The sequence below is a fragment of the Shewanella sp. ALD9 genome, from assembly GCF_002836315.1.
Lineage (GTDB): Bacteria > Pseudomonadota > Gammaproteobacteria > Enterobacterales > Shewanellaceae > Shewanella.
In genome coordinates this window covers 1-57671 of record NZ_PJCD01000002.1, presented here as the reverse complement: position 1 = coordinate 57671, position 57671 = coordinate 1, and the positions used below count along the sequence as shown (strand labels likewise).

The following is a 57671-nucleotide window of genomic DNA, read 5'->3' as shown; positions in this document are numbered from 1 at the left end:
ATTATTTTGGTGGCGAAATGGAGTTAAGTTACCCAGACGTTACGGAAGACATGGAAAACCAAGCAGCATTAGGTTTAGTGTTTAAACTGACGTTTTAATGATAAGTGTTAACCTAATATAATAAAAATGCCGCTGATATCAGCGGCATTTTTATATCAACAAGTTAGCGTAAACGTTCAATTAAAAGTAAGTAACTTCTTTTACGCGTTTAGGACGATTTTGTTGTTCGTACAACTGCCATACTTGTTTAAAGTCCAGAGCTAGCTCCGTGACATAAAACTCACCAGAAGGGTAGGTCTTAACCACTTTAGCGCCGCGAATAATACCACTCACGCTAGATTTAACGTTGTCGTCAGTTAGTAACCATTCACTTACGTCGCTATTAGCCGAAATTTTTTGTCCATATACTTGCTCAGCCAACTCTCGGTAAGCGGCAATTTTTGAAGCTTGCATCGCCATTAAAATACGATGTGATGGCTCTTTACTGGGCTGAGTCGCCAACGGGGCATAACCAATTGCCGTTAGCGTTGGGAACGAGGCTGGCGCTTCGGTTTCCCACTGAACATATTTATCTTTGCTCACACAGCCAGTGAGCAGCAATAGCATAATTAACATCAACGACTTCATAGTTTATCTCCTAATACGGTGTAACGACTGTCGCCCTTATTCTCGTGGCGATACAGTAAACCATTGCGTGATTCAATGAGTTCAGAGGGTTGTAAATAACCCGACAAACTCGATGCTGCCACAAATGATTGCACCGCTGAAAGGACGCGATTATTGGTCACATTAACCACTCGGCCGTTAAACACAATACCTTCAGGGGTTAGGGTCATGGTTGACACTAATACGTGTGAAACCGGTAAATCTGCACGTAACAGTTCCCAGTTGCGGCTCAACATAAACTCGCCTTGTTCTGTGGCGCGCAAATTTGTCGCCACATTTAAATCGACTAAGTTAAATTCATGAGCGTGGAACGCCGCGAGTAATCCTTGTTGTAACTGTAATGCTAATTCATTGGTTGCATTTAAATTACTGGTCATCACTGGCGTAGAAATCAGCAGTGGTTGATCTGGGCGCAAGGCGTCGTTTTGTAACACTAACTCGTTGACTAACTTTTCTGCCCACACATTCACTTGGCCTTTGGGTGATATTCCCGCAGCCTGAATATCATAAGCCAGTTTATCGTGATAAACCTCATCTTCGTCGACGATTTTGACAAATTTACCGTTATTACTAAAGGCAAGGTTATTGGCAGCATTAGGCGTTTGGGTGCATGCCGCTAACGATAACGACGCAAGCATGACCGTGGAGATAAAAAGCCTGTTAATCATAATAATTCCTCTAACAAATAATGCCGCTAGTCTTGGTATAAATGAGTCATTTAATCGCCTTGTCCATCGATAACTAAGGCCAATTATGTACTCTTTATTATTGGTTTCTTTATATCGGCAAATGCGTTAAAAGCTTTACTGTAATAGTGCAACATCGAAAATAACCACTAATATAGTGAGTCGGCACAATTTTTGCTTTGATTAAAATAGAGTAAGCTGAATTTACACAATTGTGCAAAATAGACGATTTTTTGACATTAGGACATTGTATGTTGATCCGACACAGCCCTGTTATCCGAACAAAAACCTTTAATCACCTTGCCGTAATAGCAATGCTATGCGTGAGTGCATTGTGTGTAACGTCGTCGGTATTGGCTGAACAAATTGAAGTAACTGGTAAGGCTAAAATCGTGAATGGCGATATAGATAAAGCCCGTGAAGACGCCATAAGCCAAGCATTAAATTACGCCAGTTTAAAAGCCGGGGTTAACTTTTCCAGCGAACAACAAGTCAACCAAGGTCGGCTTACTCAAGATACCTTTCAAATTCAGCGGATGGGATCGGCCAATAACGTTGAATTAATGAGTGAAATGATCAGCCAACACACCATTACCGTGGTGTTACAGCTTGAACTCAGCGAACAAGAACCTAACGCTCAATGTAAAAGCCAGTCTCTCAAGGCCGCGATTATGTTGCCACAAGCCTATTTACAAGAACGCGAACAGTTGCGTTATGGCCAATTAGCTCACTTTGAAGAGCGAATCACCGAGCAATTAGGTAAAGCTATCAATGCGCAGTCGCGATACAGTTTTGCACGACTACATGCAGATGAAAAAATTGATAACACCAATCAACTGGTCAACTTTAAAGGATACCGTATTCCCAGTTGGTTAGGCGAAATTACCGACAGCCAATATCTGCTGCAACCTGAAATCATTGATATTTCGACCGAGCCAGCTCAAAGCAGTTATATGGGCTTTGTCGAGGATGATCCACTAAGGCAGTTTATTTTTAAATTAACCCTTTACCATGGGATCAGCGGTGAAGTAGTGTGGTCAGAATCATTCGCCACCTCAGCGCCTTGGGAATTTGAAAGACAAGAAATCGTCTCACCTGCTAACCAGCGCTTTTGGCGATCATCTTATGGTCAGGCGATCAGCGATATTTTACAGCAAAGCGTGATGTCGCTGGATAAGCAGTTAAACTGTCGTCCATTACTAGGCCAAATTGTCGCCAGGCAAGGGGATCGTATTATCATCAATTTAGGTCGTAAAAATGGTGTTAAAATGGGTGATAAGTTCCAAATCGTATTACAAAAAAATATCCCAGACAGATTTAATTCCATGCGTGCCATCGCCACAAAAAGCCGTGCCAATGTGGTTATCGAACAAGTTACCGAAGACAGCTCAACCGCGATATTTGACGGCATCGACAGTGCAGATAATATTCAAGTAAATGATATTGCGATTAAGAACTAATGATTGGTTACTAGAAGCTAATTGTTCAAAATTAAGTGCTAAGTGCTAAGTGCTAAGTGCTAAGTGCTAATAGATAAGAGTAAGTCGATAAGAGTAAGTCGATAAGAGTAAGTCGATAAGAGTAAGGCGATTATGAATTAGTTGGTTATTAATCAAGCAATTAAATATAAAAGGTTTAATTCGATTATAAACTCAGTATAATAACTGGGTCTCTCTATAGCTCAACAGGATAGAGCAGCCGCCTCCTAAGCGGCCGATCGGGGTTCGAGTCCCTGTGGGGAGACCATATAATTTATGTTAATTCTTACTACTATTCTTTTACCCTCATTTTCATTTAGTCGTTTTTTTCTTAGATTCAGACTTTTCTTCAATTAATCTTTTTATCTTCAGCATTAATATTTTTACAAATCATCACATCATTTATCCCTGTCGCTATCGCAGTCTGATCGGCTTTAGCGCTATAATTGCGTTTCATTTTTTGTTGCTAGGAGCAGTTGTTTGTCACATTCATATATTCCGTTTGATCTTTATAAGCGTAAGTGGATTTTTAACCATAAAGATTTGCCTGTATCAGATGATGATAAGGCCTTGATTAAGCCATTGACCGATAAAAGTGCCATGGAAGTGTGGGATAAGTGGATAAGCAATAAGAGCAGTCGTGCAGAGCTGTTTGAAAAAGGTGATTGGCCAATAAAGCAAGATGCTTGGGCGGCAACGGAGCATTGGCAGTCGGCATGGGATTCTAATGATAATGCGATGCCTGAAGCAATTATTGCGCATATTCAATGGCCTGATGATGCGGTGGTGTACTTTTGCTATGAAAAATACCAAATTGTTGAAACTCGCTGGGATGTGTTTGTGCGTAATTGGAAGTGCTTTTTATTTTTTGATGATGGTCCAATTTTAATCTCGCCAAAGCACAAGCAAGCATTGATGTTTCTACAGAATGGCCAATATAAATTAGGCGTTCGCGGTTAAATTACCCGACTTGAGTTGCGGTTGTTGGTTAAACGGCTGATGGTGTAGTCGTTGATATTGCAGTTTTTTAGAGAGTTTATATGAAATTATTAGCTTCAATTGGATTGAGCTTATCGTTAATGATGCCGTTGTTGGCGCAAGCTAGCATGATTGCAGATGTTGATGTAGCAGAGCAAATTACAGTAGCAGAGCAGCCATTGATATTGAATGGCGCTGGTGTACGCAGTAAGTTTTTTATGGATTTATATGTGGGTAGTTTATATCTGCCGACAAAAGTGCACACTCTAGAAGATGTGCTTACTCAGCCGATAGCGGTGATCCAGCTAACGATTACTTCTGGGATGATCACTTCAAACAAAATGCGTGATGCCATTACTGACGGTTTTGAAGCTGCTACCGACAATGACACGCACTCAATTGCCAAAGATATTGAACATTTTACCCAATTGTTTGCAGATGAAATTGTCGACGGTGATCAATTTACTTTTGTCACCCAAAAAGGCAAGGGCGTGAGCAGTATCAAAAATGGTAATGCTCAGGGAGATATTGCTGGAGAGGCATTTCGTCAGGCTTTACTTAAGATTTGGTTAGGTGAAACTCCGGTACAACAAAGTTTACGCCAAGCTATGCTAGCTCAATAAATCACCTGCTAGGTTCTAGGGCAGACTACGTCCTGCTAGGTTCTAGGGCAGACTACGTCCTGCTAGGGTCGCTGCGCTTCTAGGGACAGCTTCGCTGCTAAGATTTTATAGCCTCTAGCCGCGAAGCGTCCTAGCAGCGCAGCGCTCTAGGCTGTTGCTAAGTTTTATTAGGCTGAAAAGTCATTGCCCAGTGTTGAAATGGTAGAGGTTTTACCTTTGTCATTGTAGGTCAAGCTTGAGGCATTGCGGCTGGCTTGTAATGCCTGGGCAAATCGATTGAGGCTGGCGATATTGAGCTCAATCAAGCTGGCATTCTGACTGTTGATGTCTTTGCACTCGGCGAGAATAGTTTTAGCTCGTGAGACTTGTTGTACCAGTTCAGTATCGGTGGTGAGCAGATTGTGCTGTGAGTGGCTTGCCAGTTTTTCGTCAGTGGCTTTCATATTGAATAAGCACTGGGTTTTATCTTTGGAAAGCGCCAGCAGTTTGTCGGCATCTTGTTTGGATAATGCCGCTTTCTCTTCAACAATCAGCGATTTCAGCTGCGTTAATGTCTGATTTTGACTATCAAGCAGTTGGTGTAGCTCTTTGCGTTGATCTTCGCTTGCTTGCTTGTGTAATGGCTGGTTTAACTCTGTCATAAATTACTCTTAGGTTTTTTTAACTAACACTGCTCTATGATGCAAGTTTGCACCTATTATCTGTGTGTCGTTAAAACAAGTTAAAGAGTAACGTTTAACGGTTACTCTCTGTCAAACGATAAACCGCCTAGCTCTGCTTCAAAGCTGGCAATATTCGCTGCAAGCTTTTCTGGATCGACTTTATATCGTCCCTCAGAGATTGCTTGCTTAATTTCAGCGACCTTTTTTTGGTCTACTTCTGGTAACGATGCCATTTTTGTTTGTGCGCTCTGAAGCTGTTGAGCTTGAGAGGTAATGCTAACGGAATCTGTTTTAACCGGTGCAGCTGATTTTGGGGCTGCAGTAGTTGTAGATTGCGTAGCAGACTGCGTGTCACGTGCAGTGCGCATTTGTGTATTGGTAGCAGTGTTATGCTTAATATCAATTGCCATGGGAGGCTCCAGCGTAATGAATCAGGTTTTCCAATCAGGCTATCGGCACCCCAGGAAAAAACTTTAACGCTATTTTACATTCTTACTTCAACTTCGCCAACGCCAATTACAACCGCATCGAATTGTTTGCTAGTGTTACTGTTTTTTACTCTGATAACCTCATCGATATTGCCATCACGCAGTGCTTCTCCAAGGGTTTTTATTTCTACATTAGTGGTTTTAGCATAAATAGAAACAGTGTCACCTTTGCAAACAAAGCACAGGTTATTACTTAATACTGGAGAGTCTTTCGCTACCCGACGTTTCACCCGCGAGCCGATTAATGTCGTGGTGTCGGAAAAAAACTGACCTTTTAAGCTATATTGGTCAACATACATGACTTGTAAATGATGTTCGCCAATAATTTGGTCAGGGGACAATAGTTGGTTGGCCACCACAACAGGGTATTGGATTTCGACTCGAACAGAGAGATACATTTGCCATGGATAGTCATAGTCAGGGCTATTACAACTGAGTTTTACCATGTTATTTCGACTAATAGCCCGTTCACTGGCAAGTTCGACATTAATCGGTGGGTAACAGGCTGGTGGACTGATTCTGCCCTCAAGGTTTTGTGGGGTTATTTGCACTTTAGCTTTTGAGTCAGCATCAATTTTTTTGGCTACCGCCTCTTTAGCTAACGCATAAATGGTCGATAGTGAAGGTGTGATAATTTCTTCGCTAGCAATTGCAGGCAAAGAAAATGTTATTGAACACAAAAAACATAAAAAAAATACTTTCATAATGAAGATACTAGCTTGTTTTGCCAGAATGCACCTATACTTTGAAAAACGAAAAATATGCGAGTAATCTCTGCATACACAATAAGCTAAAATAAATGGGCTAGGGGACATAAGAATAACATTATCCCTTCGTCAAAAAAGTGTCAGTTCACAGTGCGAGCTAATTTATACAAAATTAAAGCAAGTTGCATGCCCACTTTTTGATTCATTAAATTGAGATGTATTTGTTACATTGGTGATGGTTTACACTCAAATTGAGTGACCATCAGTAAGATATGTACTAACCGTATTATGCTAAACCAAGGTTTACTATAATTTCAAAGAACAATTTTTATCCTTTTGGGTGACAGTTAACTACAAGGCCTTGTTATGTCGAGCATTTTAGATTCAGTAAATAAACGTACCCAACTTGTCGGGCAAAACAGACTCGAGCTACTATTGTTTAGGCTTAGCGGCCGTCAACGGTTTGGCATTAACGTGTTTAAAGTGAAAGAGGTTTTGCAATGCCCACCACTGACTACGTTGCCTAAATTAAACCGTTTTGTTAAAGGTGTTGCTCATATTCGTGGCGCAACCATTTCCGTTATCGATTTAAGTGCCGCAACGGGTGGACGCCCACTGACATCAACAGAAAATTGCTTTATTATCATTTCTGAATATAACCGTAGTATTCAAGGCTTTTTAGTCAGTTCAGTTGAACGTATTATCAACATGAATTGGGAAGCGATTATGCCTCCACCGCAAGGTTCTGGCCGCTCTTCTTATTTAACTGCGGTGACAGAGATTGAAGGTGAGTTGGTAGAGATTTTAGATGTTGAAAAAATTCTTGATGAAATTTCACCGGTTAAGACTTCTATCAGTAAAGAGCTCAATGAAGCATTAACTATTGATAGAGAACAGCATTATCATATTATGGTTATTGATGATTCTGCTGTAGCACGCAAACAAATTATTCGTTCGTTAGAGTCATTAAATCTGCAAATCGATACCGCTAAAGATGGTAGAGAGGCGCTGGAAAAACTGAAAAGTATTGCCGCAGAAATGGATGATGTTTCAGTTGAAATTCCGTTAATCATTTCTGATATTGAAATGCCTGAAATGGATGGTTATACCTTAACGGCTGAAATTCGTAATGATCCAAAATTAAAGAATATTAAAGTAGTATTGCACACATCATTAAGTGGTGTATTTAACCAAGCGATGGTACAAAAAGTAGGGGCTAACGACTTTATTGCTAAGTTTAACCCCGATGAGTTAGCCGCTGCGGTTAACAAACATTTAAGTTTATAAACCTTTTATTATTGCAAAAGATTGCAAAATATTGGAGGTTGAGTTCATAGGCTTACCTATTAGGAAGATAATGTGACAGATAAATCACTTGCTGAAGCAGAGTACAATCAATTTAGGCTGTTTTTAGAACAGCATAGCGGTATTGTGTTAGGTGAGAACAAACAATATTTAGTCCGCAGTCGTTTAGCGCCTTTGATGGGGAAGCATAATTTGCCTTCTTTGTCTGAGGTAGTTAAAAAGTCGATGAAACCGATAGAACGGCAACTGCGCGCTGAAGTGATAGATGCGATGACCACCAATGAAACGTTATGGTTTCGAGACCGTTATCCATTTGAATTACTGCACAATACTCTATTGCCTGAATACAGTAAGCTTGGCAGGCCATTAAAAATTTGGTCGGCTGCGTGCTCTTCAGGTCAAGAACCTTATTCGTTGGCCATGACGGTGTTGGAATATCAACAACGTAAACCTGGTGCTTTACCAGGAGGCGCGACAATTCAGGCAACAGATTTATCACCTTCTATGCTAGATCGTTGTAAAAATGCTGAATATGATGGTTTAGCACTTGCTCGTGGTTTGTCTGAAGAACGTAAACGTCAGTTTTTTGATGCTTTACCTTCGGGTAACATGAAAGTTAAAGATAATGTGAAGCGATTAGTTAACTTTAGAGCCCATAATCTACTTGAAAGTTATAGCCTATTAGGTAAATACGATATTATTTTTTGCCGCAATGTGTTGATTTACTTTGCTCCTGAGGCAAAGGCTAAAATTTTGCGGCAATTTGCTGCCGCACTTAATCCTAAAGGTATTTTATTTTTGGGTGCGTCAGAATCTCTTGCGGGATTAACCGAAGAATTTAATATGGTTCGCTGTAATCCTGGGATTTATTATCAAAAGAAAACCTAGATAATATAATAACTTAATCTATTTATCATGCCGACATTCGTCGGCATGTTTGTTTTTATCTTTTATTACCTCATAAATTAAATTGTTGGCATAACCTTTGCTTTATTTCTACCAGTTAGCTGATGGAGGCAATTTTATGGCGATTAATTTCGATAATGCATTAGGTGTTCACCAATACTCTTTGGGCATTCGAGCTCAAAGAGCAGAAGTGATTTCAAGTAATATCGCCAATGCCAATACTCCTCATTATAAAGCTCAAGATGTCAATTTTGCTTCTGCTATGCAAGCGGCAAGCTCGCATCAGACAGGCTTGAGTATGAGCCAAACCACAGAGAAACATTTTGATTTAACGGCGTTAAGTCAACAGCATGTTCAATATCGTATGCCAAATCAAGCTGATACTGGCGATGGTAATACTGTCGATACGCAGAAAGAGCAAGCAGCATTTATGCAAAATGCGCTCGAATATCAAATGTCATTAGGCTTTCTTGAGGGAAAATTTAGTGGCATGCGTAAAGCATTGCGAGGTGATTAATTATGAGTTTATTTAATATTTTTAATGTTTCTGGTTCAGGTATGTCTGCGCAGTCAGTGCGTTTGAATACCACCGCCAGTAATATTGCCAATGCTGATTCTGTGTCTAGCAGTGTCGATAAAACCTACCGCGCGCGTCATCCTGTTTTTGAAGCCGAAATGCTAAAAGCCAATAGCCAGCAAAACAGTTCGCCTGGCGTAACCGTTAAAGGCATTGTCGAAAGTAATAAGCCATTATTAAAAGAATACTCGCCAGACCATCCCATGGCGGATGGGGATGGTTTTATCTATAAACCTAATGTCAATGTGATGGAAGAAATGGCGGATATGATTTCTGCATCGCGTTCTTATCAAATGAACGTTCAGGTGGCTGATGCAACAAAGTCTATGTTGCAACAGACATTAAGGATGGGTAAATAGTATGATTATTCAAGGAGGTAACAATGAGCCTCGTTAATTCTTACAGTCAGTCTTTACCGCAACAATCCAGTAGTGCATCTAATACTAGCGCTACAACGAAAAGTTCTGTACAGACAAATACGACCAGCACAACTACGGGTAATCCTTTCCTTGACGGAATTCGTTTGCCTGAAGAAAGTGCTATCCCTGAATCAAAAGATCAGATGTTAAAGCAAGAAGATTTTTTTGCTTTACTCAGTCAGCAATTGTCGATGCAAGATCCGTTTAAACCGGTTGATAACGATCAAATGATTGCCCAAATGGCATCGTTTTCTACAGTCGATGGTATTTCAAATCTTAATGATGAAATCCTTAACCTTAATACTGTGATGAGTTCTAGCCAGGCGTTACAAGCTTCAGGCTTGGTTGGCCGTAAAGTGCTCATTCCTTCTGATACCGGCGCTATCTCTACTGAAAGTTCTGAGATAAAAGGGGTGATTAGTACACCTTCAGCAATTGAAACGATTACGGTAAGGGTTGAAGACGAGGCTGGTCAACTTATTAAGAGCTTTAATGTTGACGGCAGTAAAGGCGGCAATGTTGATGTGACTTGGGATGGTCTAGATAAAAATGGCAACCCAGCTAAAGCGGGTAATTATGCCATTAAGGCCAGTGGTAAAGTCGATGGAACGTCACAAGATTTAGCCGTATCGACTTACGCTCATGTTACCAGTGTGTCATTGGGCACAGTAGCGACAGGAGCAATTTTGAATTTGCGTGGAGTAGGTGGAATTAAGTTATCTGACGTACTCGCAGTATCTGAAACATAGTACGGCTAACAACAAACCGTTAGTTGTCATCATAAATGAATTAATTGTGAGAGGTGTAATATGTCATTTAACATCGCATTGAGTGGTATCGCTGCCGCGCAAAAAGACTTAAATACAACTGCGAATAACATCGCTAACGTCAATACTATTGGTTTTAAAGAGTCTCGTGCTGAATTTGCTGATGTTTATGCCAATTCAATTTTCTCGAACGGTAAAACTGCAGTGGGTGGCGGTGTCACTACCACACAGGTTGCGCAACAGTTTCACCAAGGTAGTTTACAATTTACCAGTAACTCGCTTGATTTGGCGATCAGTGGTGGCGGTTTTTTCGTCACATCATCTGAGCTAGGCACTCAAGATCAATCTTATACTCGTGCCGGTGCGTTTAAAGTCGACTCCGAAAATTATATGGTCGATTCAGCGGGTAACTTTTTACAAGGTTTTCCTGTTGATAAAGAAGGCAACTCTACATCGGTCAGTTTAACCACAACCCAACCGATTAAAATCCCTGATACAGCGGGTAGCCCAGTTAAGTCGGCAAGCATTGGCATACAGATGAACCTTAATGTGGGTGAGTCAGCATTGGATCCTGCTAATTTTGATCCTGCAGATTCCGACACCTTTAATAATTCCACCTCGGTCACTATTTATGATTCACTAGGTGAGTCACATATTATGACCTCTTATTTTATTAAACCTTTGAACGCGTCTTATACTAACGAAAGTAATTGGGTAGCGTTTTATGCAGTTGACGGTGAACCTGTAAATGTTGATACGGCAGGGGTTTATGATGTCGACGCCGATGGCGATGGCATTGGTGATACCTCGTTTGCAGGACGGGCAGAAGCCACTAACCCAAAAGATGGAACGGTATGGGCTGGTTCGGTGCTTAAATTTAACTCTGTTGGTGCTTATACAACTAGCAATCCAACCACGATTAATACAGAAGCATTAGGTAGTACTGGAGCTAATGTGCTTGGCCCTGGTGCTGATGGTACCCAATCGATTGAAGTTAACTTTAATAATCCAACTCAGTATGCATCACCGTTTGAAGTCACTGAATTGACTCAAGATGGTATTACTGTAGGCCGATTGACTAACGTTGGTATTGGCTCAGACGGATTAGTCACGGCCAGTTACAGTAATGGCTCAACGGTTCCGTTAGCGCGTGTGGCATTAGTTCGTTTTGCTAACGAGCAAGGGCTTACACAAGTAGGTAACACTTCTTGGAAAGCCAGTTTAGATTCAGGTCCAGCGTTAGCCGGTGAGGCCAATAGTGGTACATTTGGTAGCGTTCGTTCATCCGCGCTAGAGCAATCAAACGTTGATTTAACCACAGAGCTGGTTGATTTAATCTCAGCTCAGCGTAACTTCCAGGCTAACTCGCGTACGCTTGAAGTCAACAATACTTTAAATCAAACCATATTACAGATCCGCTAATTTTACGCTTACAGTATAAATTTATGCTTATGTAATAATAGGTGTTGCCGTTTACGGCAACACCTTGCCTTTATCCTTCTTTTTGTCACTCCTCATTACTCCTTGTGACTCCTCGTTAGTACCTCCCTAGTGTTGATTGATTGTTTTTTGACACCCACCGTGACTCATTATTTATTTTTCTTATTCAATTTCAGTTGATTACTGTATCTAAAAATACCGACTACCCCATTGGCATGATGCTTGCTTATTCTGTGTATATAGTGTTTTTGCAGAAAGTTTGACGGAGCAAAAAATGGACAAATTTCTTTATATTGCCATGAGTGGCGCAAAGCAGGGGATGAATGCCCTAGCAGTGAGTGCGAACAATCTTGCTAACGCCAATACTGATGGATTTAAAGCAGACATGGTCCAAGCCCGTTCAATGCAGGCATTTGGTGAAGGCTTGCCTACACGGGTATTTTCGATGATGGAAAGCCCAGGCAGTAATTTTAACGGTGGTCCGATTAAAACCACGGGTCGTGACCTTGATATTGCGGTTAAGGGTGATGGCTGGCTTGCAGTGCAAGCGGCAGATGGTTCTGAAGGATACACCCGTGCGGGCAGTTTAAAAATTGACAGTACAGGTTTGTTGTTAAATAGCAGTAACCGCCCTGTAATGGGAGCTTCGGGTCCGATTGTGTTACCCATCCCGGTTGAGAAAATAGAAATTTCCGCCAACGGTATTATTTCAGTACGTCCGCAAGGAGCAACCGCGGAAGTGATAGAAGAGGTCGCGAGGATTAAATTAGTTAATCCTGGCAACGAAAACCTAATGCGCGGTGAAGATGGGTTGTTTCGCTTAACTGCGGGTGGCAATGCACCAAACGACCCCGGCGTTCAAGTTGAAAGCGGCGCGGTTGAAGGCAGTAATGTGAACTCAGTGCATGAAATGGTTGCCATGATTGATATTCAACGTCAATACGAAATGCAAGTCAAAATGATGAAGAACGCTGAAGAAATTGATCGGGCGTCCACTTCCTTGATGAGAATTAGTTAGGAGTAATTATTATGCATCCAGCGTTATGGATAAGTAAAACCGGTGTCGATGCCCAGCAAACTAACATTGCCGTTATTTCAAATAACGTGGCCAACGCCAGTACTGTCGGATTTAAGAAAAGTCGTGCGGTATTTGAAGACTTACTTTATCAAACGGTTAATCAAGCCGGTGGCATTAGCTCAGACAACAGCAAGTTACCCAATGGTTTAAACATTGGTGCGGGTACTAAAGTTGTTGCTACCCAAAAAATGTTTACCCAAGGCAACATGCTGACTACCGATAACTCATTAGATTTAATGATTGAAGGTTCGGGCTTTTTTGAAGTGCAAATGCCAGATGGCACAGCAGCCTACACGCGTAATGGCCAGTTCAGCTTAGATGATACCGGTCAGATTGTAACCCCAGGTTCAGGTTATGTGGTGCAACCGCCAATTGCCATCCCGGATGATTCCACCAGTATTACGGTATCGGCATCGGGCGAAGTGTCAGTGCAAACCCCTGGTACCGCAGCCAGTCAAGTTATTGGTCAGTTAACCATGACCGATTTTATTAATCCGGCAGGTTTAGACCCGTTAGGACAAAACTTGTATACCGAAACGGGTGCAAGTGGCACACCGATTCAAGGTACAGCGTCGCAAGACGGCTTAGGTTCTATTCGCCAAGGAGCACTAGAAACGTCTAACGTGAATGTAACAGAAGAGTTGGTCAACCTTATTCAAGGTCAACGTATTTACGAGATGAACTCTAAAGTTATCTCGGCAGTTGATCAGATGTTGTCTTATATTAATCAGAATCTCTAAGGAGCTAACATGATTAAATACATTGCGTTAGCCTCAGTAGTGTTATTGGCTGGCTGTAGTTCTACTGCCAAGAAACCGATTGCTGATGACCCATTTTATGCGCCGGTATACCCAGATACCGTTCCTACGCAGGTGGCGCCAACGGGATCTATTTATCTTGATAGCCAAGCATCAAGCTTGTATTCCGATATTCGTGCGCATCGCGTCGGCGACATTATTACCGTGACCTTAAAAGAGTCCACTCAAGCGTCGAAAAGCGCCAATAACGAAATCAAAAAAGGCTCAGATTTAAGTGTAGAGCCCATTTATGCCGGCGGTAAAAATATTTCCATCAGTGGTGTCCCAATTGATTTGGGTTACTCCGACAGCATGAATACCAAGCGCGAGTCTGACGCCGATCAGTCTAACAGTTTAGATGGCAGTATTTCGGCCAATATCATCCAAGTGCTCAGTAACGGCAACTTGGTGATCCGCGGTGAAAAATGGATTTCTATTAACAACGGTGATGAGTTTATTCGTGTCACCGGAATGATCCGCAGCGAAGACATTAATCCAGACAATACAATCGATTCGACACGAGTGGCTAACGCTCGTATTCAGTATAGCGGTACCGGTACGTTTGCTGACTCCCAAAAAGTCGGTTGGCTGAGTTCATTCTTTATGAGTGACTGGTGGCCTTTTTAAGGAGTAATGCATGAAAATTAAACTGATTACGTCGGCTGTATCGATAGTCGCATCAATACTTATGCTAACCGCACCTGCACATGCAGAACGGATTAAAGACATCGCCAGTATTCAAGGGGTGCGAAGTAACCAATTAATCGGTTATGGCTTGGTGGTCGGTTTGCCAGGTACTGGGGAGAAAACCCGTTATACCGAACAAACCTTCAGAACCATGCTCAAAAATTTCGGCATTAATTTACCAGACTCTGTTCGTCCTAATTCAAAGAACGTCGCTGTCGTTGCGGTGCATGCCGAAATGCCTGCCTTTATTAAGCCGGGTCAAAATCTTGACATTACCGTGTCCAGTTTAGGCGAAGCAAAAAGTTTACGTGGCGGTACTTTATTACAAACCTTCCTAAAAGGGGTCGATGGCAATGTGTATGCCATTGCTCAAGGCAGTTTAATTGTCAGTGGTTTTAGTGCTGAAGGGCTTGATGGCTCATTGGTGATCCAAAATACCCCAACCGTTGGCCGCATTCCAGGTGGTGCCATTGTTGAGCGCAGCGTTATTAGTCCGTTTGCTAGCGGTGATTACCTTACGTTCAATTTACGTCGCTCAGATTTTTCGACCGCCAAACGCACCGCAGATGCGATTAACGATTTACTGGGTCCGGATATGGCAAAGGCCATTGACGCCACTTCTATTCAAGTGAGCGCGCCACGCGATGCATCACAGCGGGTGTCGTTTTTATCGGTATTAGAAAACATTGAAGTTATACCAGCAGAAGAATCAGCCAAAGTGATTGTTAACTCACGTACCGGCACCATAGTGGTTGGCCAAAACGTCAAGTTATTACCCGCTGCTGTCACTCACGGTGGATTAACTGTCACCATTGCTGAAGCCACCCAAGTATCACAACCCAACGCATTAGCCGGCGGTGATACGGTTGTTACCACAAATAGTACGATTGATGTGTCAGAAAAAGATCGTCGTATGTTTATGTTTAATCCTGGTACCACACTTGATGAGCTTGTAAGAGCCGTGAATTTAGTGGGTGCAGCACCATCAGACGTACTTGCCATACTCGAAGCGTTAAAAATGGCAGGCGCTTTGCATGGTGAACTTATCATTATCTAATAATTGTCGGAATGACTATGGAAAAGTTGTCAGCTTCATCGAACTTTCTGGATCTAGGAGGACTAGATTCACTTCGTGTCCAAGCCCAGAAAGACGAGAAGGGGGCACTTAAAGAAGCAGCAAAGCAATTTGAAGGTATTTTTATTCAAATGCTGATGAAAAGCATGCGAGATGCTAATGCCGCGTTTAAGTCAGACAATCCAATGAACAGTGAAACCACTGCGTTTTTTGAACAAATGCGCGATCAGCAAATGTCAGTCGATTTATCTAATAAAGGCATGTTGGGCTTGGCTGAGATGATGGTGCAGCAACTAGACCCAGATGATAGCCCCATTACGCCAGCATCGGTATTACGTGGCAATAGTGATTATAAAGTTAACCCAAGTATGTTTGTTGCTCCAGCAACAGAATTAGATAAAGACACTCTCGATATTATTGCGCCAAAAGATCAAATAGCCGCATCGCATTCAGTAATCGCTAATTCTGATACAGCCCATTCTGTTATAGATAGCGCCGAATCGATGCGACCAATGTCAGCCCAACTTACAAATGTGTTAAACGGTGAACAGTTAAATAGTGTATTGCGCGGTGAGCAATTAGCCAGTCAAGCGGTACAAGTAGGCAAGGTATTGCCGCAAACAGATTTTGCAGTTCCTAAAGCTAAAGGCATTGCAGTGAGTCAATTTACTAGCCCAGAACATTTTATTTCAGTCTTGTATCCCCATGCTGAAAAAGCGGCTAAATCGTTAGGCACCTCAGCTGAGGTATTAATTGCCCAGTCAGCGTTAGAAACCGGTTGGGGCCAAAAAGTGGTACGCCGTAACGACGGTACTATGAGTCATAACCTGTTTAATATCAAAGCAGACAAGCGTTGGCAAGGTGATAAAACCTCAGTCAATACATTGGAATTTGAAAAGGGCATTGCGGTGCAACAAAAAGCGGATTTCAGAATGTATGACAACCTTGAACAGAGCTTTAATGACTTTGTGTCATTTATTAGCCAAGGCGATCGTTATCAGGATGCACGTAAAGTTGCCAGCGAGCCAACTCAGTTTATTAAAGCATTGCAAAAAGCCGGCTACGCCACCGACCCTCAATATGCCAATAAAGTCATCAATGTGATGAAGTCGGTAAAAGAAGGCCTTAAATCTATATTACCTGTGGAGACTAAATAATGTCGATTGACTTACTCAATATCGCTCGCACAGGCGTCCAAGCATCTCAAGCTCAGTTAGGTGTGACCAGTAATAACATTGCCAATGCCAATACTGAAGGTTACAACAGACAAGTTGCTACCCAGTCATCATTAGAATCACAACGCTTGGGCAATAATTTTTATGGCACCGGCACGTATGTGTCCGATGTTAAACGTGTTTACAACGAGTTTGCTGCACGTGAATTACGCATCGGTCAAACAAGCATGAGTGCGGCTGAAACGTCTTACAGTAAGTTAAGTGAGCTAGACCAGATTTATTCTCAAATTGGCAAAATGGTCCCAGAAAATCTAAACAACTTTTTTGCAAGCATCAATAGTGTGGCCGATTTACCAACAGATCTTGGTATTCGCACTAACAGCTTAAGTTCTGCGCAACAGTTAGCCGCTGGTCTGAATCAAATGCAATCACAACTAGATGGCCAGGTGAAACAAACCAATAGCCAAATAGAATCCATTACCACCCGTATTAATGAAATCAGTAAAGAACTAGGCAACATTAATTTAGAGTTGATGAAATCTCAAGACCAAGACAGTCAAGTACTAGACAAACAAGACGCACTCATTTTAGAGCTCAGCCAGTATGCTCAGGTTAATGTCATCCCTTTAGATACCGGCGCAAAGTCAATTATGCTGGGCGGCTCAGTAATGTTGGTGTCAGGTGAAGTGTCGATGTCGATGGGCATCAGTACCGGCGATCCTTATCCAAATGAACCACGCATTAATGCCTCTATTGGCGATAAAACCCTTAACATTGACCCGTCTAAATTAGGCGGTCAACTTGGCGCACTATTTTCATTTAGGGACGACACCTTATTACCGGCCAGTACTGAACTCGGTCAATTAGCATTAGGCATAGCAGACACCTTTAACGAAATGCAATCCAAAGGTTTTGATTTAAATGGTGACGTTGGTAGTGATATTTTTCGTGATATTAACGACCCATTAATGGCATCTGGCCGTGTCGGAAGTCATTCTACTAATAGCGGTACGGCAGCCATGTCGGTCAATATTGACGATGTTGGCGCATTGTCAGGAAGCACCTACCAACTAAGTTTTACCACAGCGAATGGTTATCAATTAACAGATAATCAAACCGGAAAAGTATCAAACTTAACATTATCGGGTACTCAATTAACAAGTAGTGCAGGTTTTAGCATTAATGTTGCCGGCGGCCCAATAGCGGATGGTGATAAGTTTGAAATTCGTCCAACGGCTGGTGCTGCTGCAGGTTTAAAAGTAGTGATGACCGACCCTAAAGGCATTGCCGCTGCAGGGCCAACGTTAACGGCCGATACGAGTAATTCTGGAAATACGGCAATTAGCTTAAACAGCATGGACTCAACTAACGCTGTTTTTCAAAGTGTTAATGGCTCATCAATTACCTTTGAGTTAAATACTGCTGCTGTTCCTAATACTTATGAAGCCTTTGATAGTTCGGGTACTTCATTAGGCACAGGCACGATTAGCAATAACAACATCAATGCCTTTGGTATGGATTTTGACATTACCACTAGCGGTACTGGTGGTACCGCAGATAGCTTTACGTTTGATTTAGCATTTGCCGAAGGCAACAACAGCAACGCAGTTGAAATGGCCAAATTATCAGACGTTAAATTAATGAATAACGGCACTGGCACCTTAACCAGCGTGTTTGAAAATACTAAATTAGATATTGGTAGCCAAACTAAGTCTGCTGAAGTGCGCGTGAGCTCGGCGACGGCAATATATCAACAAGCTAGTACCCGAGTGCAAAGTGAATCGGGTGTAAACCTTGATGAAGAAGCAGCAAACTTATTGCGCTTTCAACAATCTTATCAAGCAGCCGCCAGAATTATGACTACAGCACAAACCATTTTCGATACTTTATTAAGCTCGGTTCGCTAGGAGATACATCATGAGAATTTCTACCGGACAGATGTTTCAGCAAAACACCAATAGCATATTAAACAAGCAATCTGCCACCAATAGCATCATAGCGCAGATTGATAGTGGTAAAAGAGTCAATACCGCTGGTGACGACCCAGTTGCAGCCATCGGCATTGATAACTTAAAGCAAAAAAATACCTTAATAGATCAATTTGTAAAAAACATTGATTACGCCACTAATCACATTCAACAAGCCGAAAGCCAGTTAGGTCAAGCCGATACCTTAGTTGGCAGCATGAAAGAGTCTGTGCTTCGCGGCATTAACGGCAGCATGACTTCCGCCGAGCGGCAAGTGATTGCCGATGACATGCGTCAAAGTCTTGAACAATTAATGTCCATTGCCAATACCAAAGACGAATCGGGTAATTATATTTTTGCGGGCAATAAAACCAACAGTGCACCTTTTGCTTTCGATAATAATGGTGATGTGGTTTACAGCGGTGATTCCGGTATTCGTAAAAGCAATGTTGCTGCAGGGGTACAAGTTAATACTAATGTGCCAGGCGACGCCGCCTTTATGAATGCACCCAATGCCATGGGCGACTATGGTGTCAATTATTTGCCGTCTCAGCAAGGCGACTTTGTTGTATCTAGCGCCAAAATCGTACCGCAAACACCAGCAGTCGCGCATGTAGCTGATACCTATAGCTTTAAATTTAGCGATGACGGTGCTGGTGGTTTAAGTGTAGAGGTGAGCGACAGTACGCCAGCTATCGTATCTGTAGCCGCTCCCTTCGACGCTTCTGCGCCGATTAAGTTTAGAGACATGGAAGTAACAATAGACGGCAAGCCTGCAGTTAATGACACCTTTACTATCGAACAACAGCCACAAGTCAGCATTTTCGATACTTTCAGCAAGGCTATCGCATTATTCGAAAGCGGCAACGATACACAAACACCTGCTGGTCAAGCAGAGTTGGCACAGCTCTTGAATAACATTGATAGTGGCGTCAATCAAATGAGTCAGCAACGTAGCTTAACCGGCAACAGCCTGAAAGTGCTGCAGCAGTATAGCGACAATCATATTGATGAAAAGTTGATTAACACCTCGGCTCTATCAAAGTTAGAAGATTTAGATTTTGCCTCGGCAATTACCGAATTTGAAAAGCAACAACTCGCACTCAGCGCAGCATCGAGTTTGTTCAGCAAAGTAAGTTCGACCAGTTTGTTTGACTATATATAAAGAGTTTGGACCAAGGTTTGGCTATTTACTTTAAGAGTTAACTGCTTGCTCCAAGATATATGCTTAAAGATTTAAATGTACTTTCAAGATTTAAATAAGAGTTACCACACATTAAACAGTTTAATGATTAACCGTTTAGCCAAGCTCCGAGTCTTGGCGTTCAACTAAGAAGAGGAATTTTACATATGGCTATTTCAGTTAATACCAACGTCACATCAATGAAAGCGCAAAACAACCTAAACGGCGCTAACAGCAAACTTTCCATGTCAATGGAGCGTTTATCATCAGGTTTACGGATCAACAGCGCAAAGGATGATGCCGCAGGTTTACAAATTGCTAACAGATTAACCAGCCAAATAAATGGGTTAGGTGTGGCAGCTCGTAATGCCAATGATGGGATATCAATGGCGCAAACAGCAGAAGGCGCGATGCAAGAATCGACCAATATCTTGCAACGTATGCGAGACCTTTCATTGCAATCTGCCAACGGTTCGAATTCGGCTAACGACCGTGCATCAATGCAAAAAGAATTAAGTGCTCTCCAAGATGAATTAACTCGAATTTCAGATACCACTTCGTTTGGTAGTCAGAAATTACTTGATGGTAATTATGGGACTAAAAACTTTCAAGTCGGCGCAAATGCCAATGAAGTTATTTCACTTACTTTAACAGATGTTTCTGCTGATATGATAGGTCAAGAAGGTTTTGCTGTTAGTGGTGTTGTAGCTTCAGCGAATGTAGCTGGACTCACTGCTGCTGCGGGAGGTGGTGACGAGGCTCTTGTATTTACTCACACTGATGCTGATGGTGTAGCTACAGATTTAACAGTTGATTTAACTAATGCAACAGATATTGGTAGTTTAGCATCAGCGATTAACACTTCTTTAGCGGATACCGGCGTAAGTGTTACCGTTGACAGCGCAGGCACAGGGCTCGTATATGCTGGCGGTTTGGCTTCTGGCTCACCAGAAAACCTTGCAATCAAAACCGCAACGATTGATGATGGTGGCGCTGGCACTGGTACAGATATTTCAACTGGAGTGGCCACAGCAGTAGCAACTGCTTCATCAGTGGTTTCCGCCATAGATGATGTTGATATTTCTAGTCAAGAAGGAGCTCAATCAGCACTAGCCGCCATAGATGGTGCAATAGGAATGATTGATAGTAGCCGTGCAGATTTGGGGGCATTTCAAAACCGAATGAGTTTCACCATTAATAACTTGAATAATATTCAGTCAAACGTGTCAGATGCTCGTAGCCGTATTCAAGACGTGGACTTTGCTTCAGAAACCGCTGAATTAACAAAGCAACAGATTTTATCACAAACCTCTTCAGCGATGTTAGCTCAGGCTAATCAGTTACCGCAGACCGCCTTGTCATTATTGGGCTAAAAATGGTGATGATTTTAGTTTGATATTAAAGCAGGACATATGTCCTGCTTTTTGACTTTTGATTTTTAAGGTTTTTTTTTAGTATATGTAAATAGCAAAAATTATTTTTAATATTTTTCTAAAGGTTTTTTAGATAGTGCCGTTACAGTATATGTAGAAAATAAACTTTGCCTGACACAACTGACAGGCACTATTCAAGTTAGGTAGAGGGCAATATCATGGCTATTTCAGTAAATACAAACGTCACATCAATGAAGGCACAAAGTAACTTAAATGGTGCCAATAATGGTCTTAAAACGTCTATGGAACGCCTATCATCAGGTTTACGCATTAATAGCGCCAAAGATGATGCTGCCGGTTTACAAATATCAAACCGTTTGACCAGTCAGATTAATGGATTAGGTGTGGCTGCTCGTAATGCCAATGACGGTATTTCGGTTGCTCAAACCGCCGAAGGTGCGATGCAAGAGTCGACCAATATTTTACAACGTATGCGTGATCTATCCCTGCAATCAGCTAACGGATCAAATTCATCTGCTGACCGTACATCAATGCAAAAAGAAATCACGTCACTTCAAGATGAGTTGACTCGAATTTCAGATACTACTTCGTTTGGTAGTCAGAAATTACTTGATGGTAGTTTTAATACCAAAAATTTCCAAGTTGGTTCGAATGCCAATGAAGTTATTTCACTTACTTTAACAGATGTTTCTGCTGATATGATAGGTCAAGAAGGTTTTGCTGTTAGTGGTGTTGTAGCTTCAGCGAATGTAGCTGGACTCACTGCTGCTGCGGGAGGTGGTGACGAGGCTCTTGTATTTACTCACACTGATGCTGATGGTGTAGCTACAGATTTAACAGTTGATTTAACTAATGCAACAGATATTGGTAGTTTAGCATCAGCGATTAACACTTCTTTAGCGGATACCGGCGTAAGTGTTACCGTTGACAGCGCAGGCACAGGGCTCGTATATGCTGGCGGTTTGGCTTCTGGCTCACCAGAAAACCTTGCAATCAAAACCGCAACGATTGATGATGGTGGCGCTGGCACTGGTACAGATATTTCAACTGGAGTGGCCACAGCAGTAGCAACTGCTTCATCAGTGGTTTCCGCCATAGATGATGTTGATATTTCTAGTCAAGAAGGAGCTCAATCAGCACTAGCCGCCATAGATGGTGCAATAGGAATGATTGATAACAACCGAGCTGATATCGGTGCGTTTCAAAATCGTATGAACTTTACTATTAATAACTTGAATAATATTCAGTCAAACGTGTCAGACGCTCGTAGCCGTATTCAAGATGTTGACTTTGCCGCTGAAACTGCGCAGTTAACCAAGCAGCAGATTCTGTCACAGACATCTTCTGCAATGTTAGCCCAGGCTAACCAGATCCCTCAGACTGCGTTGTCGCTTCTATAATAGTCACGGCTGTAATAGCGATTAACTAAGTTAAGGTAACTGAATAGGGAGGGTCGCTTGCGATTCTCCCTTTTATGCTTTAAAACCTATGATAAATCAAAATACTTATCTACCGTTTGGTGTGATGTTTAATGTAATCGTTATTGGTAATGAACATTAGCATGATGACGAAAGCGGTGTAATAATTGCATGGTTTATTAGCGCAATCGAGGTGTGTCATGGATGTTAATGTAGCAGGTTCAACTATCAATTTACGAAAAGATGGATTGTCTAATCTACTCGATAAGCAGTCTACTGTTGCTAATGCAGGTTTGCCTGCTGATGGTATACAAAAGCCGGGCGATAACAGTCGCACTACAGAGCAAGTTAATCAGGCTACTAAGGTCGATTCTGAAGAGTTAAACCAAGCGGTTAATGATATTTCTGCTAGCATGAATATGATGCAAAAAGGCTTAGCTTTTAAAGTGGATGAGGATTCAGGCATACAAGTAGTTAAAGTGATAGATGTCACTACCGGTGAATTAATTAGGCAAATCCCCAATGAAGAAGCCTTGGATATTGCTAAAAAATTAAATGAAGTCACTGGCTTGTTGATGAAAACAGAAGTCTAATGAGTAGTAAAGTTGATTCAGTATTATGCGATTAAGTTTTTAACGTTATAAGCGATAAATAGTAGAGGTTATTATGGGATTAACATCAGTAGGTATAGGTTCTGGCCTTGATATTGGCGGTATTGTTACTGCGTTGGTCAATGCCGAAAGTGCCGGTAAGATAGCCAAGTTTGATGTTAATGAAGGTAAGATTAATGCACAAATATCTGGTATTGGCTCATTAAAAAGTGCTATGTCAGAATTTAATGATAAATTAACAACGTTAACCGAATCGGCCACTTTCGGTAGTCAAAAAGTAGCTTTATCTTCTAAAAGTTATTTATCTGCTTCGGTAGACGCTACAGCCGTGACGGGCAGTTATCAGGTCAAAGTTGAACAATTAGCCCAAAGTCAAAAGGTGGCTTCTGCCGTTGTTGCAGACAAAGCATCTACCTTAGGTGAGGGTTCGCTTACCATTGCTGTTGGTGGTAATGACAGTTTTAATATTGATGTAGTAGCAACCGACACGCTAACTGAAATTATGAACAAGATTAACAGTTCAGATGACAACAGTGATGTAACAGCGACGATTATTAACGGTGAATTAGGGCCGCAATTAGTGCTAGGTTCAAAAAATACCGGATTAGACAATATCATTAGTGTGACTGCAACAGATACAGATGGTAATACCGGCTTAGTCGACACTTTTAGCATGACCGAAGTCACACCAGCTAAAAATGCCATAGCTTATATTGATGGCGTAAAAGTTGTGTCAAAGAAAAATACTATCGAAGAAGCTATAACCGGCGTTTCTCTCACATTAACGGCGGCAGATATCGATCAAACAACTACCTTAACAATAAGCAAAGATACCGCTAAAACCAAAACAGCAATTGAGGGTTTTGTAGAAGCGTATAACTCTGTGATGACAACAATTAATAGTCTGACAAGTTATAACGCAGAAACTGAGCAAGCGGGTATTTTACAAGGTGATGCGCTGCCGCGAAGTATTCAGAGCCAAATGCGCAATATGTTATCGAGTCAATACAGTACCTCTGATGGCAATAAAATGTTGGCTAATTTGGGTGTAACCACTACCCGTGAAGGCCTACTTGAAGTTGATTCTACTAAATTAACTGAAGCTATTGCCGCAGACAAAGGAGCTATTGCAGAAATGTTTAGCTCCGAAGATACTGGATTGGCCAGTAAAATGTCATCGTTGTTAGATGGTTATGTTCAAACGGGTGGCATCATGGATAGCCGAGATACCACCTTGGATGAGCAGCTTAGCCGGCTAACAGACAGTCGTGAGCAATTAAATACTCGAATGGCTGCTTTTAGTGCACGATTATATAAACAATTCAATGCGATGGATTTAGTTGTCTCAAGCTTGAATACTCAAGCAAGTGATTTACAGTCACGACTGGATTCATTACCAGGTGTAGTGAGAAATAATAGTTAAAGAATGATTTTTGTTAGCGTTAGCTTGAAGTGCGAAGTTATTATGTTGTTTATAATATTTATAGCAGCAATGGCACTTTTTTGACTAGTAACCTGTTCATATTGTTTTAAGAGTATTTAAAGAGGTCTTAGGTTGATGTATTCACTAAATAGAATAAATTATATTAATAATAAGCTAATGTTTTTTATTGATAAAATTGAAAAATCTAAACCTGAAGATGAATTTTTGTCAGATCTGGTATCAGAATTGCTTATACTTATTGAAACGCGTCAAGGTTTAATCAATGCCTTAGTGGCTGATACTAATTTTACTGATAGAGAGTTACTCGAACAGCAGTATGATTTGACTCAGACACTAATAAAACAAAGCCAAAAAATCATGGATTTTCGGCAAACGTTATTACAGGCAGGCAATACCACAAAACGCCAAATTAATGTGTATAAAGCAATCGATTCAAATAGGTAGGTATCAATATGCGCGGATCAATGCAATCATATCGTAAGGTGTCAATTGACAGCAATATGGCCGTGGCTACACCACACCGTATTATTCAAATGCTATTAGCGGGCGCACTAGAACGTTTAGCTCAGGCTAAACTTGCAATCGGCAACGGTGATATACCCAATCGAGGTGTGTTAATTGGTAAGGCTATGGGGATTGTAAACGGCTTAAATAGCAGTTTGAATATGGATGCAGGGGCAGAAGTCGCCGGTAATTTGACTCAGTTATACGACTATATGTTAGTCAGAATGTCTGAAGCCAATCTCAATAACGACTCACAAGCAATTGACGATGTGGTGTCGATTTTAAAAACCATTAAAGAAGGTTGGGATGCAATTCCTCAAGATATGCATGAGTTAACCTCTGAGCCTAGTTAATCGTTACCGCATACTGTATTTAAACTAAAAAAGACGCCTAGCGTCTTTTTTGCTATCTGGCTTAATATTTATTTTATGATATCCAACTCTTTATATAAATTGCTAACCTGCCATTCATGTATCCCTTTCAAATACCCAATAAAGCTAATTCATTAGCATCATCTCTTTTCCGTGAGAGAGAGTTTCTAGCGAGTCTATATTGATCCTCATAACCGAAACAAAACTTGCTCCATTAGATTTTCTGAATGAAAAACCATCATTTTTAACATAAAATGCTATCTGTTGTAGATAAAATGTAACTGATGCTTGCTTATGATGGGCTGATAATACAATATTTATCATTGAGTTCGTTTTTCTTCACTGTCTTTAGCGGATTAACGATCCTGTTTTAGGAATAATGCTAGAATAATGTCAGTGCTGTTAGTTTTTATGACGGCAATGTACTTTGGTTTATGTGGCGATATGCGGCATAATCATCCCGAATCAATACCTATAACAAGAGCTTTTGGCCTTCTGAATGATGCAAATAGAACAAAGAATTTTAATTGTCGGTACCCCATCAGAGCGCGTGACTCGTTTGTGCTGCATTTTCGAATTCCTAGGCGAGCAGTGTGAAATTGTTTCTAATCAATCATTTTTAGCCCTGATCGAACAATCTCGGTATCGCGCTGTTGTCATAGTTGATGAAAACATCAGCGTCGAGAGTATCAAAAACATAGCCGCTATAGTGCCCTGGCAACCGATGTTGTTATTAGGCGATACTGATGCCAATGTATCCAACATGCTCGGAACAATTGAAGAGCCGATAAATTACCCGCAATTGACTGAACTGCTGCATTTTTGCCAAGTTTTTGGCCAAGCCAAGCGAGAACACACTTTAACTAATGGTAATCAAACCAAACTATTCCGAAGCTTAGTCGGCCGCAGTGAAGGTATTGCTAAAGTCCGCCATTTGATTAACCAAGTTTCAAGTTCTGATGCGACAGTATTAGTATTGGGTCAATCGGGTACCGGTAAAGAAGTTGTAGCGCGTAATATTCATTATTTATCTGAACGACGAGATGGACCGTTTATTCCGGTCAATTGTGGCGCTATACCTGCTGAATTACTTGAAAGTGAATTGTTTGGCCATGAAAAAGGCTCTTTCACTGGGGCGATATCATCTCGTAAAGGCCGTTTTGAATTGGCTGAAGGTGGCACGCTGTTTTTAGATGAAATTGGTGATATGCCGCTGCAAATGCAAGTTAAGTTGTTACGTGTGTTGCAAGAAAAGGTATTTGAACGTGTTGGTGGCAGTAAAACAATTGCTACCGATGTGCGTATCGTTGCCGCAACGCATCGTGACCTTGAAACCATGATTGTAGATAACTCATTTCGTGAAGACTTATATTATCGCCTTAATGTGTTTCCGATTGAGATGCCAAGTTTAAGTGAGCGTCGTGACGATGTGCCGCTTTTATTGCACGAATTAGTTAGCCGAGTGTTTAATGAAGGCCGTGGTAAGGTTCGTTTTACTCAACGCGCCATCGAATCGTTAAAAGAACACCCTTGGTCTGGTAATGTGCGTGAATTATCAAACTTGGTAGAGCGTTTAACCATCTTATTCCCTGGTGGATTAGTCGACGTTAATGATTTACCGCATAAGTACCGTTACATAGAGGTACCAGAATATTGTGTTGAAATCAATGAAGAACAATTAGAGCGCGATGCTTTAGCTTCAATATTCAGTGATGAAGAACCTGTTGAAATACCAGAAACGCGTTTCCCTAGTGAATTGCCGCCAGAAGGGGTTAATTTAAAAGACTTACTAGCGGAATTAGAAATCGACATGATCCGTCAAGCACTTGAGCAGCAAGACAGTGTGGTAGCAAGAGCCGCTGAAATGTTGGGTATTCGTCGTACAACATTAGTCGAAAAAATGCGTAAATATGGTTTGAGCAAAGACTAGCTAATGACTACTTAATGGCTGCGGCTGATAACGATAGTGCTCATTAGCACTAAGAGCTTTAGCCATGTTCATGTTGTTGATGTACATGACGTAAATAGCGTAAAGTAGAAAAACACACTCTTGAGTGTGTTTTTTCATATTTGTCACTTACTAAAATCAATGTTTTCAGCTTACTGTTTCGTAGTGAAGTTGTTTCGCAGATTAAGTTGTTTTAAAGGTAAGCCATTTCGCAGACAAATTTCTTGGCACAGTAAATGCAATTAGCTAATCAAATGTTATTTTTTTGACGGAGCGACCATGTATTTAGCACGAGCGTTAACACATACAGATCATTCAGACTATGAGTTACCTGCGACAGCTTCGTCTATCACTACAACTGATACAGAGGCTAAATCACCAGCGATTGGAGCTAATTTAGTTCTGCAGCGTAATGTGAATTTTGCTAGCAACTTAGCCACTCCCGTTATCAGTGCTTATTCTAGTAAGGCCGCCAATATGTCAAATCAAATGGCGCATATTCTTCAAGCCATGCCATCTGGTGTGGTGATCCTTGATGGTGACGGTGTGGTTACGTTAGCCAACCCAGTAGCCACTGAATTGCTTGGTCGACCGCTGCAAGGTTCGCGTTGGTTTGATATTATTCATCGCGCTTTTGCCCCACAAGATGATGACGGCCATGAAGTGTCGCTTAAAAATGGTCGACGAGTAAAATTGGCTATTACGCCATTAGCGCCAGAACCTGGGCAGTTGATTGTGTTAACCGATCTCACCGAAACGCGTTTATTGCAGAAAAATCTGTCTCATTTACAACGTTTATCGGCATTAGGCAAAATGGTGGCGACATTAGCACATCAGGTGCGCACCCCATTGTCGGCAGCTTTGCTGTATGCCTCTAATCTTGCTAGCCCTAAATTATCTGATTCTGCTCGGTCTAAATTTCAATCTAAATTGGTTGACCGGCTTAATGAGCTTGAACGTCAAGTTAATGACATGTTGCTAATGGCAAGGGGGCGTCAAGATGGGATGGCTGAATCCGTCTCAATGGATGAAATCATTAGCCAAGTCATGGCCAGTTGCGAACCGATTGCCGATAAAAAACATTGCCAGCTTGTTGTTGAAGATACTTCACATTCATTGATGCTTGCCAATGCAAATGCACTTAGTTCTGCGGTGAATAATCTTGTGATGAATAGCCTTGAAGCAGGCGCAACAAAAATAAAAGTCAGTGCCAGCGAAACACCAGATGGGCTATTGTTAGATGTGATCGATAATGGCAAAGGGCTAGAGCCGTCTATGCAACAACAAATACTTGAACCCTTTTTTACCACTAAAAGTCAGGGTACCGGTTTGGGTTTAGCGGTTGTGCAGTCGGTAGTACATAATCATGGCGGCAAAATTCAGTTATCGTGCAAGCCGGGAATGGGTTGCCATATTAGGTTGAGTTTTCCGCACATGAACAAAGCAAGTGATCAGGAGGTGAAGCGTGGCTGAAGCAAATATTCTATTAGTTGAAGATGATGCCGATTTACGTGAGGCATTGCTTGATACCCTAATGCTTGCCCATTACGACTGTGTTGATGTGGGTAGTGCTGAAGAGGCCATTTTAGCCTTAAAAGCAAACCATTTTGATATGGTGATTAGCGATGTGCAGATGGACGGTATTGGTGGTATGGGGTTGTTGGGTTATTTACAACAGCATCAACCTAAACTGCCTGTATTGTTAATGACCGCTTATGCCACTATTAACAGTGCCGTGAATGCGATGAAATTAGGTGCCGTGGATTATTTGGCTAAACCGTTTGCGCCTGAAGTGCTGTTGAATCAGGTATCACGTTATTTACCTTTAAAACAAAATCATGATAAGCCTGTGGTCGCTGATGAGAAAAGTTTAGCGCTGTTGTCGCTGGCTCAGCGGGTAGCTGTGTCTGATGCATCGGTAATGATCATGGGTCCAAGTGGCTCAGGTAAAGAAGTGTTAGCGCGCTATATTCACCAACATAGTCAACGCCATGATCAGCCGTTTATTGCGATTAACTGCGCAGCAATACCTGAAAATATGTTAGAAGCCACTTTATTTGGTTACGAAAAAGGCGCATTTACGGGCGCTTATCAAGCCTGCCCAGGTAAGTTTGAACAAGCCCAAGGCGGCACTATATTACTTGATGAAATATCTGAAATGGAACTTGGCTTACAAGCTAAATTGCTTAGGGTATTACAAGAGCGCGAAGTAGAGCGTTTAGGTGGTCGTAAAACCATTAAACTTGATGTGCGAGTGTTGGCTACTTCAAACCGAGATTTAAAAGCCATGGCGACCTCGGGTGAGTTTAGGGAAGATTTATACTACCGAATTAATGTGTTTCCGTTAACGTGGCCCGCGCTGCATCAACGTCCGGCAGATATATTACCGCTTGCACGGCATTTGCTGATTAAACATGCTAAAGCATTTAATATGACTTCTGTACCTAAACTTGATGACGCTGCAACTCGTCGTTTATTAACTCATCGTTGGCCCGGTAACGTGCGCGAGTTAGATAATGTTATTCAACGAGCACTGATATTACGGGTTAATGATGATATTGGTGTCAATGACATTATTTTAGATTCTGCCGATGTTAATTTGGTTGCAACAGAATATGTTGATGCGGATAAACCTGCCGAAGTTGACGGTTTAGGTGACGAATTAAAAGCCCAAGAACATGTCATTATTTTAGAAACCCTTAATCAATGTCAGGGTAGTCGGAAAATGGTCGCTGAAAAACTCGGTATAAGCGCCCGTACGCTACGTTATAAAATGGCCAAAATGCGTGATATGGGTATTCAATTACCTGCGTAACGTAAATCCCGTCAACTAATCGTCAACTAATCGTTAGTTAACGTTATGATTTTATAGTCTAATAAGTCTATTTTTTATCGTTCACCTACGTAAAAGTGACCTGTTTGTTTTAATGGATAGGTTACTTTTGCTTTTGCTTGTGCTTCTGCTTGTGTTCGCCCCCTCTTTTATCGACGAATCTTTTACTAATTGTAATACTGGCATCTAAATTGCTTTAACTCCTTATCAGTTATTGTTGTCGTCAAAAAGTCGACGAAAGGGAGTTACACCATGCAGATTAGCGCAAATCCATTAATGCAAGAAATGCAATCGCTTCGCGGCGAAATAGCCCCTTCTATTGGTTCATCTATTCGTCCTAACCTTACCCAGCAAGTGAATAACACCACGGGTGCTGATTTCAGTCAGTTATTGTCTCAAGCGGTGGGTAGCGTCAATGAGCTGCAACAAGCATCATCAAGCTTAGCCACTCGTTTAGACATGGGCGACACCACGGTGACGTTGTCTGATACCGTTATTGCGCGTGAGAAAGCCGGCGTTGCCTTTGAAGCAACGGTGCAAGTACGTAATAAGCTCGTCGATGCTTATAAAGAAATTATGAGTATGCCTGTTTAGTCGCAGACGGTTTTGAGCACTAAATAACATAACAACATTAGATATAGCAGGTACGTATTGTGAGCACAGACATTATGGTAGGTTCGGGTTCAACAGCCGATGGCGGTGTCCAACAAGAGAACAAATCTGGACTTCTTGGTGGCGTTGGTGGTGCAGATATGATGCGTCAAGTCATCATGATTCTGGCATTAGCAATATGCCTTGCTATGGCTGTTTTTGTGATGATGTGGGCTCAAGAGCCTGATTTTCGCCCACTTGGTAAAATGGAAACCGCTGAGATGATCCTAGTCTTAGACGTGCTTGATAAAAACCAAATCGATTATCAAATTAACGTCGATGTGGTTAAAGTGCCTGAAGATAAGTATCAAGAAGTTAAATTACTGCTCAGCCGTGCCGGTATTCAAAGTAGTACTCAAGCAAATGATTACTTAAACCAAGATAGTGGTTTTGGTGTCAGTCAGCGTATGGAACAAGCCCGCTTAAAACAAAGCCAAGAACAAAACCTAGCCAGAGCCATTGAAGAGTTAAAAAGCATTAGTCGTGCGAAAGTGATATTAGCATTGCCAAAAGAAAATGTTTTTGCCCGAAATGCATCTAAACCCAGTGCCACAGTGGTCGTTAATGTGCGTCGTGGTGGTTTGGGCCAGGAAGAGATTGATGCCATTGTTGATATCGTAGGCTCTGCTGTTCAAGGGCTTGAACCTACTCGTGTGACGGTAACCGATTCAAATGGGCGCTTACTCAATTCCGGTAGTCAAGATGGCGCGTCTTCTAGAGCACGTCGCGAGCAAGAGCTAGTACAACAGCAAGAGGCTGAATACCGTAAGAAAATCGAATCAATCTTAATGCCAATTTTAGGACCTGAGAATTTTACTTCTCAAGTCGATGTGAATATGAACTTTACCGCAGTAGAGCAAACCGCCAAGCGTTTCTCTCCTGATTTACCGGCGATTCGCAGTGAAATGATCATTGAGAGAAATTCGTCTGGTCAAAACTCTGGCGGTATTCCTGGTGCGCTAAGTAATCAACCACCGATGGAATCTGATATTCCGCAAGTGGCAGGTGAAGCAACAACCTCAACCATGTCTGGTGACTCATCAAAAGAAGCTACGCGTAATTATGAATTAGACACTACCATTAGCCATACCCGTCAACAAATTGGGGTGGTTCGTCGTGTTAGTGTGTCTGTTGCGATTAATTTTAAACCTGGCCAAGTTGATGAGAACGGCCAAGTCACTCGCGTGCCGAGAACAGAACAAGAATTAACTAATATTCGTCGCTTATTAGAAGGCGCGGTAGGTTTTAGTACCCAGCGTGGTGATGCGCTAGAAGTGGTAACGGTTCCGTTTATGGACCAGTTAATTGAAGTGTTACCTGAGCCAGATATGTGGGAGCAGCCTTGGTTCTGGCGCGCGATTAAATTGGCATTAGGTGCAATTGTTATTTTAGTACTCATTCTGGCCGTAGTTCGACCTATGCTTAAGAAGTTAACCAATCCCAATGGCATCAACATGCCTGACGATATTCGTCCAGGACATGAGTTAGCTGAAATTGAAGATCAGTATGCCGCAGATACCTTAGGTATGCTTAATACCAAAGAGGCGGAATACAGTTATGCCGATGATGGGTCAATTCAAATACCTAATTTGCATAAAGATGATGATATGATTAAAGCAATTAGAGCGTTAGTGGCAAATGAGCCTGAGCTTTCCACTCAAGTGATTAAAAACTGGTTACAAGACAATGGCTAATGAAAAAAAAGATAAAGCAGCTAAAGCAGAGAAATCAACAGCATTTGACCCCGAGTTAATTACTGGTGTTGAAAAAACGGCTATTTTGCTGCTCAGCTTGAGTGAAGCAGATGCGGCGTCAATTTTAAAACACTTAGAGCCTAAGCAAGTGCAAAAAGTGGGTATGGCGATGGCAGCCATGGATGACTTTGGTCAAGAAAAGGTCATTGGCGTTCACCAATTATTTTTAGACGATATTCAAAAGTTTTCTTCTATTGGTTTTAACAGTGAAGAATTCGTCCGTAAAGCGTTAACTGCAGCATTGGGTGAAGATAAAGCCGGTAATTTAATTGAACAAATTATCATGGGCAGCGGAGCTAAAGGTCTGGATTCATTAAAATGGATGGATGCACGTCAAGTGGCCACCATTATTCAAAATGAACATCCGCAGATTCAAACAATTGTATTATCGTATTTAGAACCCGATCAAGCTGCTGAGATTTTTAGTCAGTTCCCTGAAAATACCCGTTTAGATTTGATGATGCGTATTGCCAATCTTGAAGAAGTTCAGCCTGCGGCATTGCAAGAATTAAACGACATTATGGAAAAACAATTTGCGGGTCAAGGCGGTGCGCAAGCGGCTAAAATGGGTGGCCTAAAAGCGGCTGCTAATATCATGAACTATCTCGATACCGGTGTTGAGAGTCAAATCATGGAAACCATGCGTGAGTCAGATGAAGAAATGGCGCAGCAAATACAAGACATGATGTTTGTGTTTGAAAACCTCATTGACGTTGACGACCGCGGTATTCAGGCATTGTTACGAGAAGTACAGCAAGATGTGCTGATGAAAGCACTCAAAGGTGCGGACGAAGCGTTGAAAGAGAAAATTCTGGGTAATATGTCTAAACGTGCAGCTGAATTGCTCCGTGACGACTTAGAAGCCATGGGACCTATCCGTATTAGTGAAGTTGAAGTGGCACAAAAAGAAATTCTGTCTATTGCTCGTCGACTCAGTGACAGTGGTGAGATTATGCTAGGCGGCGGCGGTGGTGACGAGTTCTTGTAACCATCCGCATATTCATTAGTGTGACAGTACTGGCGGGTATTTCTATTTGGATATCTGTCAGCTATCTGTATTATTAGGTTGTTAGTATTACTCTTAATATTGTGTACTACTGTTAATATTTTTGTTTTGAGCCAATGTTTTTAACAACACAAGTGATGAATTATGCCAGAATCAAAACCGCCTAAAGATGCACTCACTACCGATAGCGAGGCTGAATTTAGTCATTGGCAGCTACCTGATATTACCAAAGATAGCAGTCTAGAACCTTCAAATTTTTTTGGTCATTTCGCTGAAGCTCACACACCTAGTCCTGTTACTGGGGCTGAGAAGTCGATGGCGCCACCGACGATGGCGCAAATTGAAGAGATTCGTGCTGCAGCTGAGCAAGAAGGGTTTGAACAGGGTAAGCAAGACGGTCATCAACAAGGATTAGAGCAAGGGCGTTTAGAAGGACTGGAGCAAGGTCATCAACAAGGTTTCACTCAAGGCGAGCAACAAGGATTAGAAGCTGGGCAAATTAAAGCCAATGAACTTATTGCACAACTTAACCACATTATTTCCCAATTCGAGTTGCCATTATCCATCTTAGATAATGAAATTGAAGCGGAATTGTTGGCCATGACAATCAGTTTAGCCAAATCGGTTATCGGTCATGAGCTTAAGACTCATCCAGAGCATATATTATCGGCGCTACGCCAAGGCGTTGACGCACTTCCATTAAAAGAACAGTTGGTTAAATTACGCTTTAATCAGGCTGATGCTGAACTCGTAAACCAATGTTACAGTGCCGAGCAACTGCAAAAAAACCAGTGGCAAATCGATATCGATCCGACGTTATCTAATGGTGACTGTATGATTGAAAGCGTTCGTTCTGCTGTCGATTTACGTGTAGAGCAGCGTATTAACCAAGTGTTTAGTGAATTAGACGCCCAGTCGAATCAGTTAGCTAAAAATGTGCAACAGCAAAAATCAACTCATCCACAATATCAAACCACCGCAGTCGATAATTTCAATGAACATCAGCAAGTAGCTGAACTTGCTGGTAGAACCGACAGTACTGGTCGAGCTGATAAAGCAGATATTGGCCAAGATCATTTTACAGATCATCAGTCAGAGCTGGGCGCTGATGCGGTTACTGAACCGTTAGTTCAACAAATTGATGCTTCTTCGGCAGTGTCAATCGATGCTGAAGACTCTGATGTTGTTGATTCTGATGCCGGTGTAACTCTCGATACAAGCACGACGTTCAATACAAGTGCGCCTCTTAATACAAGTGCGCCTCTTAATTCAAATGCGCCTCTTAATTCAAATGCACAAGCCGATACCTCAACAGCTGGTAAAGTCGCAGACGCTCAGCAACAGACGAAAGACCTATCTCAAGGAAATAACGATGAGCACTCGTCAACATAAACTACTGAACAAATTCGCGGTACATCATAAACACGTGTTACCGCTGCGACCAGTTGCAAGCGGCCAGTTAGTTAGGGTAGTTGGTTTAACGCTTGAAGCGACTGGGTGCCGCGCGCCGGTTGGTAGTTTATGCTCTATTGAAACCATGGTTGGCGAGTTGGTTGCTGAGGTTGTCGGCTTTGATGACAAATTACTGTATTTAATGCCTATTGAAGAGCTCAGAGGCGTTTTACCTGGTGCCCGTGTAAAGCCTTTAGGTGAACAATCAGGATTAAATGTAGGCTTGTCATTATTAGGCAGAGTATTAGACGGTAGCGGCGTGCCGTTAGATGGTTTAGGCCCGCTTAATACAGATCAACATGCATCGCGTCATGGTCCTTATATTAATCCATTATCTCGACGAGCGATTACTGAGCCGTTAGATGTCGGCGTTCGTGCCATCAACTCGATGTTAACGGTTGGTAAAGGGCAGCGAATGGGCTTGTTTGCCGGTTCTGGTGTGGGTAAAAGTGTGCTACTTGGCATGATGACTCGAGGATCGAAAGCCGACATTATTGTGGTGGGGTTAGTGGGCGAGCGTGGTCGTGAAGTTAAAGAGTTTATCGAAGAAATTTTAGGTAAAGAAGGCCGTGCGCGCTCAGTCGTTGTGGCTGCACCAGCGGATACTTCTCCGTTAATGCGCTTACGAGCCTGTGAAACTTCCACGCGTATCGCCGAGTATTTTAGAGATTTAGGTTACGATGTACTATTGCTGATGGACAGTTTAACGCGTTACGCACAAGCACAACGAGAAGTCGCTCTTGCTGTCGGTGAGCCACCTGCCACCAAAGGCTATCCACCTTCAGTATTCGCTAAGTTACCGCGTCTGGTCGAGCGAGCGGGTAATGGCGGTGCCGGACAAGGTTCGATTACCGCTTTTTATACGGTATTAACCGAAGGTGACGACCAACAAGATCCTATCGCCGATGCTTCTCGAGCAATTTTAGATGGTCATATTGTATTATCTCGTCAGCTTGCTGATTCGGGCCATTATCCCGCTATTGATGTAGAAGCATCGATTAGCCGTGTCGCGCCAATGGTGATAAGTGAAGAACATTTAGAAGCGATGCGTAAAGTTAAACAGATGTATTCGCTGTATCAGCAAAATCGCGATCTGATTTCAATTGGGGCGTACTCACAAGGCAGCGATCCTAGGATTGATAATGCCATACGCTTACAACCTGCAATGAATGCCTTTTTGCGGCAGGGGTTTAAAGACCCGGTGACGTTTGAAGAAAGCCGAGTCATGTTGACTCAAATTGCCGCACAGTGTCAGGGATAATATCAATGACTCGAACTGACCCACTATTAACAGTACTGAAGTTAGCCACGGCAGCTGAAGATCAAGCTGCATTACAGCTTAAGTCGGCGCAATTCGAAAAACAAAAACGCCAGGGGCAGTTGGACGCGCTAAACAACTATCGTTTAGATTATATGAAACAGATGGAAGGGCATACGGGGACTACATTGCGTGCTAACCAATACCATCAATTTCATCAATTTATTCGTCAAGTCGATAGCGCGATTATTCAGCAAGTTGCCGCGGTTAAAGATGCTGAAAAACAAGTCGGTTATCGTCAAATTCATTGGCAAGAAAAACAACAAAAACGCAAAGCGGTAGAGATGCTATTAAGCCAAAAAGCAACTAAAGCGATGGTGATAGAAGCTAAGCGCGAACAAAAAATGTCTGATGAATTTGCTATGCAGCAATATTTTCGCCGAAATCTTAAATAACACTACCATAGTTAATCTATTTTATTGTTTCATATCACGGTCAGTGATGAACCTGCGTCGTTATTACTATATGTACCTTGCCAATACTTATTCTGTTTCAATCAAACAAAGTCATTCTAGTAAACATCAATTGGCACCTTAATTGCTTAGTAATATTAAATAAAACAATAATCGTCAGCGAAGTGACAGTTTCTGTAGATGGATACAACTCTTTATAGCGCGGTTTCGTCACTTCAAAGTACATTGTTAAATTCGCCGTTTTTGATGTTGTTAGAAAAATACCGGCGACAAATAACGTTAACCTCACATGATAGAGTGGAGCAGATTATGCAGCAGTTGAGCAATATTTTACTTGGCAATAGCAGTAAAACAGCTGATGCAAGTAGCAAAGATATGATACAAGGTGTTGAAAATACATCATTCTTATCTGCTTTTCATCAGGCGAATCAATCAGGTTTAGCTAAATCGCCTGTTGCTAATATTTCGCCAGTTGTCTCTAGTGAAGTTTTGTCGATGGTTGAATCTGATGCGATAGTAGACCCTTTAAAAGATTCTACAGATCTCACTAATATCAGTAACACTGAAAATGGTGCCGATATTGATCTTATTTTTGCTCAACTTAATATGGCTGACTCACTCAGTAAATCTCATCCTTCAGACGGAAATATCTTGCCGCATACTGATCAACGTGACTGGTCCGGGAATAAGAGATTAGATATTCCAACTGAATTGACCGAGTCTCAAGACTCCAGTTTTATTGCAGAAGAAAGTTTAGTGGATGATTTATTTGCCGATTTGATTGAAGTTCCTGATGATTCTGTCACTTCAAAAAATTTTTTGACTCAACTAACAGCAGAAGAACGTCAAGAATTGACTGCTTTTTCTGGATTAGCACCAGTAGAATTATTGGAGTTAGATAACCAAAATTTAACACAATTAGTCAATGACTTTAATTTACAACAGCCTGTAGTTGATGATTCTATACTTGAATTAGCTGCAGCTGGATTAGAAGGTTTAGTAAACATATCACCAAAACGAGATTATATAGACAGTAATTTTAGTTATATTGATCAACAAGATATTATCGATATTAATGGGGATTTTGAAAAAAAGTTTAATAATGAAACATCTAAAGATATTATTTTCAACGATGAGCCGACAATTACGACAATAAACGGTGATGTTGAGTTGGACGATAATACTGTCATACCGGACGAACTTGACAAGACTTTACTCAATCAGCCGCATGCGATATCGACTTCGCCGTTAAGCCGTTCAACAGATAATGTCATTTCACCTTCGGTATCTAATTTAGGTTCTACAGCATCAACCTTGCCGACAAATTCACTTAATACAAACTCGATATTAGGTGGTGATATAGTAAATGATATTAATAAGCAAAGTATTGGAACAAATATCAAAACAGACGGAACTGTTGAAGCATCGGTATTATCTAAAGCGGATTTTTCGGTAGTGCTTGATACTGTTGTCGGTAAAAAAGTAAGTAGTGACGCCGCTTCTGTTTTAATGCAAATAGATAATGATATTAGTGCGAGTGAAATTGATAATAAAACATTTTCAAACCAAAGTAGTTTTACGCCAATTCATAAAAGTGATGTTCCACAATTTCAGCTATCGTTAAGACCACAGGGAGAGCCTGGTGCTCAGATGCAAGAGATGATCCAGCGTTTTTCTCCTGTAATGAAACAGCAGTTAATAACCATGGTCAGTAATGGTATTCAACAAGCTGAAATTCGTCTTGATCCACCAGAACTTGGACATTTAACGGTTAAAATTCAAATCCAGGGCGATCAAACTCAAGTACAGTTTCATGTAGCGCAGTCGCAAACCCGCGATATAGTTGAACAAGCTATGCCTCGATTACGCGATATGCTGGCTCAAGAAGGATTGCAACTGACAGACAGCCAAGTGTCCCAAGGTGATGGTGGTAGTGAACAACCGCATGAACAATCATCTAATCAAGGTGGGGGAGACAGTCAGTTGGATGAAATTTCAGCACAAGAGGTCAGCTTGATGACAAATCCATCAAGGAGTTTACATTCAGCTATAGATTATTATGCTTAAGCAGGTAACCTATAGCAATAATATGACTTTTCAATAAAAGCTGACTACTTAGCTAAGTTTCAATATTAATCACAATGTTGATTAGGAACCAGAATGCCTGAACAAGAATTAGAATTGAATGAAGCCGCTGAAGGCGGAAAAAAAAGCAAAAAATTAGTCATCTTTGGTGGCATTGGTTTAGTGTTGGCTTTGCTTATTGGGGGCGGCGTGTGGTTTTTTATGGGCTCTGATGAACCTGAAAATACTGACTCTCAGACAGAAACAGAAACAGAGACATCTACAGATGCCAAACCTATGTCGATGGAAGAAGCTAATTATGTCGGTATGCCGAGACCTTTCCTATTTAATTTGCCCGGCGTTGACCGAGCTCGACTGGTTGAAATTAAAGTTCAATTAATGGTGCGTGGTGATGATAGTGTGCTTACACAAAAACATATTCCATTGATTGAAGATGCATTACTAACTACTTTTAGTGCAGCTGACGTACAGAAACTCAGTACCCAAGCCGGTAAAGATGAGCTACGTCAGTTAGCGTTACTCAATGTTCAAAATACGCTGCAACCAATAACAGGCAAGAAAGTTGTTGAAAAAGTCCTGTTTACTGGCTTTGTAATGCAATAACCAAAAGCATTAACTGCTAAGGCGATAATGTGAGTGATTTATTAAGCCAAGATGAAATTGATGCGCTTTTGCATGGTGTTGATGATGTTGATGATGATGAAATAGAAGAGAACAGCGCTGATGCGCGTTCTTATGATTTCTCTTCTCAAGATCGAATTGTGCGTGGCCGTATGCCCACGCTTGAAATCGTAAATGAGCGATTTGCACGGCATTTACGCATCAGTATGTTTAACATGATGCGTCGCGCAGCCGAAGTGTCGATCAATGGCGTACAAATGCTGAAGTTTGGCGAGTATGTACATACTTTATTTGTGCCAACCAGTTTAAATATGGTGCGTTTCAGTCCACTTAAAGGCACTGCATTAATCACCATGGAAGCACGTTTAGTCTTTATTCTGGTCGACAATTTCTTTGGTGGTGATGGCCGTTTTCATGCCAAAATCGAAGGCCGTGAATTTACACCAACAGAACGTCGTATTGTACAGTTGTTGCTTAAAATTATTTTTGAAGATTATAAAGAAGCGTGGGCACCAGTAATGGATGTGGAGTTTGAGTACCTCGACTCTGAAGTGAATCCTGCAATGGCGAATATTGTCAGCCCGACAGAAGTGGTCGTGATTAATTCGTTCCATATCGAAGTTGATGGCGGCGGTGGTGATTTCCACATTACCATGCCGTATTCGATGATTGAGCCCATTCGTGAATTACTCGATGCCGGTGTTCAAAGTGATAAACAAGATACTGATATGCGCTGGTCGCAAGCATTACGTGATGAAATCATGGACGTGCAGGTCGGTTTTGATGTCAATGTTGTTGAACATGAAGTGACATTACGTGATGTGATGGGGTTTAAAGCTGGGGATATTATCCCGATAGATTTACCTGAACACATTATGATGCGAATTGAAGGTTTACCGACTTATCGTTGTAAAATGGGTAAATCGCGCGATAATTTAGCATTAAAAATCAGTGAGAAAATTCCGCGGCCAGAAACGGTTAAAACAGAGATGCAATTAGTGACTCGCAAAGGCAAGTCGCGTGATATTTCAGATTTATAAGGTGAAGTAGAATGAGCACAGAAGATACAGGCGATGACTGGGCTGCAGCAATGGCGGAGCAGGCTTTAGAAGAAGCAGAACAAGTAGAGCTTGATGAATTAGTCGATGATTCCAGACCTATCACGAAAGAAGAAGCTGCCAAGTTAGACGGTATTCTAGATATTCCGGTAACGATTTCCATGGAAGTGGGTCGCAGTTTTATTAGTATCCGTAATTTACTCCAGCTCAACCAAGGTTCGGTGGTCGAACTTGATCGTGTAGCCGGTGAGCCTTTAGACGTTATGGTTAATGGAACCCTGATTGCTCATGGTGAAGTTGTGGTAGTGAATGACAAATTTGGTATCCGCTTAACGGATGTTATTAGCCAAACAGAACGTATCAAAAAACTTAAATAACTAAAAAATATAATAAACAATAATATAGCAAAGATTGGCGTGTGTTGAGCTTTGCTAAGTTGGTTGCACAAACAAGGAATAGCAGTGGCGAATATGATACTAATGCTGAGCATTATGAGTGAGGCGTTAAGCGTCCCTGAAGTGTCTAGTACTCTGGCTAAAAATGCCTCTGCTCATCCCGCTGAAGTGTCTAATGTGGCAACATTAGCCAACATGGTTGGTGGATTAATTGTCGTATTAGCGCTTATTTTTTTGTTAGCTTATATTGTAAAACGTCTTAAGTTAGTGCCATCTAATGGCGGTGTGATTAAAACGATTGCAGTAACTCCCATCGGTCAACGTGAAAAAGTGGTATTGGTGGAGGTCAATGGCCAGCAATATCTACTTGGTGTAACCTCGCAACAGATTAATCTGATTGATAAGTTAGCCACCCCCGTCGACGTTCCCATTTCTTCGTTTGCTAGCCGTCTAAAACAAGCCAAGGAACAGCAATAATGAATAAGTACACAACAGCATTGGTATTGGCGATGATGGCGCTAGTGGCAATGGTTTTATCGCCTTCAGCACTGGCTCAAGATGGTGTGTTACCTGCGTTAACGGTTACAACAGCTGCAGACGGAACAACTGAATATTCGGTAACAATGCAGATTTTATTGCTGATGACAGCAATGAGTTTTATTCCTGCAATGGTCATAATGCTCACTTCATTTACCCGCATCATTGTGGTGCTATCGATATTAAGACAAGCTTTAGGTTTACAACAAACACCCTCGAATCAGGTATTGATCGGCATCAGTTTGTTCATGACGTTTTTTATCATGGCACCGGTTTTTGATAAGATTTATGCTGAAGCTGTAGAGCCTTATATCAATGAAACCATGACCTTAACGCAAGCTTATGATGTTGGTAAAGAACCCATTAAAACATTTATGCTATCGCAAGTGCGTACCACAGACTTGCAAACATTTATTGAAATTTCTGGTTACAAAGACATTCAATCTCCTGAGCAAGCACCAATGAGCGTGGTGATCCCAGCGTTTATTACCAGTGAACTTAAAACGGCGTTCCAAATTGGCTTTATGCTGTTTGTGCCTTTTTTAGTACTCGATTTGGTCGTTGCCAGTATTCTAATGGCCATGGGTATGATGATGTTGTCACCGATGATTGTGTCACTGCCATTTAAAATTATGTTGTTTGTACTCGTCGATGGTTGGGGCTTAGTGATGGGCACATTAGCGAATAGTTTCGGAATATAAGGCCGCGTATTTATGTCTCCAGAATCGCTCATTGATATCTTTCGAGAAGCACTGTCAGTTATCGTACTGATTGTGTCAGCGATTATTTTACCAGGCTTATTCATCGGTTTAATTGTGGCGGTATTTCAGGCCGCGACATCTATTAACGAACAAACCTTAAGCTTTTTACCACGTTTATTGGTGACGTTATTCGCGTTGATGTTTTTAGGCCATTGGCTAGTACAAACCATGATGGATTTTTTCTTTGAGATGGTTAATCTCATCCCACAGGTTATAGGTTAAGCCATGGATATTTTGTTTGATGAAATCAGTCAAACAATTGCCGCATATCTTTTGCCGTTTTTCCGTATTTCATCCATGCTCATGGTGATGGCGGTATTTGGCGCAAATACGACTCCCGCTCGAGTTCGATTGATGTTATCCGTGGCGATAACGATGGCCGTTGCGCCTATTTTACCCCCTATTGAAAATGTCGAGCTACTGGCATTGAGTTCAGTTTTTGTCATTGTTCAGCAAATTTTAATTGGCGTCACCATGGGATTTGTAACCTTAATGGTGATGCAAACATTTGTATTAACAGGGCAAATAATTGGTATGCAAACCAGTTTAGGTTTTGCCTCCATGGTCGACCCCGGTTCTGGTGAGCAAACGCCTGTTGTGAGTAACTTTTTCCTATTATTAGCAACACTTATCTTTTTAGCTGTTGATGGCCATTTGTTAATGATACGGATGTTGGTGGCCAGTTTTGAAACTATTCCTATTTCAAATCAAGGTATATCACTCGCTAATTATCGTGCGCTTGCTGATTGGGGTAGCTTTATGTTTGGTTCGGCATTAACAATGTCGATTTCGGCTATTGTGGCGTTGTTATTAATCAATTTATCCTTTGGTGTAATGACTCGCGCCTCGCCTCAGTTGAATATTTTCTCTATTGGTTTCCCGGTCACTATGGTTAGTGGTTTGTTGATTTTGTGGTTAACGTTAGCACCTATCATGGCGCATTTTGATGAAGTGTGGATGGCTGCGCAGTTACTTATGTGTGACGTTTTGCAACTTCAATGTCAACTTAATGGCTCAGTGGTATTTTAAGGGGCACATATGGCAGAAAGTGACAGCGGTCAAGAACGCACAGAAGAACCCACATCCAAGCGACTTGAACAAGCTCGAGAAAAAGGTCAAGTCGCTCGCTCTAAAGAGTTAGGTACCGCAGCGGTACTGCTTGCTGCATCTGTTGGGTTTTCGATGACAGGTCCTGCTATTGCCAAAAGCCTCTATACCATTATGGAGCAGATATTTTCCATGGAGCGCGATCAGATTTTTGATACTAACTCCATGTTCCGTGTGTGGGGGGTCGTCGGCAATGAGCTCGCAGGGCCATTAATTAGCTTTATTGCTTTGTTGGCGTTTGTGTCTTTCCTAGGCAATATTGTGCTAGGTGGCATGTCTTTTTCAGTCAAAGCGTTTATGCCTAAAGGCAGTAAGTTAAACCCCATGAACGGCTTTAAGCGTATGTTTGGCACCCAGGCATTGGTAGAGCTTACTAAGGGGATTGCTAAGTTTTCGGTGGTAGCATTATCGGCTTATTTTTTACTAAAATTTTATTTCTACGATATTTTGACTCTGTCCAGTGATCATCTCCCGGGTAATGTATACCATGCGCTAGATTTACTTATTTGGATGTTCATCTTACTTTGCAGCTCGATGTTATTAATCGTTATTATTGATGTGCCATTTCAAATTTGGAATCACAATAAACAGTTAAAAATGACCAAGCAGGAAGTCAAAGACGAGTATAAAGATACTGAAGGTAAACCTGAGGTTAAAGGCCGCATAAGACAAATGCAGCAGGAGATGGCGCAACGACGCATGATGACCGAGGTGCCTAATGCGGATGTTATTGTGGTTAACCCAGAACATTATGCAGTGGCAGTTAAATACGATGTCAGCCGATCATCAGCCCCTTTTCTAATCGCTAAAGGTGTCGATGACGTAGCCTTTAGAATACGAGAAATAGCTCGAGAGCATAACGTTGCTATTGTATCGGCCCCGCCGTTGGCTCGTGCTATTTACCACACGACTAAAGTGGATCAACAAGTGCCAGAAGGCTTATTTACTGCTGTTGCGCAGGTCTTGGCTTATGTATTCCAGCTTAGGCAATATCAAAAAGGTAAAGGTCGTAGGCCAAAACCTATCCCGCTTAAACAACCCATACCAGATGATTTAAAGCACTAATAACTAATCTATTTTAGATAGATAATATTTGTGGCTTAATTTTTGCTTTGTATGTCTATTCGCGTCAAATAATAGTCCATTGACGCCGTGATCTGACATAAAGGGTTCATCTTAATATGGATGCAAAAGCAGCTTTTGGCCAAATGAAACAAATGAAAGTATCTACTTTTAAAGGGATCGGAACGCCTTTATTAGTACTTGCTGCGTTAGGAATGGTGGTTTTACCTATTCCTGCTTTTTTGCTAGATATTCTGTTTTCATTCAATATTGCGTTGGCTTTAGTTGTACTCTTAGTTGCTATTTATGCTGACAGACCACTCGATTTTGCTGCTTTCCCTACCGTATTATTAATTGCAACGTTACTAAGACTCGCTCTAAACGTCGCCTCTACCCGTATTGTATTGCTTGAAGGTCATAATGGTGGTGCCGCTGCGGGTAAAGTCATTGAGGCTTTTGGTTCTGTGGTTATTGGCGGCAATTATGCCGTTGGTTTAGTGGTGTTTATTATCCTTATTATCATTAACTTTGCAGTGGTAACTAAAGGTGCGGGGCGTATTGCTGAGGTGAGTGCTCGTTTTACCTTAGATGCAATGCCGGGTAAGCAAATGGCCATTGATGCTGATTTAAATGCTGGCACATTAACCCAAGACCAGGCGCGGATCCGCCGTGCTGAAGTAACTCGTGAAGCCGATTTCTACGGTGCGATGGACGGTGCTTCAAAGTTTGTTAAAGGTGATGCCATTGCAGGGATCATGATCCTAGTCATCAATATGATTGGTGGATTTGTGATTGGTATGATCCAGCATGGATTAGACTTTTCTAGCGCGGTTGAAATTTATACCTTACTAACCATCGGTGATGGTTTAGTTGCACAAATTCCCGGTTTATTGCTGTCTATTGCCGCGGCCTTAATGGTGACGCGTCAAAACGAGTCAGGCGATATGGGCCAAATGATGTTCAGTCAGATGTTTGACAGTCATAAATCATTAGCCATTGCTGCTGGGTTACTCTTTATTATGGGTATTGTGCCTGGTATGCCTCATGTTGCGTTTTTGACATTTGCATTTATTACCGCTGGTGCAGCGTACTTTATTTACAAGCGTAATGTTGACAAAAAGCAAGCTGCATTAACGTTAGCGACTAAAGGGCCGGTTGAGAGCAAGGATAAAGAACCTAAAGATTTAAGCTGGGACGATGTGCGCCATGTTGATACTATTGGTCTTGAAGTCGGATATCGCTTAATTCCGCTGGTTGATAAGTCTCAAGGTGGTGAATTATTAGGCAGGATCAAAGGCGTACGTAAAAAACTGTCACAAGAATTAGGTTTTTTAGTGCCAGCGGTGCATATTCGTGACAATCTAGACTTATCACCCAATGCGTATCGAATTTCGTTAATGGGTGTCGTAGTGGGTGAGGCTGAAGTTAGGCATGATTGTGAATTAGCCATTAATCCTGGCCAAGTTTACGGTAAACTAGACGGTATTGAAACTCGCGACCCAGCTTTTGGTTTAGAGGCAGTTTGGATAGCGCCAGAGCAACGTGAACATGCACAAACTTTAGGTTATACCGTCGTTGATACTGCAACGGTTGTAGCGACTCACATAAGCCAGTTACTGAGTAATAATGCTGCTAAGTTATTAGGTTACGAAGAAGTCCAGCAGTTAATGGATATGCTTGCTAAGAACTCTCCTAAATTAGTGGATGGTTTTGTACCAGATGTCATGCCTCTGGGATCAGTTGTTAAAGTGATGCAGAACTTACTGAATGAAGGGGTATCGGTACGAGATTTACGCACCATAGTGCAGACACTATTAGAGTACGGTACTAAGAGCAATGACACTGAAGTATTAACGGCAGCAGTGCGTATAGCGTTAAAACGTATGATCGTACAAGAAATCTCTGGACCAGAACTCGAAATCCCTGTCATAACATTGGCGCCAGAGTTGGAACAGATGTTGCATAAGTCTATGCAGGCGACTGGCGGTGAAGGACCTAATATTGAACCTGGTCTTGCAGAGCGTATGCAGCAGTCATTATTAGACGCTGCACAGAAGCAAGAAATGGTAGGACAACCAGCCATTTTATTGACATCGGGTATGCTTAGGTCAACGCTGTCAAGATTTGTTAAATACACTATTCCAAATTTACGAGTGATTTCATATCAGGAAATCCCGGACGAGAAACAAATTAGAATTGTTTCTGCAGTAGGCCAATAGTGATAACGTCAGTTTATAGAGGTGCATAAGTGAAAATTAAACGATTTTTTGCCAAAGATATGCGCGCTGCATTGGCTCAAGTAAAAGAAACCTTAGGTTCTGACGCTGTCATTATGTCAAATAAAAAAGTCACTGGCGGAATCGAAATTGTCGCTGCTGTAGATTATGATGAACCTAAAGCCGCCATCGCATCACAAGCGCCGACTACCGGTTTTATGGATGTCAGTGACGATAGGGTGTCATTAGGCGCTAAGCCTGTGATGAAAGCTCAATCAAAGGTGAACCCACCTCCTGAGGCCGACTCTTTACAAGCCTTACTTCAAAAACAACATAATCGCATGACACAACAAATGTCTGTCAGCCAAGATGAACCGGATTTACCAGAATGGGCCCGCCAATTACAAGGGGCAAAGGCTGCTAAACCAGCATCAACTTTTCAATCGCAAGCGGCACTAGAGCAAGCTAAAAAAACCAATAAAAATCAATCTGCTGATATGGATGCTCTGCGCGAAGAAATGGCTTCATTGCGTAACTTATTGACCCATCAAGTTTCATCGTTGATGAAAGATCAAAAAAAGCGTACCGATCCTGTTGGCGCAATGCTAGAAAGTAAATTGATTGCAGCAGAGTTTTCTCCAGCCGTTGCTGCTAAACTAGCGGGGCTAAGTCAACACTACACCCCAGCCGATTTAGTGAGAGCATTACCACAAAGTTTAGCCAATTTACTCGACAATCAAGGCGACGATATAGTTAAACGTGGTGGTGTTGTGGCGTTTGTTGGTCCAACCGGTGTAGGTAAGACAACTTCTTTAGCTAAAATAGCCGCTCGCTTTGCCGCCCATCATGGCCCAGAGCAGGTAGCATTGATTACCACCGACCATTATCGTATTGGTGCCTATGAGCAATTAGCGACTTATGGCAAAATAATGGGCTGTCCGGTTAAGCAAGCACATGATTTAACCGAATTAGAACAAATTTTATATCAATTTAGAAATCGTAAGTTAGTATTAATTGATACCGCAGGTATGGGACAGCGAGATATGCGCTTATATCAGCAACTGGATAATTTAACAGCAAATAGTAGGATCCCAATTCGGAGCTACTTAGTCTTATCTGCGACTGGTCAACGTCGTGTGTTACAAGATGCTGTAGAACATTTTAAACGAATTCCATTAGCGGGTGCGATTTTAACAAAGTTAGATGAATCGATATCAATTGCAGGTGCATTGAGCGTATTGATTCAAAATGAGTTACCATTAAGCTATGTTACTGACGGTCAACGTGTTCCTGAGGACATGAAAGTAGCAGATACGTTAGAGTTGGCTAAAAAGGCTCTCGCGGCGTTAAATGAAACAGAACAACAATCGTCACAAGACACAGTGTGGTCTAATGACACAGCCTATGCATTTGAGTAAAGATATGACTCGGGATCAAGCAAGTGGTTTACGTATGATGAATCAACCAAATAACGATAAAGTTAAAGTAATTGCCGTATCCGGTGGTAAAGGCGGAGTGGGTAAAACCAGTGTGTCAATTAATACTGCGGTAGCACTAGCTGAAAAAGGCAAACGCGTATTAGTGCTTGATGCCGATTTAGGTTTAGCCAACGTCGATGTCATGCTTGGGATACGTGCTGAGAAAAATTTATCTCATGTTTTGTCCGGAGATGCCGAATTAGATGACATCATTGTTCGTGGACCTAAAGGTATTGGTATTGTTCCTGCCACATCGGGTTCTCAAGCGATGGTTGAGTTGTCGCCAGCACAACATGCTGGACTTATCCGTGCATTTAGTGAAATGCGAACTCAGTTCGATATTTTAATTGTGGATACTGCTGCTGGTATATCAGACATGGTGCTGAGTTTTTCTCGTGCATCACAGGATGTATTGATAGTCGTTTGCGACGAACCAACATCAATTACTGATGCTTATGCGCTGATTAAAATTTTAAGTCGTGAACATGGTGTGTTCCACTTCAAAATTGTGGCAAATATGGTACGTAGTTTACGAGAAGGTATGGAATTATTTGCTAAACTCAGTAAAGTGACGGATAGATTTTTAGATGTTGCTTTAGAATTAGTGGCAACAATACCATTCGATGAAAATTTACGTAAAGCTGTTCGTAAGCAAAAGTTAGTTGTTGAAGCGTATCCTAAGTCGCCTTCAGCTATTGCTTATCATGGATTAGCCAATAAAATTATGACTTGGCCAGTTCCACAACAGCCAGGTGGTCATTTAGAGTTTTTTGTTGAACGTCTTGTACAACGTAAGCCGATACAAGAAGGAAGAACGAGTGAATAAAGCCGCCGCGTATACTCAGTTCGATAACAAAACGTCTATTGTTGAACAGTATGCACCGTTGGTAAAAAGAATTGCTCATCATATGCTGGCAAGATTACCAGCATCGGTGCAACTTGATGATTTATTACAAGCTGGGATGATGGGGTTACTTGAGGCCTCATCTAAATTTGATAACAGTAAAGGGGCCAAGTTTGAAACCTTTGCAGGCATCAGAATTCGTGGTGCAATGATAGATGAAATTCGACGTGGTGACTGGGTTCCGCGCTCAGTTCATCGTAATAATCGTCTAGTAGCACATGCAATTGATGAATTGGGGCAACTGCTTGGAAGAGATGCCAATGATACAGAAATTGCTGAAAAACTTGATATGTCTCTCGATGAATACCATCATATCTTAAATGATGTTTCTGTTGGTAAAATCATAGGCATAGAAGACCTTGGTGTGTCGCAAGATGTGTTAATCACAGACAACGAAACGCCAGATGAAACCTTTGACTCGCTTGCTGAAATTCAATTCCAATCTGCATTGGTTGAAGCAATTAAGACATTGCCAGAAAGAGATGCATTAGTGTTGTCGTTGTATTACGACGAAGCATTAAATTTAAAAGAAATCGGTGCCATCCTTGAAGTTAGCGAATCGCGAGTAAGCCAGATATTAAGTCAGGCAATGCTCAGATTAAAAGCGAAACTCAAGCATTGGACACAAGAATAATAACTTATCTAGAGCAAACGAGTGTCAGCTCACCGGAGGAAACCTTGGACAAGAATATGAAGATTCTTATTGTTGACGATTTTTCAACAATGAGGCGTATCATTAAGAACTTGTTGCGAGATTTGGGATTTAATAATACCCAAGAAGCAGATGATGGCTCAACAGCCCTACCTATGTTACAAAAAGGCGATTTTGATTTTGTGGTAACAGACTGGAATATGCCTGGAATGCAAGGTATTGATTTACTTAGAGCAATCCGTGCAGATGATTCGTTAAAGCATTTACCTGTGCTAATGGTAACTGCAGAAGCTAAGCGTGAACAGATTATTGCTGCAGCGCAAGCCGGTGTAAATGGTTATGTCGTAAAACCTTTTACCGCAGCTACGTTAAAAGAAAAGTTAGACAAAATCTTTGAACGACTCGCATAAGCAAGGATAAGTCATGCAGGCATCAATATCGGGGTTAATCACTCTCGAACAGGCCCAAGAACTTGTTGAATTGCTTACCTTGGGTCAACAAGATAAAGCCGATGAAATGATCAGAGAGCTTGCAACGCCATTGCAGCGTGAGCTTTTTGAAGAAGTTGGTAAGCTAACTCGACAACTCCATAGTGCACTAAAAGATTTTCAAGTTGATAACCGTTTATCTGAATTAGCCAATACCGAAATACCAGATGCTAAAGAAAGATTGAACTATGTTATCGACATGACAGAACAAGCCGCAAATAAAACCATGGATGCAGTTGAAGAATGTCTACCTTTGGCCGATACCATCATTAGCAATATACAATCAGTGACGCCAATGTGGGATAAATTGATGCGTCGTGACATAGAAATGGGTGAGTTTAAGTCACTTTGTCATGATGTTCAGCAGTTTATGTTACATAGTGAAAATGATTCTAATCGTCTTCGCGAGTTATTAAATGAAATTTTGATGGCGCAAGACTTCCAAGATTTGACGGGGCAAATGATCCGTCGAGTGATTGATTTAGTTCGTGAAGTAGAAAGTAATCTGGTCTCAATGCTAACGGTATTCGGAGATCATACTACCGAATCATTGCCAACTATAAACGAAAATAAAATAGAAGCAGAAGGTCCCATCATGCATGCTGAACTGCGTGAAGATGTGGTGACAGGTCAAGATGAAGTAGACGATCTGCTATCAAGTCTGGGTTTCTAATTAGGAGTCAATTTAATGTCTTTTGATGTTGATGAAGAGATACTCCAGGACTTTTTAATTGAAGCTGGCGAGATTTTAGAGCTTCTACAGGAGCAGCTAGTTGCTCTTGAAAATAATCCTGATGACAGTGATTTACTCAATGCTATTTTCCGTGGATTCCATACTGTTAAAGGTGGGGCTGGTTTTTTAAGTCTAAAACCGATGGTTGACGTGTGTCATGAAGCTGAAAACACGTTCGATTTATTACGCACCGGTAAACGTGGCGTAAATGCAGAATTAATGGATATTATTTTGCAAGCGGTCGACGCGATTAATTCCATGTTTGCTCAAACTCAACAGGGAGAATCACAAGACCCTGCTGATTCTGCATTACTTGCTAAACTCAAATTATTAAGTTCAGGTGCGCCATTACCTTCAGAAATGTCGGCAGATGAGCCAGAACCAATTGAAAATATTGTTGAATTCAGTGATCCTGAATATGTTGAAGATATTAGCATTCCCTCAGCGGAAGTATCTGACACTGGCAGTATTGATGACATTGATGAGTCAGAATTTGAGGCGTTGCTTGATGCCTTACATGGTCCGGGTAAAAGTCCTGTTGCAGCTAAACCTTCTGAAGTAAAAAAAGACAATATTGATTCAAAGCCTGCCGCAAGTAGTAGCGATGAAATCACTGATGATGAGTTTGAAGCATTATTAGATGAATTACATGGCTCAGGTTCATTTGAAGCTAAAACCAAACCTGCAGCTCCAACTAAGCCTGCTGCAACGCCTATTGTTGAACCCCTTGTTGATTCTGATGAAATAACTGACGATGAATTTGAACGTCTTTTAGATGAATTACACGGAAAAGGTACTGCGCCAGTTGCTAAATCGCAAACGCCTCCTCCAGCTCAACCTTCTAAAGCCGTTGCTCCTGAGCAAGCAGCAAAAGTTAGCCCAGCTCCTGTTGTTAAACCAGTAGCGACATCAGTCCCTGTAGTTGCTCCAAAGGTTGAACCTGTAAAAGACAAAACACCTGCTAAAGCGGCGTCTGTCCCACAAGGTGAAACAACGGTTCGTGTTGATACTGCTCGTTTAGATCAAATCATGAATATGGTTGGTGAGTTAGTGTTAGTGCGTAATCGATTGGTTAGTTTAGGCATTAATCGTGAAGACGAGGAGATGTCCAAAGCGCTAGCAAACCTGGATTTGGTTACGGCTGATTTACAAGGTGCGGTGATGAAAACCCGCATGCAACCGATTAAGAAAGTTTTTGGTCGTTTCCCGCGTGTTGTTCGTGATTTAGCCCGTACCTTAAATAAAGAAATTGATTTAATCATGATTGGTGAAGAAACCGACCTTGATAAAAACTTAGTTGAAGCGTTAGCCGATCCTTTAGTCCACTTGGTTCGAAACTCAGTCGATCACGGTATCGAAATGCCGATAACTCGTGAAGCTAGCGGTAAATCTCGAACCGGTACCATTACCTTATCGGCTAGCCAAGAAGGTGACCACATCCTGCTTAAAATTGAGGATGATGGCGCGGGAATGGACCCTGAGAAGCTAAAACAAATTGCGATAAGTCGTGGTGTGCTTGATGAAGATACCGCCTCGAGAATGACCGATAACGAAGCTTACAATTTGATTTTTGCCCCAGGGTTTTCAACCAAAGTTGAAATTTCAGATATTTCAGGCCGTGGAGTGGGCATGGATGTGGTGAAAACCCGCATCAACCAACTTAACGGTACTGTTTATATTGACTCAATGAAAGGTAAGGGTACTGTTCTCGAAATTAAAGTGCCATTAACCTTGGCTATTATGCCAACATTGATGGTTGATGTGTCTAATCAAGTTTTTGCACTACCATTATCAAGTGTGAATGAAATCTTTAATTTAGATTTAACAAAAACCAATATAGTCGATGGTCAATTGACGGTGATTTTCCGTAATAAGGCCGTGCCATTATTTTACCTAGAACATTGGCTGCACAGTAAAAAATCAACATTTAAACATGGTGATAAGAAGCATGGTCATGTGGTTATTGTTCAGCTTGGCACGATGCAAATTGGCTTTGTTGTAGATGCATTGATTGGACAAGAAGAAGTGGTCATTAAACCGCTTGGCAGTATGTTACAAGGTACTCCAGGTATGGCGGGTGCGACAATTACATCCGATGGTGGTATTGCACTGATTTTAGATGTGCCAGGACTGCTAAAACATTACGCTAAAAGCAAAAAAATAAAATAAAAATAAAAGTTCCATTATTTAAGGAATTAAATGGCCATAAAAGTACTAGTTGTAGATGATTCTAGCTTTTTTCGACGTCGAGTCAGTGAGATTGTCAATCAAGATCCTGATCTCGAAGTCGTTGCCGTTGCTGTTAATGGCAAAGAAGCTGTTGATATGGCTGCAAAGTTAAAGCCTCAAGTCATTACGATGGATATTGAAATGCCTGTGATGGACGGTATAACTGCTGTCCGTGAAATTATGGCTAATAATCCTACTCCCATTTTAATGTTTTCATCGTTAACTCATGATGGTGCTAAAGCGACACTTGATGCGTTAGAAGCAGGTGCATTAGATTTTTTGCCAAAACGTTTTGAAGATATAGCAACCAATAAAGACGATGCGATTCTTTTGTTACAGCAACGAATTAAAGCATTAGGTCGACGTAGGATATATCGGCCAAGTTCGTTAACACCTACTTCATTACCAGAATCTCGTCGTTCAACGATTGCGGCTCCAGATATCAATACGCCTCGTCGTCCGCTAAGCAGTCGTTTAGCTTCCACAACAACGCCTGTAGCGACTCGTTCCAGTTTATCCACAACCTTAGCAGATCGTCAGAGCGCTAATCCGACAACGTCTACAATATCGTCTATTCGGGCCAGTGGTAAGCAATATAAATTGTTACTCATCGGGACTTCAACCGGTGGGCCAGTAGCATTACAGAAAGTATTAACTGCATTTCCTGCAAATTATCCTCATCCCATAGTGTTGATACAGCATATGCCTGCGGCGTTTACTCCAGCCTTTGCAGCTCGTTTAAATACCTTGTGTAAAATTGAGGTAAAAGAAGCCGAAAATGGTGATGCCATGCGCCCTGGTTGTGCTTATTTAGCGCCTGGAGGCATGCAGCTCATGATTGAGCGAAGCGGTATTTCTGGAAGACTTAAAGTCATTTCCGGAACCCAAGAAATGAACTATAAGCCGTGTGTTGATATTACTTTTGCATCAGCATCCAAAGCTTTTGGCGGTGATGTTTTAGCGGTTGTATTAACGGGAATGGGCGCAGACGGTAGAGAAGGTGCCAGAATGTTAAAGTCTGTCGGTGCCACTATTTGGGCGCAGGATGAAGCAAGCTGCGTGGTATATGGTATGCCTCAAGCTGTAGCATCAACCGGTATCGCAACTCACTCTATTTCATTAGATAATATGGCTGAAGCTATTTTAAAAGAGTCTAGTCGTGGCTAAGCCAGAATACTCATTGCGGACGAAGCAAAAACTGGGATTTTTTTTGTCCTTTATTGCCATAGTAGTATTAGCGGGTTTGTATATTGACGCTGATCAAAAAGTGACGTTATTAGAGCAGGATGTAGCACGATTAACGGCGTCTCAAGTGTTATTGATGGTACCCGATGATCAGGCCGCGAATATTGCTAATTGGTTAACTCAACATCCTGAACAAACTCAAGCAATCATAGCGTCAGCAGGAAAAAAACAAGCACAAAGTGTGCTGTTTGGTCCGGGTTCTTTAGATGATGCACCGCTTACTGATATTGATAAGGTTGAGCACGATACTGATGTTTCTGCTGAACAAAATGATCAAGAAGTCATAGTGTCAGAAGATGCTCAGGGGGTTAAAGTGATCCGTTTACCTAATGGTGGCATCCGTGTAACAACCCGCGATGATAAACAACACAAGCAGTAGTCAATTTACCATAACAATATCATTATAATGAGTTGAGAGGCTTCTTTGAAAGTATGGACGGTAGCTAACCAAAAAGGTGGGGTAGGTAAAACCACCACAGTAGCCAGTTTAGCCGGAGCATTGGTTAAACGTGGCCAACGAGTGTTGATAATCGATACCGATCCTCATGCTTCATTGGGCTATTACTTAGGTATTGATTCAGACGAAGTGCCTTGCTCGCTTTATGATGTTTTTTTGAATCATCAAACACTGACCCAAGAGTTTATTTTACAAAATGTGCTTCCAACTCAAATTGAAGGGCTTGATATCATTCCGGCTAATATGGCGTTAGCGACACTTGATAGGTCACTAGGTCATCAAGAAGGAATGGGGTTGGTGTTACGTAACTTATTGTCATTGCTTGAAGATAAATATGATGTTGCTATTATCGATTGTCCGCCAGTATTAGGGGTGTTAATGGTTAATGCATTAGCAGCAAGTCATCACATTATTATTCCTGTTCAGACTGAGTTTTTGGCGATAAAAGGACTCGAACGTATGGTGAAAACCATGGAAATAATGGGGCGTTCTAAGAAAACCCGTTATAGCTATACTGTATTACCTACAATGTATGACAAGCGCACTAAAGCGTCCCCAATAGCGTTACAATTTTTGCAGGATAAATATGCTTCAACACTGTGGCCCAATGATGTAATACCTGTAGATACAAAATTTAGAGATGCAAGTTTGGCTCATTTACCCGCATCACATTATTCAGCCAGTAGCCGAGGTGTAAAAGCATATAATCGTTTGCTGGATTTTTTATTTTCTCAGGAGTTTACTCATGTCAAAATCGGTTGATGAAACTGTTTTTGATTATTTCAGTCTTTTATTACAGGAATCGCCTAAACCGATTACTGAGCAAAGCCTTGAGGTAAAACCAAGTCTTTCTGTTAATTCCGTTAATGACATCACCGATAAAGTGTCCATTATTAACGACGACAAACCGACTCGTATGTCGGCTGAAATGACGTTATCGGCACATTATTCACAACTAACATCATCTAAAGCCTCTCCTGTCATTGCTAGGCAATATGCAGAGCCAACTACCAGTGTCGATAAACAGGCACTTGAAAAATTATTATCTGCTGTGTCTAAACCCAGAGTAGAAACCGATTTAACGCAACAGATTAAAGCCAGTGCAGAACGAGTTCGTCAGGCTATCACTCATATTGAGCCTGAAGTTGGCATTAGTCGTGCAAAAATACAACAAACAGAATTAACGAATAAAGAAATCAAGCCGTTAGTCGATATAAACAATAACGAAAGTTCACATGCTGATATAAAAGACGCTATTATTAAGCATGAACAGTTGGTAGAGAATTCGCCGACGCAAGAGCACAATGCTCCACAGACTCAGGTTGGACACCAACCGCCCAGTATTACTCATGATTTGCAAGAGTTACTTGAAGATGAATTTCAGGTGTTATTCTTCAATGTAGCAGGGTTAACACTCGCTGTGCCATTGGTGAGTTTGGGTGGGATTATAAAAATAGAGAAGATAAGCCATCTTATCGGTAGGCCATCTTGGTTTAAAGGGGTGCAAACCCACCGAGATACTAAAATAAATGTGGTTGATACGTGCGCGTGGGTGATGCCTGAAAAATATACTCCAGAATTAGCACAGACAGTAAATTATCAATATCTTGTTATGCTTGAAGATAGTCAGTGGGGATTAACGTGCGAATCGTTAGTTAACGCCGTTAAAATAGATAAATCACACGTCAATTGGCGTGAGAAACCGGGTAAGCGTCCTTGGCTTGCTGGGGTAGTAAAACAACAAATGTGTGGCATTTTACATGTTCAAGCATTAATCAAAATGCTTGATGCAGGTTTAGGTTGTCAGGATTCGATTGACCGAGGTTAACTATGAGCAATTCTAGAAGTGTAGCAGCGGCTACTGCAGCTAAAGACGATTTAGTATTACAATGGGTTATATTTAAGCTAGATAATGAAACCTACGGTATTAACGTAATGCAAGTTCAAGAAATATTACGTTACACCGAAATTGCTCCTGTACCAGGTGCACCAGATTATGTTTTAGGTATTATTAACTTACGCGGAAACGTGGTAACGGTTATCGATACTCGTTCACGTTTTGGTTTACCATCAGCAGAACTGGATGATTCTACTCGAGTGGTTATTATTGAAGCTGAAAAACAAGTGATCGGGATTTTAGTTGATAGTGTAGCTGAAGTGGTTTATTTACGTCGCTCAGAAATTGATAACGCGCCGAATGTGGGCACTGAAGAAAGCGCTAAATATATTCAAGGCGTAAGCAACCGCGATAACGAATTATTGATTCTAGTCGACTTGGATAAATTATTATCTGATGATGAGTGGGTAGAGTTAACACAAATTTAATCGTAATCTGATGAAAAAAGCCAACCGAATTACTGTTGGCTTTTTGTTTTGGCTTTAATTTTGTTTTTTTGGTTGAAGCAACAAAGGTATGTTAATGGGTGATGAATTTCTAATTGCGGCTTTAGTGTATGTTATTGCATGTCTTGGTTTGGTACTTTACTTACAAAAACAGTCGAGTAAATTAAAAACTAAAGTTAATGCCCTAACAGTGCTAGTAAAAGAAAGCGACCGTCAGCGGGAAGCTGTTAAACGTGAACTACACGAATTGCGCAGTGGTACTATTGGTGTAGGAAGGCGAGTTGTCGAATTAGAGAAAAAACTCTCCAAGCAATTTGACATGTTGGAAGAAGCTAGCCAGCAAGACCCTCAAGCCAAGTTATATTCTAGGGCAGTAAAAATGGTGGGTTTGGGGGCCGGTATTGAAGAGTTAATGCAAGAGTGTGAGTTACCTAAAGCAGAAGCTGAATTAATATTACGCCTACATCGAAAATAGCTCGTTAACCATTTGCTCGCAATAATAAAAGCCATCGATATGAT

The 57671-nt window shown here is 41.5% G+C and carries 60 protein-coding genes and 1 tRNA gene (1 of these 61 running past the window's edge); 55 read left to right on the top strand and 6 right to left on the bottom strand.

Features of this window, described 5'->3' with window-relative positions:
- On the top strand, positions 1 to 98 hold the final stretch of the coding sequence (locus tag CXF88_RS03770; RefSeq protein WP_101085452.1) for a DUF6268 family outer membrane beta-barrel protein. 835 nt of this gene lie to the left of the window's left edge; the window shows 98 of its 933 coding nt (coding positions 836-933); the start codon falls outside the window, past its left edge; it ends in the stop codon at positions 96 to 98.
- 82 nt (positions 99 to 180) lie between these two features.
- Here CXF88_RS03770 and CXF88_RS03765 read toward each other — a convergent pair whose 3' ends face one another.
- Complete coding sequence (locus tag CXF88_RS03765; RefSeq protein WP_011636625.1) at positions 181 to 627, bottom strand: LPP20 family lipoprotein; 447 nt, start codon at positions 625 to 627, stop codon at positions 181 to 183.
- Positions 624 to 1334, bottom strand: coding sequence for a FlgO family outer membrane protein (locus CXF88_RS03760; RefSeq protein ID WP_101085450.1), 711 nt, complete (start codon positions 1332 to 1334; stop codon positions 624 to 626). Before CXF88_RS03760 ends, CXF88_RS03765 begins: the two co-directional genes overlap by 4 nt.
- Positions 1335 to 1603: 269 nt before the next feature.
- Here CXF88_RS03760 and CXF88_RS03755 point away from each other — a divergent pair, with 269 nt between their 5' ends.
- From CXF88_RS03755 to CXF88_RS03740, 4 genes are all read left to right on the top strand, one after another.
- A complete protein-coding gene (locus CXF88_RS03755) occupies positions 1604 to 2812 on the top strand; it encodes a flagellar assembly protein FlgT (protein ID WP_101085448.1) in 1209 nt (402 codons plus the stop codon).
- Between the two features lie 210 nt (positions 2813 to 3022).
- Positions 3023 to 3098, top strand: a tRNA-Arg gene (locus CXF88_RS03750).
- A gap of 212 nt (positions 3099 to 3310) precedes the next feature.
- The gene (locus CXF88_RS03745; RefSeq protein WP_011636628.1) at positions 3311 to 3790 is read left to right on the top strand and encodes a DUF2947 domain-containing protein; all 480 of its coding nucleotides are present in this window, start codon (positions 3311 to 3313) and stop codon (positions 3788 to 3790) included.
- A gap of 80 nt (positions 3791 to 3870) precedes the next feature.
- Complete coding sequence (locus tag CXF88_RS03740; protein ID WP_101085447.1) at positions 3871 to 4431, top strand: chalcone isomerase family protein; 561 nt, start codon at positions 3871 to 3873, stop codon at positions 4429 to 4431.
- Positions 4432 to 4598: 167 nt separating this feature from the next.
- Here CXF88_RS03740 and CXF88_RS03735 read toward each other — a convergent pair whose 3' ends face one another.
- The 3 genes from CXF88_RS03735 to flgA all read right to left on the bottom strand — a co-directional run bounded on the left by CXF88_RS03735 (position 4599) and on the right by flgA (position 6285).
- The gene (locus CXF88_RS03735) at positions 4599 to 5072 is read right to left on the bottom strand and encodes a flagellar protein FlgN (protein ID WP_101085444.1); all 474 of its coding nucleotides are present in this window, start codon (positions 5070 to 5072) and stop codon (positions 4599 to 4601) included.
- Between the two features lie 101 nt (positions 5073 to 5173).
- Positions 5174 to 5503 carry a flagellar biosynthesis anti-sigma factor FlgM gene (flgM, locus tag CXF88_RS03730; protein WP_011636631.1) on the bottom strand — a complete coding sequence of 110 codons (330 nt, stop codon included), beginning with the start codon at positions 5501 to 5503 and terminating at the stop codon, positions 5174 to 5176.
- Positions 5504 to 5577: 74 nt separating this feature from the next.
- Complete coding sequence (gene flgA, locus CXF88_RS03725; protein ID WP_101085442.1) at positions 5578 to 6285, bottom strand: flagellar basal body P-ring formation chaperone FlgA; 708 nt, start codon at positions 6283 to 6285, stop codon at positions 5578 to 5580.
- Between the two features lie 369 nt (positions 6286 to 6654).
- Between flgA and CXF88_RS03720 the strand changes: the two genes are divergently transcribed.
- The 20 genes from CXF88_RS03720 (at position 6655) to CXF88_RS03620 (ending at position 27336) form a co-directional block, all read left to right on the top strand.
- Positions 6655 to 7575, top strand: a complete 921-nt coding sequence (locus tag CXF88_RS03720; protein ID WP_011636633.1) for a chemotaxis protein CheV — start codon at positions 6655 to 6657, stop codon at positions 7573 to 7575.
- 72 nt (positions 7576 to 7647) lie between these two features.
- Positions 7648 to 8481: a protein-glutamate O-methyltransferase CheR gene (locus tag CXF88_RS03715; protein ID WP_101085440.1), complete on the top strand. Its 834-nt coding sequence runs from the start codon at positions 7648 to 7650 to the stop codon at positions 8479 to 8481.
- A gap of 136 nt (positions 8482 to 8617) precedes the next feature.
- Positions 8618 to 9016, top strand: coding sequence for a flagellar basal body rod protein FlgB (gene flgB / locus CXF88_RS03710; RefSeq protein WP_101085438.1), 399 nt, complete (start codon positions 8618 to 8620; stop codon positions 9014 to 9016).
- 2 nt (positions 9017 to 9018) lie between these two features.
- Positions 9019 to 9435, top strand: coding sequence for a flagellar basal body rod protein FlgC (gene flgC, locus CXF88_RS03705; protein ID WP_101085435.1), 417 nt, complete (start codon positions 9019 to 9021; stop codon positions 9433 to 9435).
- A gap of 23 nt (positions 9436 to 9458) precedes the next feature.
- Positions 9459 to 10244, top strand: a complete 786-nt coding sequence (gene flgD / locus CXF88_RS03700; RefSeq protein WP_101085433.1) for a flagellar hook assembly protein FlgD — start codon at positions 9459 to 9461, stop codon at positions 10242 to 10244.
- A 60-nt stretch (positions 10245 to 10304) separates the two neighbouring features.
- A complete protein-coding gene (flgE, locus tag CXF88_RS03695; RefSeq protein ID WP_101085431.1) occupies positions 10305 to 11684 on the top strand; it encodes a flagellar hook protein FlgE in 1380 nt (459 codons plus the stop codon).
- 292 nt (positions 11685 to 11976) lie between these two features.
- Positions 11977 to 12720: a flagellar basal-body rod protein FlgF gene (gene flgF, locus CXF88_RS03690; RefSeq protein ID WP_101085429.1), complete on the top strand. Its 744-nt coding sequence runs from the start codon at positions 11977 to 11979 to the stop codon at positions 12718 to 12720.
- 11 nt (positions 12721 to 12731) lie between these two features.
- On the top strand, positions 12732 to 13520 hold the full coding sequence (gene flgG / locus CXF88_RS03685; protein WP_101085427.1) for a flagellar basal-body rod protein FlgG: 789 nt from the start codon (positions 12732 to 12734) through the stop codon (positions 13518 to 13520).
- A 9-nt stretch (positions 13521 to 13529) separates the two neighbouring features.
- A complete protein-coding gene (gene flgH / locus CXF88_RS03680; protein ID WP_101085425.1) occupies positions 13530 to 14204 on the top strand; it encodes a flagellar basal body L-ring protein FlgH in 675 nt (224 codons plus the stop codon).
- 10 nt (positions 14205 to 14214) lie between these two features.
- Positions 14215 to 15321: a flagellar basal body P-ring protein FlgI gene (locus CXF88_RS03675; RefSeq protein ID WP_101085423.1), complete on the top strand. Its 1107-nt coding sequence runs from the start codon at positions 14215 to 14217 to the stop codon at positions 15319 to 15321.
- Positions 15322 to 15338: 17 nt separating this feature from the next.
- Positions 15339 to 16496 carry a flagellar assembly peptidoglycan hydrolase FlgJ gene (gene flgJ / locus CXF88_RS03670; protein WP_197708406.1) on the top strand — a complete coding sequence of 386 codons (1158 nt, stop codon included), beginning with the start codon at positions 15339 to 15341 and terminating at the stop codon, positions 16494 to 16496.
- The gene (flgK, locus tag CXF88_RS03665) at positions 16496 to 18421 is read left to right on the top strand and encodes a flagellar hook-associated protein FlgK (RefSeq protein WP_101085419.1); all 1926 of its coding nucleotides are present in this window, start codon (positions 16496 to 16498) and stop codon (positions 18419 to 18421) included. The genes flgJ and flgK overlap by 1 nt, the downstream gene beginning before the upstream one ends.
- 10 nt (positions 18422 to 18431) lie before the next feature.
- Positions 18432 to 19646 carry a flagellar hook-associated protein FlgL gene (gene flgL / locus CXF88_RS03660; protein WP_101085417.1) on the top strand — a complete coding sequence of 405 codons (1215 nt, stop codon included), beginning with the start codon at positions 18432 to 18434 and terminating at the stop codon, positions 19644 to 19646.
- Between the two features lie 185 nt (positions 19647 to 19831).
- Positions 19832 to 21037, top strand: a complete 1206-nt coding sequence (locus CXF88_RS03655; protein ID WP_101085415.1) for a flagellin — start codon at positions 19832 to 19834, stop codon at positions 21035 to 21037.
- A gap of 218 nt (positions 21038 to 21255) precedes the next feature.
- A complete protein-coding gene (locus tag CXF88_RS03650) occupies positions 21256 to 22458 on the top strand; it encodes a flagellin (RefSeq protein ID WP_101085413.1) in 1203 nt (400 codons plus the stop codon).
- Positions 22459 to 22676: 218 nt separating this feature from the next.
- Positions 22677 to 23069, top strand: a complete 393-nt coding sequence (locus CXF88_RS03645) for a flagellar protein FlaG (protein ID WP_101085411.1) — start codon at positions 22677 to 22679, stop codon at positions 23067 to 23069.
- 73 nt (positions 23070 to 23142) lie between these two features.
- Positions 23143 to 24510 carry a flagellar filament capping protein FliD gene (gene fliD, locus CXF88_RS03640; RefSeq protein ID WP_101085409.1) on the top strand — a complete coding sequence of 456 codons (1368 nt, stop codon included), beginning with the start codon at positions 23143 to 23145 and terminating at the stop codon, positions 24508 to 24510.
- Between the two features lie 135 nt (positions 24511 to 24645).
- The gene (locus CXF88_RS03635) at positions 24646 to 24975 is read left to right on the top strand and encodes a flagella biosynthesis chaperone for FliD, FliT (RefSeq protein ID WP_101085407.1); all 330 of its coding nucleotides are present in this window, start codon (positions 24646 to 24648) and stop codon (positions 24973 to 24975) included.
- An 8-nt stretch (positions 24976 to 24983) separates the two neighbouring features.
- Positions 24984 to 25388 carry a flagellar export chaperone FliS gene (gene fliS, locus CXF88_RS03630; RefSeq protein ID WP_101085405.1) on the top strand — a complete coding sequence of 135 codons (405 nt, stop codon included), beginning with the start codon at positions 24984 to 24986 and terminating at the stop codon, positions 25386 to 25388.
- A gap of 517 nt (positions 25389 to 25905) precedes the next feature.
- Positions 25906 to 27336, top strand: coding sequence for a sigma-54 dependent transcriptional regulator (locus tag CXF88_RS03620; RefSeq protein ID WP_101085401.1), 1431 nt, complete (start codon positions 25906 to 25908; stop codon positions 27334 to 27336).
- Here the strand turns inward: CXF88_RS03620 and CXF88_RS21890 are convergent, their stop codons facing one another.
- Positions 27337 to 27474 carry a hypothetical protein gene (locus CXF88_RS21890; RefSeq protein WP_157822768.1) on the bottom strand — a complete coding sequence of 46 codons (138 nt, stop codon included), beginning with the start codon at positions 27472 to 27474 and terminating at the stop codon, positions 27337 to 27339. It abuts the gene before it with no gap.
- A gap of 159 nt (positions 27475 to 27633) precedes the next feature.
- On the opposite strand from CXF88_RS21890, the gene CXF88_RS03615 reads away from it, so the two are divergent.
- The 30 genes from CXF88_RS03615 (at position 27634) to CXF88_RS03470 (ending at position 57627) form a co-directional block, all read left to right on the top strand.
- Positions 27634 to 28827: a HAMP domain-containing sensor histidine kinase gene (locus CXF88_RS03615; RefSeq protein WP_242445091.1), complete on the top strand. Its 1194-nt coding sequence runs from the start codon at positions 27634 to 27636 to the stop codon at positions 28825 to 28827.
- Positions 28820 to 30169, top strand: a complete 1350-nt coding sequence (locus CXF88_RS03610) for a sigma-54 dependent transcriptional regulator (protein ID WP_101085399.1) — start codon at positions 28820 to 28822, stop codon at positions 30167 to 30169. The genes CXF88_RS03615 and CXF88_RS03610 overlap by 8 nt, the downstream gene beginning before the upstream one ends.
- Positions 30170 to 30439: 270 nt before the next feature.
- Positions 30440 to 30781, top strand: coding sequence for a flagellar hook-basal body complex protein FliE (gene fliE / locus CXF88_RS03605; RefSeq protein WP_101085397.1), 342 nt, complete (start codon positions 30440 to 30442; stop codon positions 30779 to 30781).
- Between the two features lie 71 nt (positions 30782 to 30852).
- Positions 30853 to 32532, top strand: coding sequence for a flagellar basal-body MS-ring/collar protein FliF (fliF, locus tag CXF88_RS03600; protein WP_197708417.1), 1680 nt, complete (start codon positions 30853 to 30855; stop codon positions 32530 to 32532).
- A complete protein-coding gene (gene fliG / locus CXF88_RS03595; protein ID WP_101085394.1) occupies positions 32525 to 33580 on the top strand; it encodes a flagellar motor switch protein FliG in 1056 nt (351 codons plus the stop codon). Before fliF ends, fliG begins: the two co-directional genes overlap by 8 nt.
- Before the next feature lie 162 nt (positions 33581 to 33742).
- On the top strand, positions 33743 to 34990 hold the full coding sequence (gene fliH / locus CXF88_RS03590; RefSeq protein WP_101085392.1) for a flagellar assembly protein FliH: 1248 nt from the start codon (positions 33743 to 33745) through the stop codon (positions 34988 to 34990).
- Complete coding sequence (gene fliI / locus CXF88_RS03585) at positions 34971 to 36311, top strand: flagellar protein export ATPase FliI (protein WP_101085390.1); 1341 nt, start codon at positions 34971 to 34973, stop codon at positions 36309 to 36311. Before fliH ends, fliI begins: the two co-directional genes overlap by 20 nt.
- A 5-nt stretch (positions 36312 to 36316) precedes the next feature.
- On the top strand, positions 36317 to 36763 hold the full coding sequence (gene fliJ / locus CXF88_RS03580) for a flagellar export protein FliJ (RefSeq protein ID WP_101085388.1): 447 nt from the start codon (positions 36317 to 36319) through the stop codon (positions 36761 to 36763).
- A gap of 327 nt (positions 36764 to 37090) precedes the next feature.
- Positions 37091 to 38848 carry a flagellar hook-length control protein FliK gene (locus tag CXF88_RS03575; protein WP_242445090.1) on the top strand — a complete coding sequence of 586 codons (1758 nt, stop codon included), beginning with the start codon at positions 37091 to 37093 and terminating at the stop codon, positions 38846 to 38848.
- Positions 38849 to 38941: 93 nt separating this feature from the next.
- Positions 38942 to 39469 carry a flagellar basal body-associated protein FliL gene (fliL, locus tag CXF88_RS03570; RefSeq protein ID WP_101085386.1) on the top strand — a complete coding sequence of 176 codons (528 nt, stop codon included), beginning with the start codon at positions 38942 to 38944 and terminating at the stop codon, positions 39467 to 39469.
- Between the two features lie 29 nt (positions 39470 to 39498).
- On the top strand, positions 39499 to 40527 hold the full coding sequence (fliM, locus tag CXF88_RS03565; RefSeq protein ID WP_101085384.1) for a flagellar motor switch protein FliM: 1029 nt from the start codon (positions 39499 to 39501) through the stop codon (positions 40525 to 40527).
- An 11-nt stretch (positions 40528 to 40538) separates the two neighbouring features.
- Positions 40539 to 40922, top strand: a complete 384-nt coding sequence (gene fliN / locus CXF88_RS03560) for a flagellar motor switch protein FliN (protein ID WP_101085382.1) — start codon at positions 40539 to 40541, stop codon at positions 40920 to 40922.
- A 93-nt stretch (positions 40923 to 41015) separates the two neighbouring features.
- Positions 41016 to 41417 (top strand): flagellar biosynthetic protein FliO, encoded by a 402-nt coding sequence (gene fliO / locus CXF88_RS03555; protein WP_242445114.1) that lies wholly within the window; start codon positions 41016 to 41018, stop codon positions 41415 to 41417.
- Positions 41417 to 42178, top strand: a complete 762-nt coding sequence (gene fliP / locus CXF88_RS03550; RefSeq protein WP_162022664.1) for a flagellar type III secretion system pore protein FliP — start codon at positions 41417 to 41419, stop codon at positions 42176 to 42178. The genes fliO and fliP overlap by 1 nt, the downstream gene beginning before the upstream one ends.
- A 12-nt stretch (positions 42179 to 42190) precedes the next feature.
- On the top strand, positions 42191 to 42460 hold the full coding sequence (gene fliQ, locus CXF88_RS03545; protein WP_011636667.1) for a flagellar biosynthesis protein FliQ: 270 nt from the start codon (positions 42191 to 42193) through the stop codon (positions 42458 to 42460).
- A gap of 3 nt (positions 42461 to 42463) precedes the next feature.
- Positions 42464 to 43267 (top strand): flagellar biosynthetic protein FliR, encoded by an 804-nt coding sequence (fliR, locus tag CXF88_RS03540; RefSeq protein ID WP_101085381.1) that lies wholly within the window; start codon positions 42464 to 42466, stop codon positions 43265 to 43267.
- Positions 43268 to 43276: 9 nt separating this feature from the next.
- A complete protein-coding gene (gene flhB, locus CXF88_RS03535; RefSeq protein ID WP_101085380.1) occupies positions 43277 to 44410 on the top strand; it encodes a flagellar biosynthesis protein FlhB in 1134 nt (377 codons plus the stop codon).
- A gap of 116 nt (positions 44411 to 44526) precedes the next feature.
- On the top strand, positions 44527 to 46626 hold the full coding sequence (gene flhA / locus CXF88_RS03530; protein WP_011636670.1) for a flagellar biosynthesis protein FlhA: 2100 nt from the start codon (positions 44527 to 44529) through the stop codon (positions 46624 to 46626).
- Positions 46627 to 46655: 29 nt separating this feature from the next.
- Entirely contained in the window at positions 46656 to 48041 is a 1386-nt protein-coding gene (gene flhF / locus CXF88_RS03525; RefSeq protein ID WP_101085379.1) for a flagellar biosynthesis protein FlhF, read from the top strand.
- A gap of 4 nt (positions 48042 to 48045) precedes the next feature.
- The gene (locus CXF88_RS03520; protein ID WP_011636672.1) at positions 48046 to 48927 is read left to right on the top strand and encodes a MinD/ParA family protein; all 882 of its coding nucleotides are present in this window, start codon (positions 48046 to 48048) and stop codon (positions 48925 to 48927) included.
- Complete coding sequence (locus tag CXF88_RS03515) at positions 48920 to 49639, top strand: RNA polymerase sigma factor FliA (protein WP_101085378.1); 720 nt, start codon at positions 48920 to 48922, stop codon at positions 49637 to 49639. Before CXF88_RS03520 ends, CXF88_RS03515 begins: the two co-directional genes overlap by 8 nt.
- A 44-nt stretch (positions 49640 to 49683) precedes the next feature.
- On the top strand, positions 49684 to 50067 hold the full coding sequence (cheY, locus tag CXF88_RS03510; RefSeq protein WP_011919599.1) for a chemotaxis response regulator CheY: 384 nt from the start codon (positions 49684 to 49686) through the stop codon (positions 50065 to 50067).
- Between the two features lie 13 nt (positions 50068 to 50080).
- Positions 50081 to 50818: a protein phosphatase CheZ gene (locus CXF88_RS03505; RefSeq protein WP_101085377.1), complete on the top strand. Its 738-nt coding sequence runs from the start codon at positions 50081 to 50083 to the stop codon at positions 50816 to 50818.
- 15 nt (positions 50819 to 50833) lie between these two features.
- Complete coding sequence (locus tag CXF88_RS03500; protein ID WP_101085376.1) at positions 50834 to 53047, top strand: chemotaxis protein CheA; 2214 nt, start codon at positions 50834 to 50836, stop codon at positions 53045 to 53047.
- 30 nt (positions 53048 to 53077) lie between these two features.
- Positions 53078 to 54274, top strand: coding sequence for a chemotaxis response regulator protein-glutamate methylesterase (locus tag CXF88_RS03495; RefSeq protein WP_101085375.1), 1197 nt, complete (start codon positions 53078 to 53080; stop codon positions 54272 to 54274).
- Entirely contained in the window at positions 54267 to 54731 is a 465-nt protein-coding gene (locus CXF88_RS03490; RefSeq protein ID WP_101085374.1) for a membrane anchored protein in chemotaxis locus, read from the top strand. Before CXF88_RS03495 ends, CXF88_RS03490 begins: the two co-directional genes overlap by 8 nt.
- 45 nt (positions 54732 to 54776) lie before the next feature.
- Entirely contained in the window at positions 54777 to 55571 is a 795-nt protein-coding gene (locus CXF88_RS03485) for a ParA family protein (protein WP_101085373.1), read from the top strand.
- On the top strand, positions 55555 to 56637 hold the full coding sequence (locus tag CXF88_RS03480) for a chemotaxis protein CheW (protein ID WP_101085372.1): 1083 nt from the start codon (positions 55555 to 55557) through the stop codon (positions 56635 to 56637). Before CXF88_RS03485 ends, CXF88_RS03480 begins: the two co-directional genes overlap by 17 nt.
- A gap of 2 nt (positions 56638 to 56639) precedes the next feature.
- Complete coding sequence (locus CXF88_RS03475) at positions 56640 to 57134, top strand: chemotaxis protein CheW (RefSeq protein ID WP_011636681.1); 495 nt, start codon at positions 56640 to 56642, stop codon at positions 57132 to 57134.
- A gap of 94 nt (positions 57135 to 57228) precedes the next feature.
- Positions 57229 to 57627, top strand: a complete 399-nt coding sequence (locus CXF88_RS03470; protein WP_059747932.1) for a DUF2802 domain-containing protein — start codon at positions 57229 to 57231, stop codon at positions 57625 to 57627.
- The last annotated feature ends 44 nt before the right edge of the window (positions 57628 to 57671 follow it).

Bases quoted from the DNA above. Each gene is read 5' to 3' on its own strand.
- CXF88_RS03765 (WP_011636625.1), bottom strand. From the start codon at position 627: ATGAAGTCGTTGATGTTAATTATGCTATTGCTGCTCACTGGCTGTGTG.
- CXF88_RS03760 (WP_101085450.1), bottom strand. From the start codon at position 1,334: ATGATTAACAGGCTTTTTATCTCCACGGTCATGCTTGCGTCGTTATCG.
- CXF88_RS03755 (WP_101085448.1), top strand. From the start codon at position 1,604: ATGTTGATCCGACACAGCCCTGTTATCCGAACAAAAACCTTTAATCAC.
- CXF88_RS03740 (WP_101085447.1), top strand. From the start codon at position 3,871: ATGAAATTATTAGCTTCAATTGGATTGAGCTTATCGTTAATGATGCCG.
- CXF88_RS03735 (WP_101085444.1), bottom strand. From the start codon at position 5,072: ATGACAGAGTTAAACCAGCCATTACACAAGCAAGCAAGCGAAGATCAA.
- flgM (WP_011636631.1), bottom strand. From the start codon at position 5,503: ATGGCAATTGATATTAAGCATAACACTGCTACCAATACACAAATGCGC.
- flgA (WP_101085442.1), bottom strand. From the start codon at position 6,285: ATGAAAGTATTTTTTTTATGTTTTTTGTGTTCAATAACATTTTCTTTG.
- CXF88_RS03720 (WP_011636633.1), top strand. From the start codon at position 6,655: ATGTCGAGCATTTTAGATTCAGTAAATAAACGTACCCAACTTGTCGGG.
- flgB (WP_101085438.1), top strand. From the start codon at position 8,618: ATGGCGATTAATTTCGATAATGCATTAGGTGTTCACCAATACTCTTTG.
- flgC (WP_101085435.1), top strand. From the start codon at position 9,019: ATGAGTTTATTTAATATTTTTAATGTTTCTGGTTCAGGTATGTCTGCG.
- flgD (WP_101085433.1), top strand. From the start codon at position 9,459: ATGAGCCTCGTTAATTCTTACAGTCAGTCTTTACCGCAACAATCCAGT.
- flgE (WP_101085431.1), top strand. From the start codon at position 10,305: ATGTCATTTAACATCGCATTGAGTGGTATCGCTGCCGCGCAAAAAGAC.
- flgF (WP_101085429.1), top strand. From the start codon at position 11,977: ATGGACAAATTTCTTTATATTGCCATGAGTGGCGCAAAGCAGGGGATG.
- flgG (WP_101085427.1), top strand. From the start codon at position 12,732: ATGCATCCAGCGTTATGGATAAGTAAAACCGGTGTCGATGCCCAGCAA.
- flgH (WP_101085425.1), top strand. From the start codon at position 13,530: ATGATTAAATACATTGCGTTAGCCTCAGTAGTGTTATTGGCTGGCTGT.
- CXF88_RS03675 (WP_101085423.1), top strand. From the start codon at position 14,215: ATGAAAATTAAACTGATTACGTCGGCTGTATCGATAGTCGCATCAATA.
- flgJ (WP_197708406.1), top strand. From the start codon at position 15,339: ATGGAAAAGTTGTCAGCTTCATCGAACTTTCTGGATCTAGGAGGACTA.
- flgK (WP_101085419.1), top strand. From the start codon at position 16,496: ATGTCGATTGACTTACTCAATATCGCTCGCACAGGCGTCCAAGCATCT.
- flgL (WP_101085417.1), top strand. From the start codon at position 18,432: ATGAGAATTTCTACCGGACAGATGTTTCAGCAAAACACCAATAGCATA.
- CXF88_RS03655 (WP_101085415.1), top strand. From the start codon at position 19,832: ATGGCTATTTCAGTTAATACCAACGTCACATCAATGAAAGCGCAAAAC.
- CXF88_RS03650 (WP_101085413.1), top strand. From the start codon at position 21,256: ATGGCTATTTCAGTAAATACAAACGTCACATCAATGAAGGCACAAAGT.
- CXF88_RS03645 (WP_101085411.1), top strand. From the start codon at position 22,677: ATGGATGTTAATGTAGCAGGTTCAACTATCAATTTACGAAAAGATGGA.
- fliD (WP_101085409.1), top strand. From the start codon at position 23,143: ATGGGATTAACATCAGTAGGTATAGGTTCTGGCCTTGATATTGGCGGT.
- CXF88_RS03635 (WP_101085407.1), top strand. From the start codon at position 24,646: ATGTATTCACTAAATAGAATAAATTATATTAATAATAAGCTAATGTTT.
- fliS (WP_101085405.1), top strand. From the start codon at position 24,984: ATGCGCGGATCAATGCAATCATATCGTAAGGTGTCAATTGACAGCAAT.
- CXF88_RS03620 (WP_101085401.1), top strand. From the start codon at position 25,906: ATGATGCAAATAGAACAAAGAATTTTAATTGTCGGTACCCCATCAGAG.
- CXF88_RS21890 (WP_157822768.1), bottom strand. From the start codon at position 27,474: ATGAAAAAACACACTCAAGAGTGTGTTTTTCTACTTTACGCTATTTAC.
- CXF88_RS03615 (WP_242445091.1), top strand. From the start codon at position 27,634: ATGTATTTAGCACGAGCGTTAACACATACAGATCATTCAGACTATGAG.
- fliE (WP_101085397.1), top strand. From the start codon at position 30,440: ATGCAGATTAGCGCAAATCCATTAATGCAAGAAATGCAATCGCTTCGC.
- fliG (WP_101085394.1), top strand. From the start codon at position 32,525: ATGGCTAATGAAAAAAAAGATAAAGCAGCTAAAGCAGAGAAATCAACA.
- fliH (WP_101085392.1), top strand. From the start codon at position 33,743: ATGCCAGAATCAAAACCGCCTAAAGATGCACTCACTACCGATAGCGAG.
- fliI (WP_101085390.1), top strand. From the start codon at position 34,971: ATGAGCACTCGTCAACATAAACTACTGAACAAATTCGCGGTACATCAT.
- fliJ (WP_101085388.1), top strand. From the start codon at position 36,317: ATGACTCGAACTGACCCACTATTAACAGTACTGAAGTTAGCCACGGCA.
- CXF88_RS03575 (WP_242445090.1), top strand. From the start codon at position 37,091: ATGCAGCAGTTGAGCAATATTTTACTTGGCAATAGCAGTAAAACAGCT.
- fliL (WP_101085386.1), top strand. From the start codon at position 38,942: ATGCCTGAACAAGAATTAGAATTGAATGAAGCCGCTGAAGGCGGAAAA.
- fliN (WP_101085382.1), top strand. From the start codon at position 40,539: ATGAGCACAGAAGATACAGGCGATGACTGGGCTGCAGCAATGGCGGAG.
- fliO (WP_242445114.1), top strand. From the start codon at position 41,016: ATGATACTAATGCTGAGCATTATGAGTGAGGCGTTAAGCGTCCCTGAA.
- fliP (WP_162022664.1), top strand. From the start codon at position 41,417: ATGAATAAGTACACAACAGCATTGGTATTGGCGATGATGGCGCTAGTG.
- fliQ (WP_011636667.1), top strand. From the start codon at position 42,191: ATGTCTCCAGAATCGCTCATTGATATCTTTCGAGAAGCACTGTCAGTT.
- fliR (WP_101085381.1), top strand. From the start codon at position 42,464: ATGGATATTTTGTTTGATGAAATCAGTCAAACAATTGCCGCATATCTT.
- flhB (WP_101085380.1), top strand. From the start codon at position 43,277: ATGGCAGAAAGTGACAGCGGTCAAGAACGCACAGAAGAACCCACATCC.
- flhA (WP_011636670.1), top strand. From the start codon at position 44,527: ATGGATGCAAAAGCAGCTTTTGGCCAAATGAAACAAATGAAAGTATCT.
- CXF88_RS03520 (WP_011636672.1), top strand. From the start codon at position 48,046: ATGACTCGGGATCAAGCAAGTGGTTTACGTATGATGAATCAACCAAAT.
- CXF88_RS03505 (WP_101085377.1), top strand. From the start codon at position 50,081: ATGCAGGCATCAATATCGGGGTTAATCACTCTCGAACAGGCCCAAGAA.
- CXF88_RS03500 (WP_101085376.1), top strand. From the start codon at position 50,834: ATGTCTTTTGATGTTGATGAAGAGATACTCCAGGACTTTTTAATTGAA.
- CXF88_RS03495 (WP_101085375.1), top strand. From the start codon at position 53,078: ATGGCCATAAAAGTACTAGTTGTAGATGATTCTAGCTTTTTTCGACGT.
- CXF88_RS03480 (WP_101085372.1), top strand. From the start codon at position 55,555: ATGTCAAAATCGGTTGATGAAACTGTTTTTGATTATTTCAGTCTTTTA.
- CXF88_RS03475 (WP_011636681.1), top strand. From the start codon at position 56,640: ATGAGCAATTCTAGAAGTGTAGCAGCGGCTACTGCAGCTAAAGACGAT.
- CXF88_RS03470 (WP_059747932.1), top strand. From the start codon at position 57,229: ATGGGTGATGAATTTCTAATTGCGGCTTTAGTGTATGTTATTGCATGT.